The sequence below is a fragment of the Nonomuraea sp. NPDC049421 genome (genome assembly GCF_040677005.1).
Taxonomy (GTDB): domain Bacteria; phylum Actinomycetota; class Actinomycetes; order Streptosporangiales; family Streptosporangiaceae; genus Nonomuraea; species Nonomuraea salmonea.
The window spans coordinates 1-57,671 of record NZ_JBFAQA010000024.1 but is presented as its reverse complement, the minus strand read 5'-3'; the positions used below and the strand labels follow the sequence as shown (position 1 = coordinate 57,671).

General features: G+C 67.9%; 53 protein-coding genes and 1 pseudogene (1 of these 54 running past the window's edge). 29 read left to right on the top strand and 25 right to left on the bottom strand.

Annotation, left to right across the window (positions count from 1 at the left end):
• From AB0K18_RS33820 to AB0K18_RS33805, 4 genes are all read left to right on the top strand, one after another.
• A protein-coding gene (locus AB0K18_RS33820) for a DUF6262 family protein (RefSeq protein WP_364922612.1) crosses the window boundary here: on the top strand, positions 1-108 show its 3' end. The gene continues 435 nt to the left of window position 1, outside the view; 108 of the gene's 543 nt are visible here — the last part of the coding sequence; its start codon lies off the left edge, out of view; the stop codon is at positions 106-108.
• Positions 109-220: 112 nt separating this feature from the next.
• Positions 221-1,063, top strand: coding sequence for a hypothetical protein (locus tag AB0K18_RS33815; protein WP_364922610.1), 843 nt, complete (start codon positions 221-223; stop codon positions 1,061-1,063).
• Positions 1,060-2,019 (top strand): hypothetical protein, encoded by a 960-nt coding sequence (locus AB0K18_RS33810; protein ID WP_364922608.1) that lies wholly within the window; start codon positions 1,060-1,062, stop codon positions 2,017-2,019. Before AB0K18_RS33815 ends, AB0K18_RS33810 begins: the two co-directional genes overlap by 4 nt.
• A complete protein-coding gene (locus AB0K18_RS33805; protein ID WP_364922605.1) occupies positions 2,016-2,552 on the top strand; it encodes a hypothetical protein in 537 nt (178 codons plus the stop codon). The genes AB0K18_RS33810 and AB0K18_RS33805 overlap by 4 nt, the downstream gene beginning before the upstream one ends.
• A gap of 68 nt (positions 2,553-2,620) precedes the next feature.
• Here AB0K18_RS33805 and AB0K18_RS33800 read toward each other — a convergent pair whose 3' ends face one another.
• Positions 2,621-2,935, bottom strand: coding sequence for a transposase (locus tag AB0K18_RS33800; RefSeq protein WP_364922889.1), 315 nt, complete (start codon positions 2,933-2,935; stop codon positions 2,621-2,623).
• A gap of 195 nt (positions 2,936-3,130) precedes the next feature.
• On the opposite strand from AB0K18_RS33800, the gene AB0K18_RS33795 reads away from it, so the two are divergent.
• Positions 3,131-3,382, top strand: a complete 252-nt coding sequence (locus tag AB0K18_RS33795) for a helix-turn-helix transcriptional regulator (RefSeq protein ID WP_364922602.1) — start codon at positions 3,131-3,133, stop codon at positions 3,380-3,382.
• A gap of 192 nt (positions 3,383-3,574) precedes the next feature.
• Entirely contained in the window at positions 3,575-4,354 is a 780-nt protein-coding gene (locus AB0K18_RS33790) for a hypothetical protein (protein WP_364922599.1), read from the top strand.
• A 37-nt stretch (positions 4,355-4,391) separates the two neighbouring features.
• Here the strand turns inward: AB0K18_RS33790 and AB0K18_RS33785 are convergent, their stop codons facing one another.
• The 8 genes from AB0K18_RS33785 to AB0K18_RS33750 all read right to left on the bottom strand — a co-directional run bounded on the left by AB0K18_RS33785 (position 4,392) and on the right by AB0K18_RS33750 (position 14,769).
• Entirely contained in the window at positions 4,392-4,538 is a 147-nt protein-coding gene (locus AB0K18_RS33785) for a hypothetical protein (RefSeq protein ID WP_364922597.1), read from the bottom strand.
• Between the two features lie 13 nt (positions 4,539-4,551).
• Positions 4,552-6,501: a DUF3732 domain-containing protein gene (locus AB0K18_RS33780; protein WP_364922594.1), complete on the bottom strand. Its 1,950-nt coding sequence runs from the start codon at positions 6,499-6,501 to the stop codon at positions 4,552-4,554.
• 4 nt (positions 6,502-6,505) lie between these two features.
• On the bottom strand, positions 6,506-6,991 hold the full coding sequence (locus AB0K18_RS33775; protein WP_364922591.1) for a three component ABC system middle component: 486 nt from the start codon (positions 6,989-6,991) through the stop codon (positions 6,506-6,508).
• Positions 6,988-8,199 carry an ABC-three component system protein gene (locus tag AB0K18_RS33770; protein WP_364922588.1) on the bottom strand — a complete coding sequence of 404 codons (1,212 nt, stop codon included), beginning with the start codon at positions 8,197-8,199 and terminating at the stop codon, positions 6,988-6,990. Before AB0K18_RS33770 ends, AB0K18_RS33775 begins: the two co-directional genes overlap by 4 nt.
• A 308-nt stretch (positions 8,200-8,507) precedes the next feature.
• Entirely contained in the window at positions 8,508-11,348 is a 2,841-nt protein-coding gene (locus tag AB0K18_RS33765; protein WP_364922585.1) for a hypothetical protein, read from the bottom strand.
• A gap of 309 nt (positions 11,349-11,657) precedes the next feature.
• The gene (locus AB0K18_RS33760) at positions 11,658-14,279 is read right to left on the bottom strand and encodes a DEAD/DEAH box helicase (RefSeq protein WP_364922582.1); all 2,622 of its coding nucleotides are present in this window, start codon (positions 14,277-14,279) and stop codon (positions 11,658-11,660) included.
• A gap of 144 nt (positions 14,280-14,423) precedes the next feature.
• Positions 14,424-14,582: a hypothetical protein gene (locus tag AB0K18_RS33755; RefSeq protein ID WP_364922579.1), complete on the bottom strand. Its 159-nt coding sequence runs from the start codon at positions 14,580-14,582 to the stop codon at positions 14,424-14,426.
• A 10-nt stretch (positions 14,583-14,592) separates the two neighbouring features.
• Positions 14,593-14,769 carry a hypothetical protein gene (locus AB0K18_RS33750; RefSeq protein WP_364922576.1) on the bottom strand — a complete coding sequence of 59 codons (177 nt, stop codon included), beginning with the start codon at positions 14,767-14,769 and terminating at the stop codon, positions 14,593-14,595.
• 410 nt (positions 14,770-15,179) lie between these two features.
• Here AB0K18_RS33750 and AB0K18_RS33745 point away from each other — a divergent pair, with 410 nt between their 5' ends.
• From AB0K18_RS33745 to AB0K18_RS33730, 4 genes are all read left to right on the top strand, one after another.
• Positions 15,180-16,298, top strand: a complete 1,119-nt coding sequence (locus tag AB0K18_RS33745; RefSeq protein WP_364922574.1) for a hypothetical protein — start codon at positions 15,180-15,182, stop codon at positions 16,296-16,298.
• Positions 16,299-16,600: 302 nt separating this feature from the next.
• Positions 16,601-16,795: a hypothetical protein gene (locus AB0K18_RS33740; RefSeq protein WP_364922571.1), complete on the top strand. Its 195-nt coding sequence runs from the start codon at positions 16,601-16,603 to the stop codon at positions 16,793-16,795.
• Positions 16,796-16,858: 63 nt separating this feature from the next.
• Positions 16,859-17,233, top strand: coding sequence for an STAS domain-containing protein (locus tag AB0K18_RS33735; RefSeq protein ID WP_364922568.1), 375 nt, complete (start codon positions 16,859-16,861; stop codon positions 17,231-17,233).
• Between the two features lie 445 nt (positions 17,234-17,678).
• Entirely contained in the window at positions 17,679-18,884 is a 1,206-nt protein-coding gene (locus tag AB0K18_RS33730; protein WP_364922565.1) for a hypothetical protein, read from the top strand.
• 39 nt (positions 18,885-18,923) lie between these two features.
• Here the strand turns inward: AB0K18_RS33730 and AB0K18_RS33725 are convergent, their stop codons facing one another.
• From AB0K18_RS33725 to AB0K18_RS33715, 3 genes are all read right to left on the bottom strand, one after another.
• A complete protein-coding gene (locus tag AB0K18_RS33725) occupies positions 18,924-19,625 on the bottom strand; it encodes a hypothetical protein (protein WP_364922563.1) in 702 nt (233 codons plus the stop codon).
• A 39-nt stretch (positions 19,626-19,664) separates the two neighbouring features.
• Positions 19,665-19,865 (bottom strand): hypothetical protein, encoded by a 201-nt coding sequence (locus AB0K18_RS33720; RefSeq protein ID WP_364922560.1) that lies wholly within the window; start codon positions 19,863-19,865, stop codon positions 19,665-19,667.
• A 616-nt stretch (positions 19,866-20,481) separates the two neighbouring features.
• Entirely contained in the window at positions 20,482-20,838 is a 357-nt protein-coding gene (locus AB0K18_RS33715; RefSeq protein WP_364922557.1) for a hypothetical protein, read from the bottom strand.
• A 282-nt stretch (positions 20,839-21,120) separates the two neighbouring features.
• Here AB0K18_RS33715 and AB0K18_RS33710 point away from each other — a divergent pair, with 282 nt between their 5' ends.
• Complete coding sequence (locus AB0K18_RS33710) at positions 21,121-21,789, top strand: HNH endonuclease family protein (RefSeq protein ID WP_364922554.1); 669 nt, start codon at positions 21,121-21,123, stop codon at positions 21,787-21,789.
• A 345-nt stretch (positions 21,790-22,134) separates the two neighbouring features.
• Here AB0K18_RS33710 and AB0K18_RS33705 read toward each other — a convergent pair whose 3' ends face one another.
• Positions 22,135-22,617 carry a hypothetical protein gene (locus AB0K18_RS33705; protein WP_364922551.1) on the bottom strand — a complete coding sequence of 161 codons (483 nt, stop codon included), beginning with the start codon at positions 22,615-22,617 and terminating at the stop codon, positions 22,135-22,137.
• A gap of 88 nt (positions 22,618-22,705) precedes the next feature.
• Between AB0K18_RS33705 and AB0K18_RS33700 the strand changes: the two genes are divergently transcribed.
• The gene (locus AB0K18_RS33700; RefSeq protein ID WP_364922548.1) at positions 22,706-23,581 is read left to right on the top strand and encodes a hypothetical protein; all 876 of its coding nucleotides are present in this window, start codon (positions 22,706-22,708) and stop codon (positions 23,579-23,581) included.
• A 79-nt stretch (positions 23,582-23,660) separates the two neighbouring features.
• Here the strand turns inward: AB0K18_RS33700 and AB0K18_RS33695 are convergent, their stop codons facing one another.
• Positions 23,661-24,155: a hypothetical protein gene (locus AB0K18_RS33695; RefSeq protein ID WP_364922545.1), complete on the bottom strand. Its 495-nt coding sequence runs from the start codon at positions 24,153-24,155 to the stop codon at positions 23,661-23,663.
• Between the two features lie 274 nt (positions 24,156-24,429).
• Here AB0K18_RS33695 and AB0K18_RS33690 point away from each other — a divergent pair, with 274 nt between their 5' ends.
• From AB0K18_RS33690 to AB0K18_RS33680, 3 genes are all read left to right on the top strand, one after another.
• Positions 24,430-24,660 carry a hypothetical protein gene (locus AB0K18_RS33690; RefSeq protein WP_364922542.1) on the top strand — a complete coding sequence of 77 codons (231 nt, stop codon included), beginning with the start codon at positions 24,430-24,432 and terminating at the stop codon, positions 24,658-24,660.
• A 253-nt stretch (positions 24,661-24,913) separates the two neighbouring features.
• Positions 24,914-25,843 (top strand): site-specific integrase, encoded by a 930-nt coding sequence (locus tag AB0K18_RS33685; protein WP_364922887.1) that lies wholly within the window; start codon positions 24,914-24,916, stop codon positions 25,841-25,843.
• A gap of 660 nt (positions 25,844-26,503) precedes the next feature.
• Positions 26,504-27,019, top strand: a complete 516-nt coding sequence (locus AB0K18_RS33680; protein ID WP_364922539.1) for a hypothetical protein — start codon at positions 26,504-26,506, stop codon at positions 27,017-27,019.
• 133 nt (positions 27,020-27,152) lie between these two features.
• Here AB0K18_RS33680 and AB0K18_RS33675 read toward each other — a convergent pair whose 3' ends face one another.
• Together AB0K18_RS33675 and AB0K18_RS33670 are read right to left on the bottom strand one after the other, a co-directional pair.
• Positions 27,153-28,229 carry a hypothetical protein gene (locus tag AB0K18_RS33675; protein WP_364922536.1) on the bottom strand — a complete coding sequence of 359 codons (1,077 nt, stop codon included), beginning with the start codon at positions 28,227-28,229 and terminating at the stop codon, positions 27,153-27,155.
• A complete protein-coding gene (locus AB0K18_RS33670; RefSeq protein WP_364922534.1) occupies positions 28,226-28,510 on the bottom strand; it encodes a hypothetical protein in 285 nt (94 codons plus the stop codon). The genes AB0K18_RS33675 and AB0K18_RS33670 overlap by 4 nt, the downstream gene beginning before the upstream one ends.
• Positions 28,511-30,842: 2,332 nt before the next feature.
• Between AB0K18_RS33670 and AB0K18_RS33665 the strand changes: the two genes are divergently transcribed.
• Positions 30,843-31,244 (top strand): hypothetical protein, encoded by a 402-nt coding sequence (locus AB0K18_RS33665; RefSeq protein WP_364922532.1) that lies wholly within the window; start codon positions 30,843-30,845, stop codon positions 31,242-31,244.
• Positions 31,245-31,466: 222 nt separating this feature from the next.
• On the opposite strand, the gene AB0K18_RS33660 is transcribed toward AB0K18_RS33665, so the two are convergent.
• Positions 31,467-32,129: a site-specific integrase gene (locus tag AB0K18_RS33660; protein WP_364922529.1), complete on the bottom strand. Its 663-nt coding sequence runs from the start codon at positions 32,127-32,129 to the stop codon at positions 31,467-31,469.
• A 420-nt stretch (positions 32,130-32,549) separates the two neighbouring features.
• Here AB0K18_RS33660 and AB0K18_RS33655 point away from each other — a divergent pair, with 420 nt between their 5' ends.
• From AB0K18_RS33655 to AB0K18_RS33645, 3 genes and pseudogenes are all read left to right on the top strand, one after another.
• The gene (locus AB0K18_RS33655) at positions 32,550-32,882 is read left to right on the top strand and encodes a hypothetical protein (RefSeq protein ID WP_364922526.1); all 333 of its coding nucleotides are present in this window, start codon (positions 32,550-32,552) and stop codon (positions 32,880-32,882) included.
• Positions 32,883-33,107: 225 nt separating this feature from the next.
• Positions 33,108-33,485, top strand: a pseudogene (locus AB0K18_RS33650) (DUF4158 domain-containing protein); the annotation flags it as partial.
• Positions 33,486-33,498: 13 nt separating this feature from the next.
• On the top strand, positions 33,499-36,120 hold the full coding sequence (locus AB0K18_RS33645) for a Tn3 family transposase (RefSeq protein WP_364922523.1): 2,622 nt from the start codon (positions 33,499-33,501) through the stop codon (positions 36,118-36,120).
• A gap of 556 nt (positions 36,121-36,676) precedes the next feature.
• Here the strand turns inward: AB0K18_RS33645 and AB0K18_RS33640 are convergent.
• On the bottom strand, positions 36,677-37,768 hold the full coding sequence (locus tag AB0K18_RS33640) for a serine hydrolase domain-containing protein (RefSeq protein WP_364922520.1): 1,092 nt from the start codon (positions 37,766-37,768) through the stop codon (positions 36,677-36,679).
• A 35-nt stretch (positions 37,769-37,803) separates the two neighbouring features.
• Positions 37,804-38,529, bottom strand: coding sequence for a MerR family transcriptional regulator (locus tag AB0K18_RS33635; RefSeq protein ID WP_364922517.1), 726 nt, complete (start codon positions 38,527-38,529; stop codon positions 37,804-37,806).
• Positions 38,530-39,199: 670 nt separating this feature from the next.
• Between AB0K18_RS33635 and AB0K18_RS33630 the strand changes: the two genes are divergently transcribed.
• From AB0K18_RS33630 to AB0K18_RS33610, 5 genes are all read left to right on the top strand, one after another.
• A complete protein-coding gene (locus AB0K18_RS33630; RefSeq protein ID WP_364922513.1) occupies positions 39,200-40,171 on the top strand; it encodes a site-specific integrase in 972 nt (323 codons plus the stop codon).
• A 255-nt stretch (positions 40,172-40,426) separates the two neighbouring features.
• Positions 40,427-41,017 (top strand): DinB family protein, encoded by a 591-nt coding sequence (locus AB0K18_RS33625; protein ID WP_364922510.1) that lies wholly within the window; start codon positions 40,427-40,429, stop codon positions 41,015-41,017.
• A 239-nt stretch (positions 41,018-41,256) separates the two neighbouring features.
• Positions 41,257-41,373: a DUF4244 domain-containing protein gene (locus AB0K18_RS33620; RefSeq protein ID WP_364922885.1), complete on the top strand. Its 117-nt coding sequence runs from the start codon at positions 41,257-41,259 to the stop codon at positions 41,371-41,373.
• Positions 41,370-41,750 (top strand): TadE family type IV pilus minor pilin, encoded by a 381-nt coding sequence (locus AB0K18_RS33615; RefSeq protein ID WP_364922507.1) that lies wholly within the window; start codon positions 41,370-41,372, stop codon positions 41,748-41,750. Before AB0K18_RS33620 ends, AB0K18_RS33615 begins: the two co-directional genes overlap by 4 nt.
• 22 nt (positions 41,751-41,772) lie before the next feature.
• Entirely contained in the window at positions 41,773-42,198 is a 426-nt protein-coding gene (locus AB0K18_RS33610) for an Rv3654c family TadE-like protein (RefSeq protein ID WP_364922504.1), read from the top strand.
• Positions 42,199-42,305: 107 nt separating this feature from the next.
• On the opposite strand, the gene AB0K18_RS33605 is transcribed toward AB0K18_RS33610, so the two are convergent.
• Positions 42,306-43,031, bottom strand: a complete 726-nt coding sequence (locus AB0K18_RS33605; protein WP_364922501.1) for a helix-turn-helix domain-containing protein — start codon at positions 43,029-43,031, stop codon at positions 42,306-42,308.
• A gap of 76 nt (positions 43,032-43,107) precedes the next feature.
• Here AB0K18_RS33605 and AB0K18_RS33600 point away from each other — a divergent pair, with 76 nt between their 5' ends.
• Positions 43,108-44,139 carry an LLM class flavin-dependent oxidoreductase gene (locus AB0K18_RS33600; RefSeq protein ID WP_364922498.1) on the top strand — a complete coding sequence of 344 codons (1,032 nt, stop codon included), beginning with the start codon at positions 43,108-43,110 and terminating at the stop codon, positions 44,137-44,139.
• Positions 44,140-44,953: 814 nt separating this feature from the next.
• Here the strand turns inward: AB0K18_RS33600 and AB0K18_RS33595 are convergent.
• A complete protein-coding gene (locus AB0K18_RS33595; RefSeq protein ID WP_364922495.1) occupies positions 44,954-45,352 on the bottom strand; it encodes a hypothetical protein in 399 nt (132 codons plus the stop codon).
• A 1,643-nt stretch (positions 45,353-46,995) separates the two neighbouring features.
• Positions 46,996-49,371 carry a DEAD/DEAH box helicase gene (locus AB0K18_RS33590; protein WP_364922492.1) on the bottom strand — a complete coding sequence of 792 codons (2,376 nt, stop codon included), beginning with the start codon at positions 49,369-49,371 and terminating at the stop codon, positions 46,996-46,998.
• 409 nt (positions 49,372-49,780) lie between these two features.
• Here AB0K18_RS33590 and AB0K18_RS33585 point away from each other — a divergent pair, with 409 nt between their 5' ends.
• The 4 genes from AB0K18_RS33585 (at position 49,781) to AB0K18_RS33570 (ending at position 54,522) form a co-directional block, all read left to right on the top strand.
• The gene (locus AB0K18_RS33585; RefSeq protein ID WP_043629845.1) at positions 49,781-50,131 is read left to right on the top strand and encodes an STAS domain-containing protein; all 351 of its coding nucleotides are present in this window, start codon (positions 49,781-49,783) and stop codon (positions 50,129-50,131) included.
• Position 50,132: 1 nt separating this feature from the next.
• Positions 50,133-50,579 (top strand): ATP-binding protein, encoded by a 447-nt coding sequence (locus AB0K18_RS33580; protein WP_364922488.1) that lies wholly within the window; start codon positions 50,133-50,135, stop codon positions 50,577-50,579.
• A gap of 894 nt (positions 50,580-51,473) precedes the next feature.
• A complete protein-coding gene (locus AB0K18_RS33575; RefSeq protein ID WP_364922485.1) occupies positions 51,474-53,789 on the top strand; it encodes a sodium-translocating pyrophosphatase in 2,316 nt (771 codons plus the stop codon).
• A gap of 262 nt (positions 53,790-54,051) precedes the next feature.
• Complete coding sequence (locus AB0K18_RS33570; RefSeq protein ID WP_364922483.1) at positions 54,052-54,522, top strand: histidine phosphatase family protein; 471 nt, start codon at positions 54,052-54,054, stop codon at positions 54,520-54,522.
• Here the strand turns inward: AB0K18_RS33570 and serB are convergent, their stop codons facing one another.
• The 3 genes from serB to AB0K18_RS33555 form a co-directional block, all read right to left on the bottom strand.
• Entirely contained in the window at positions 54,523-55,743 is a 1,221-nt protein-coding gene (gene serB / locus AB0K18_RS33565; RefSeq protein ID WP_355415398.1) for a phosphoserine phosphatase SerB, read from the bottom strand. It lies immediately after the preceding gene.
• A gap of 79 nt (positions 55,744-55,822) precedes the next feature.
• Complete coding sequence (locus tag AB0K18_RS33560) at positions 55,823-56,353, bottom strand: hypothetical protein (protein ID WP_364922480.1); 531 nt, start codon at positions 56,351-56,353, stop codon at positions 55,823-55,825.
• 98 nt (positions 56,354-56,451) lie between these two features.
• A complete protein-coding gene (locus tag AB0K18_RS33555) occupies positions 56,452-57,462 on the bottom strand; it encodes an S-adenosylmethionine:tRNA ribosyltransferase-isomerase (protein WP_364922477.1) in 1,011 nt (336 codons plus the stop codon).
• Positions 57,463-57,671: the final 209 nt, after the last annotated feature.

Below are 57,671 nucleotides of genomic sequence, written 5' to 3'. Positions count from 1 at the left end.
GCGGAGAACGCGCGGCTGAAGGCCACGCTGACCGAGACCGAAGACAACCTGACCGCCGCCCGGACTGCGTTGAAAGACCTGATGAAGGAGGTCAACCGTGATCGCTGACCCCGCGCCGCTCCCGGGCCCCGCCGCCTGGGCGGAGAATCGGCGAACAGAAGCGTATCTTCCTGATTACACTGCGTGCTCGTTAGTCTGCCCGGTTCGCTGAGGGGTCCGCATGAGCTTCACAGAACACGACGTTCACGAGTGCCGCCGCCTGATGAGCGCCTGCCGCGTCAACCAGCTGGCGATCGGCGACATGCTGAGGGCCGCGTGGGCCGACGGCGACGCCCTCGGGGAGTTCTGCGAGCAGGTCGGCCTGTCGGTGACCACCGCCAAGCAGTGGCGGGCCACAGCGAAGGCGGTCACGCCGGACCTGCGCACGCTGCTGGAGACCTGCGGCGTCTTCGTCTCCTACAGCGTCTTGCGCGAGGGAACACGCATGGTGGGTGGTCGGCCCGTCGACGGCGGCTACGCCAAGCTCCGGCGCTTGATCGACGACGCGAAGACGGCGGGCATCGACCGGGTCAACCACGCCACCTACCAGACGGTCTTGGGCACGGCGCCCTCGCTGGCCATCGTCTTGGATCCGCAGGCACGGGAGGCTGAGGACGTCGTCGACTACGTCAGCGACATGAACAACAGCCCCAACCGCGACCTGCTTGTCTCGGCGCTGCTCGCCGACGACGCCGTGACCCGCGCCGAGTTGGAGGCCGAGTTCGACAAGCAGCGGGCGGAGCGAGAAGAACAGAACGGCCAGCAGCCGCCGAAGCAGCCCACGGGCAAGCCCGACCCCAGCGCTGCACTGGTCGCCGATCTGCTCGCTCTGGCCGCGCAGTCCGCACGGATCATCAAACGCCTTCCCAGGACAGTGCAGCTGGACCTCGCGCAGCAGGCCAACGCCTCCGTCGCCCTGGACGACCTGGACGTCTTTACCAAGAGAGTCCGTCAGATCGCCGGGATCCACACGGTCAGCGTCCCGGCGCAGCGTCGCGCGCCGCGCCAGAAGGCAACAGCGTGATGAGCCAGGAACCACCCGAGCCTACCGTCGACGATGGCGAGGACGCCCTCGGCGCGGACATAGCCGAGTTCGTCAAGCTGGAGAGCAAGGGCCCATGGGTGCTGGCCTACCTGGTCGCCCGACGGGTGGCGCCCGGCGAAGGTGACGGCGTGAGAATCGAACACCAGTCCAGGTGTTTCGGCCGAAACACCTTCCGCCGCATCAGTGCCCGGGAGTTCGCCCGCCGGGCCGGCACCAGCGCCAAGAGGGTCCTCGCGTTCTTGGATGCCTGGAACCGGCTGGCGGAGGAGGGCGTCGTTGACCACGCCGCCGACCTGCACCCGGACAAGGAAGTCGAGCTACCTAACACCTCGAAGTATCCCTTCTACGGCAAGAACGGCTATTACCGCAGCTGGGAGGCCACCAACCTCTCGCCCAAGCGGCGCGAGGCGGTTGAGGAGGAGGCCGAAAAGTCGGGAACCCGTCCTCCTGCCGTCGCCTACATTCTCAGTCATCCCAAAGCGGTCAAGACCGCTCTGCTGGCCGATGAGACGACACGAATGGCGGCGCGGCAGGCTCTGGCGGAGTTCGACGCCCGTCAGGCGGCCGCAGATGCTGAAGACCGCGCCGCGGCCGCCAAGGTCACTAGCGAACGGCGGCGCGAATACGACGACGCCATCCGCGTAGAGCGGGACGCCTACGCCGCACAAGCCCGTGAAGCCAACGAGGGATCGCAGGCCGATGCTTCCATGGACGTCTTCAACGCCATGGCCGAAATCCGCATGGCTGCCTCGCGAGCGCTGGCGTTGCTGAGCAAGCAACAGATCAACTTCACCACGGACCGCGCCGAGGCCATCGCGGAGCTGTGTGACGGCGCCGAGGCGGCGATCGCCGCTGTCCGCGACATGGCCACCGGCGCTGCTCTGGACGACGCCACGCTCGCGGCTTTCATGGACGAGAACGGGAAATTCCTGTGAGCCGACGCCGTGATGAGATGGGCTGGACCCGCGCCGAGACCGACGTCGCCGAGGTGATGATCTGGCTGCGCAGCAACCACGGCCGCGAACTCAGCTACGCCGACATCGCCGCCGGTGTCGGCATCAAGGACGGCGCGCGCCTGCGGCGGGCCGTCAAGGTCGTCCGCGTGGTTGCGGCCAACCGGGGCGATCGCCTGGAGCGGTTCATGCCGTCGGCCGACCCCGCCCGGCGCCGGGTCTGGGTCACCCGCTACATGCGCTCGGGGCACGGCGACGAGTTTTGCGCCCGCGACGCGATGTCGGCCGCACGCGCGGCGATGACCTCGGTCAAGGACATGCACCGCGCCACCACCTTCGAGGCCGGTAACCCGCACTCGATCGCGCGCCAGGAGTTCGCCACGATGGCCCAGGCCGCCGATGAGTGCATCACGAGAGTGTCCGGCCTCGACAAGGTCGGCTCGCAGGTGGTCCGGACCGAGAACACCAGCCTGCTGATGCAGATGATCGCCGACCTGGAGGCCCGGCTGACCTAGCGCGCAGCCGGCGGGCTGGGGCTCTTCCGCTAGCACCGGGCGTGATGAGTAGCGCGGCCGAGACGGCGTCACCAACTGGCTTCGGCGGCAAAGTACTTAACCGTACGCCGCAAGATGTCACGTTCATGCTCAAGCTGCCGGACCCGGTTGCGCAACTGCTTGTTCTCCTCCTGCGGGTCCCGGCCGCCGGCGTTCGGCGCGGTTGTCTTGCGGCGGTCCTTGCTGGGGCCGCCGCCCTGCTCAGCCTGCGCGGCTCGTACCCACAGCCGCAGCGTCTCGCGATTGACGCCCAGGTCCTTTGCGACGTCAGTGAATGTTCGCGAAGGGTCGGCCATGTACGCGGCGACGCCGCTTGCCTTGAACTCCGGTGAGTAGGTCTTCATGCTCACGCGGTGACTCCTTGGTGACGAGATCCCCGCCGGCAAGATGCATCCGCTGATGCTTGTCCGGCGCGGGGCATGGCGGGCGTGAAACAAGCCCCATGCTGCAATGACGGCCCGTCCGTCCCCGAGCACCTTCCGTCATTTGTACCAACGCTGGTACAGATCTTTGGGGATCATGGACGCCACCGTGGGTGAGTGCCCAGCCCGATCACGCCTCGCCTCGCTGAACTGCGCAGACAGTTCGGGCTCAGGCTGCGTGAGCTGCGCGAGGCGCACGGGCTGACCCAAGAGCAGCTGGGCGAGCTGGCCGAGGTGGATCGCAAGACCGTCAACCGAATCGAGAACGGTATGTTCAGCCCGCATCTCGATAAGGTGTTCCAGATCGCCGATGCGCTGCGTGTGCCAGCCAGGGATCTGTTCGAATGGGACAGCGCCCCGCATCGTTGATCGCCCGCCAATGGCTGGAGATCTCGGCGTCACCGCCACGTCCCGCCCAGATCAACTGGGACAGCGCCACCAAGCAGACCCGCGAACGGACTGTGCGATGGTCCGGCGGCGTTCGCAAGGCCGCCATCACCTCGCCAGGCCACTGGCGAAATCCACCGGTATGCACCGCACCCGGGTGGCTACCCTAACGGGATGCAGATCCGCAGCCAGGTACTGAAGCTGTTAGCCACACCGGGCACCGACTCCCGATTCTTCGACGCCTACCTGCCGAATGCGATCCGCACCGCCACCGGCTGTCGTCCACATCAGGTGTGGGAGGCGCTGTACGGGCTGCTGGCCGACGGGCTGGTTTACATCGACTCCGGTCAGCAGGCCCCCGATAACTGGCGCTGGAAGCTGTCTGAGCGCGGTCTGAAGGCCGTCAGCGGCGGCCCGTGGGAGCCGCACGACCCCGAGGGTTATCTGCGCCGGCTGCGCCGTCAGATTCCCACGCTGCATCCGACCGCCTACCAGTACATGCAGGAGGCTCTGCAGGCCTTCAACGCGGGCTGTTACCTGGCGTGCTCGGTGATGCTCGGGGTTGCTGCCGAGCAGGTCTTCCTCGAGGTGGCCGAGGCCATGGTCGCCGCCGCGCCCTCGGCTGAGAAGCTTCGCAAGGAACTGGACAATCCCAAGAGCTCGCAGCACGCCCGTTTCCAGGCGCTGCGCGCCAGGCTGGAGCCATTGCGCAACACGCTGCCGGACGATCTCGGCGACAGCCTGACCATGGACGCCGTGGCCGACCTACTGCGCATCACGCGCAACGAGGCTGGCCACCCCCACGGGCGGGTCATCGACGAAGACACGGCCTACACGCACCTGCAGATGGCCGCCCGTTACCTGAGCAAGATGACCGCCCTGGCCGAGCACTTCACCCGGCAGGCCGCCACCCAGTCCACGATGCCACCACCCGCCAAGAACGCCGGCCTATGAACCCAGAATGCGGGACTCCGGCTCGGGGTGCCTGGCGTCATCCGGCCGCGGACCAGCCGACCGGCAACCCCACGATGGCCACCAGCAATCGTGCCGGAGTCATCCACCTCTCCCGCTCGACGCGCTCGGGCGTCTCGGCGGGCGTCTGGTAACCGGGCATTCCCATGCCGATGCCGACCGGCATATGCGAGTGAGTCTCAGCTCAGCCAATCGGCGGGGATGAGCTTGGTCCCACCTCGCCAATTGTGTTCGACGCAGTCGCGGAACCAAGGTTCGGAGAGATTGGCGTGGTCGCCGACGATGATCTGCAGGCCGGGCGTAAGTTCCTGGGTGACGTCGTACAGCAGCCGGAAGGTTCGCAGGACGGCGCCGCGATCGGCGTCGCCTTCGGGGACGCCGCTTTGGAGGGACATGTCGGAGGGGTAGTGGGCCTGGGTGGGCTGGTCGAGGATGAGGAAGCGGGGTACGGGTCTGTTCTGCCTGGTGAAGTAGCGGTGGAGGGCCAGGTGGGTGGCCAGGTGGTAGCCGATCCAGTTCGCTGCGCTGCCGATGCGTTCCAGCCGGATGGGCCCTCGTTCGGTGTCGGTGACGACGGTGAGGCGGGCGAGGTCGAGGCGGACGCTGCCCTCGCTGTGTTCGAGTTCGAGCTGGTCGGCGTAGCGGGTCATGTCTTGCCCGACCAGGAGGAGGCGTGAGGTGAGCTGTTCGCGGTCCTCGTCGTCATTGAGTTCGGCTTCGAGGGCGGCAACGGTCGCGGCTGCGCTTTCGGCGGCCGCGCGTAGTCTCTGCAGTTGCGTGTCGTCGGTGGAATCGACTCGGGACAGGATCGCGTCGATGCGTCCGCGGGTGAAGTCGCGTCCGTCGGCTGAGGTGAGGTCTGTGACCCGGTTGGCGGTGCGGAGCGCCGTTAGCGCGGCTTCGGTGCTGGCGAGTTGGTCGCGCAGGGAATTTGCCTGGCCGTCAAGAGCGATGAGGGCACTGCGCTGGGACGGCCTCGCCTCGGCGAGGTTCTCTAGCTGCGCTTGCAGCAGGGCCAGGCTGGAGCGGAGGGCTGCCGGAGTCGGGTCGGCGTGTTCTGTCTCGTGCCCGCAAGCCGGGCAGGTGGGGGAAACCGAGGGCCCGGTTTCGGGCGCGGCGCCGATGAGTCCGAGGCTTGCCAGACGTCCGGCCTGGAGCTGGAGTGCCGCCTCGTAGTCCGTTTCCCCATCGCGGTGGTCCAGGAGGAGAGCCCGGTCGGCCATGACCCGGTTGAGATCGGCTCGTAACGTCTGTGCCTGGCGTTCGAGAGCGATGTATTGGTCCTGCTGGGCGATGTCATCCACCGTGGGACGGGGCTGCTGCGGAGGCGGCGCGACCCGGGCACCCTGCAGGACGCGGACCAGCGTAAGACGGTCGGTGATCTCTTGCTCAACGATCAAACCGACAGCGCGGGCCTCGTTGTACAGGGCGCGCAGTTCTACATCGATGGTTTGAGCTGCCAGTTCCGCGCCGCGAAGCGCGGCTTCGGCGCGTTGGAGGGCATGTTTGGCGCCTCGGAGCTGGGCGCGTTTGATCGCTTGGTCCTGCGGGACGGCCCCGAGGAAGTAGGGGATGGTGTCGCGCAGGCTGTCGGCGATGCCGCGTTCGCCTTGGCGGTGGAACAACGCGGTGGAGCTGGCGATCTCGTTCTGGCTTTGAAGGCAGAGCAGGACGGCGTGGGCGAGAGTTGCCTCCAGTGGCGCGCGGCCGCCGGCTCCGGGGTCGGTGATGTTCTCCTCGATGCCGATCCGCCGGCCGATCTGGGTGCGCAGAGTGGCGGCGTTGGTGTTGACGACGAGATCTGCCAGCGCTGGTGGTTGCTGGAGGTCGTTACCGAACTCCAGCATGGCTTGCTGGGAGGACGCCTTCCCTGCGGCGGGTGCGGGGCGGGCAATGAAGACCTGTCCCTCATCCAGCTGCCAGAGGGTTGCATACCAGACGACGGTGTCGGTGATCGGTCCTTCGGGGACCTGGATGGACTTGCGTCCCAGGCAGTAGTCCACGATGGTCAGCAGCGCACCTTTGCCTGTCCGAGACTCACCGGTGACGATATTCAGACGTCCGGGCCGAAAGTTGACACGGCGGATGGCGCCCTGAGCGTTGTAGAGGATGACCGACAGCAGCTGCACCGAATCAGGGTGCCACACCGAAGAGCGCGAAGAGGGTTGCCGGCTGATCTGCCCGGGTGAACCACCTCCCGATGAGTCCGGACGCGCGCACGATCTGGGCGGCGTCACCGGCCTTGATCGGCATGGCGGTGGCTGCGAGCGTGCCCTGCAGTCCGCCGTCGCCGGTCACCGTCAGCATGCGGTTGGCCATGCCGAACCGCAACCCTTCACGCACGTGCTCGGTGAGGGCTTGGGCGCGCTGTGGGAATGCCGCCCGGATTACGGCGTTATCGGTGATCCACGTTGATAGGTGGGTTCTGGTGTCTCGTGGCAGCGCTTCCCGGGTGCCCTTGTGGAGGACGAGGGGCGCAATCAGGAACGTCAGGTACCAGGGCATCGCCTGGCTGGACTGGCGTTCGTACTGGATGGCCCCGTTCGCGGAGATGACGGCCATGAGTGCGGGGTTGAGAAGGGCGGCCGCCTCGCGAGGTCGATCCGCCCACGCTCTCACGGGCCCTCCGGTGCCTCGGCCGAGGCGGAGACGCTGAGGAGTTTCTCAAGACGGGACTGGAAGTCAGGGTGCCAGCCGATCTCCTGGTTCTCGGCGAGCACGTGACGTCGGCCGCGTGCGAAGAACGCGTCGTTGTAGCGTGGCCGCACGTTGACCGCGGTGGAATCTCGCAGCGTGCGCAGCAGCGCCTTACCCGCGGCGATCTTCGCGTTCTCGTCGGCGTCGAGCCCGAGGTCTTCGACCATGTCGGCGAACGCCCGATCCCATTCGTCGCGGAGGTTGTCCTCGAACTTCCCGAGTTCGTGCAGGCCGATCAGATCTTCGGTGATCCATTTGGTCGCCTGCGTGACAGCGCGGTAGTAGTCGACGATCGCTTTGCGGAGATTCACCTCGTTGCACGCGACCCAGCGCATCTGATGCACGAAAACACTGTCGGTATGCAGGGCGATGACGTGGTTCTCGTCGACATCGGCCAGTTCCACGGTGGTGGGCAGATTGTCTTCGCTGAACTGATCCCGTAGATGCGAGAGCATGGCGTGGGCCTCGCCGGCGCCCACCCTCTGGCGGCGGCGTTGCAGCATGTCCAGAGCGACCCCAGCCCACCACTTCCACACCATCGACAAGTACAGGTCCTGGTTGGTGTGCGGCAGTGCGGCCCACAAGAGCTTGCGAAGTTTCTCGTCCAGGTCAGCGACGCCGAGGGCTCCATCGGCCACGGTCACACGGTTCAAGAAGATCTGCTGTTCGGCCTCGGTGAAGTCCAGGAAGCGCTTGCGCGCGGCCTCGGTGATCTTGTTTGTGGACGTGCGTGCTGCGTCGTTGAGCTTGATGACCGCTGCCTGGGTGTTGCGGGAATCCGGCCGTAGAGCATGGGCGGCGGTGTCGGCAGTTGCCACGGCCGTAGTCACCAGGATGAGTGCCGGACCCTGAGGATCTGTGGGTTGCGCGGTGTTCATCCACACCGTGAGCGTCTTCCACAGATCGACGTCCTTGTCGCCCAGCGCGATGGCGGAGCCTATGTGATGCTTGGCTTGCAAGAGCTCAACTGGGGAACCGGCCTGTTCCCAGGCGACATCATCATGTGTCTCGATGCTGATCGCCTGGTCGGGCCGCTCGGGAGCCCGCTGGAGCAGTTCAATCAAACACCAGTTCACCTGGTAGAGATAGCCGATCGCACTGGCGGAGGCGTCGTGCTGACCGGCAGGCATAGATCGAGTCTCTAGTGGTCCCGGACCCCGTGTCTAGGAGGCGAACGCGATTCCTTCACCTAGAGCACTAACCGTGCACGAAGATCCGGACTTGTACAGCTACCGGCATCGAACGCCCGCATCGCCCAGCGAATCCTCGCCTGACTGCCGCCGTCCGGCACGACCGCTACAACGGCCAATCCACCCGCCTACGACCATCAATCCGTTTATAAGACTTGTTCCGATACACGCTTCGGCACGTCGCGTGCGTGCCGGGGAGCGCTCATACGAGCATGGCAGGACATCATGGTCGGGTGCCGCTGGATGAGCTACCGCAGCAGTTCACCCACGGGTGCACGATGAACAGCGGGAAGGACCTCGTCTCGAAGTTTCGCGACGAGCGTCGGTTCATGGACCACGACATGGTTCAATGCCGCAGCCAGGACCTGGGCCACCTGGTCATCTTCGAGGGCAGCCCGTAGCTCCACGGTGAGGATAGCCTCCGCGTCCGGTGCGGATCCGCCGCCTTGACTGAATTGGCGGATGGCGGTCGCAGCAGCCGTCACCTTGAGGAGCGAGTCCCCCGACAGGGGAGAGGTCTGAATCTCCTCCTCGAAATCAGCCCAGCCATTCGGGGGCGGGTCCGGCATGTTCATGCTCGCGCGCGGGACAATCTTTGACAGCGCTAGTGCCTGCGGCAATGCGTCGGCCTCCTTGGCCAAGGCACTGAGTAGGGTCAGGAAGTTCACAGCCGTGGCCTGAGCGGTTGGCGTGCCGCCTAGGGCGTCCCGTACCCCTTCGGCAACCAGGTGGTGTTGCGTGTCGCCAGTGCCGGCGAATCGCACCAGGATGCGTGCGATCGCGAGGAAATCGAGATCGGCCGGCCCGGGTCCCTGGAGAACGCGCAGTCCGCAGGTGATGAGGCGGTCGCGCCATTTGGGCCACGAGCGCGCCATCCCGTCGTCGATGAGATCCAAGGCCAGCCTCGGCCCGATGGGGACGATGGTGCCCAGCCGGGCTTCGGCTCCCTCGTCGATTGTTTCCACGAGTTCGACCACGGCCTGGTGCTGATGGTCTTGCGGAGTGGAGTACAAGCGGCCGGCGGCGAAGATCCACGTGTTGCGCCAGTGTGGGCTGGCGGCTGCGGTGCGTAGGCGCTGCGTCACACGCTCTAGTGGGCCGGTGGTCAGGTGCATCGCGGCCATCAGTTCCTGCAGGGAGCGCACGTCGAAGCCGTAACCCTCATCGCCGCGGGGCGCGATGAGCACCAGGCGCCGGGTAGCCGCCGTGACGATCTTGACGCGGAGGTCGGCGTCGGCGCTGGAGGGTTTGAAACCGGCTTCGTCCAGCACCTGCCAGGTGAGGTTTTCCAGCTCCTGATGGGTCAGGGCGGCGTTGGAGCGGTCGCCGGATTCGCTGCGGGCCTGGAGTTCGAACCCGATGCGTTCGTGCAACTGCTGGATCTGTAGCCCGTGTTCCTGCAGGATCCGGTTGAAGCTGGTCTGCTTGTCTCGCTCGCGTTTGAAGACGATCTCGTAGTAGGTCCAGAACAGGCTGAAGCGGTCCGGCGCGAGGCTACCGGCTCCTCCGAGGATGATCGTCATAATCAGTACTTGCAGCGGTGTACGCAGCAGGTTGCGCAGCCCCTCGTCGTCAGAGGCCTGGCGCAACTGTGTGACGATCTTCTCGACTCGGTCTTGGTCGTTGCCGAGCCGCACCGTCGTCACCAGCGTGCCGTAGCGCACGGCCTCGTCGGGTTGGAGGTAGTCCAGGTCGATGCGCTCGAACTGGGTGGGGGCGATGTTCTCGGTGTAGCCGATCGGGCGGGTGGTCAGCACGACAAACAGGTCACAGTCGTCGCCCTCAGCGGTGGTCACCAGTTCGGTGACCCGCTCTATGAGCCGCTTGCGCACGGTCGGGTCGGTGACCTCGTCCAGTCCGTCCAGCACCAGGAACCAGGGCCAGCGGCGCATCCACGCCGACAGTGCGCTGGGCATGACGTTGCCCAGATCGGAACGCTTGGAGACCCGCTCGGCGATGTAGCGGATCAGGGTGGTGTCTTCCTCGGTCCCGTGCTCGTGGGCATACTCGGCGAGGTCGACGCGCATGGCCCAGCGCCGGTGGCGGGGCAGCGCGGCGCCAAGCCGCGCCAGCGCCTGCTCCATTCCGGAGATCACGTCCTGGTGCTCCCCGCTGAGGTTGCTCGCTCCGGCGAGCATGGCCGCCCGGTAGGCCTGCACCAGGAACTTGGAGATGGTGGTCTTGCCGTTGCCTGGGGCGCCGGCCACGATGAGATGGCGCGGGCCCCGGCGCGTGGTGAGAGTGGGCCGCAGCATGTGCTCACCGCGGTCGAGCACATGCCGGATCACGCTGCCGTGCTCGGCCCCGCTGCCGACGGTGACGGGCAGGTCGATGGCGACCTCGTGGACGGGCAGGCCCTTGCCGTCGCTGCTGCCAGCTTCGTCGAAGTAGATGGCGCCTTCGCCGATCAAGGTGGTGCGGGCGTGGGCGCGCAGCCCTGGTTCAAGCTGATCCAGCGGCAGGGAGCCGGCGATCTCGGCCAGGTTGGCGAACACGTCGGTGGCGGTGAGGAAGCCGGGGAAGGCCTGCCGCACGCCCGGGTAGCGGTGCAGCAAGGCCTGGATCTGGTTGCCGTCCCACAGCCGCCACTTGCGCAGCCTGGACAGGCGGGCGAGCTTGGCCTTGCGCTCGGCACCGTCACCGATGTCGCGGCTGTCGTCGGCCAGGGCGTCGAGGTAGCGATGGATGTTGTCGTTCAGGGTGTCGTGACCGCCGGAGCCGGGGACCGGGGTCAGCGGCACGTTGGTGATAATCACGAGGTGATCGGGGACCGGATTTCTGCCCTTGGCGGGGTCGGCCCACGCGTCGAGTTCCTTGCGAACGTGCCCCCATAGCCAGGACGTATCGTCCTGAGGCCGAGCCGCCAGCTGGTCCTTATGCTTGACCTGGAACACCGTGTACCCGTCCCAGACCTCGCTGGACTGGCCCTCGGCCGGCTGCCAGATGAGCGGGCCTTTGAAGTACAGGTCACGGCCGCCGTCGCGCCCGGCGCCCATCACCTGCACGCCCGCGCCGAACGTTTGCAAGGCCAGCGCCGCCGCGAGATCTTGGAAGCCGATGGGGCCCAGCTGTTCCAGGTTGTAGACCACCCATGCCCTTTCTGCGATCTCGCGGAGCTCGCACTGAGTTGTGCCGGCGAAGATCTAACGTACCGCTGACGCCCCTGCGCTGTGGTGCCAAGCGGGCGGGCTGGTCCGGCCACAATGCGCGCGGCTCAGCTTGTCCGGGCACGACCACGTGACGTCGCCGCGAGCACGTGATCGTCACCGGCCAGCCGGCCCAGAACGGGACGCGCTCGAACGTGCGACCGATCACGGGTGACGGCCCGCTCGGCGCCTGCCCGCCGCGTCCGCATCGTGCCCCCTGCGTATAGGCCGCCTGCAGGCCGGTGCACGGGGTCAGCCGTCGCTGATGCGCCTGGTCAGCAGCTCTTCGAGCCACTGGCTGGGCAGGACCCGATGCATCCGCAGCGTGGCCTCGATCGTTGCGCCGGCCTGCTGGAGGTCCTGGCCGCGGGTCTGCGTGCGGATGGTCTGCCATGCCGTGATGAGCCGCTCGGCTACCTGACTCACCTGCTCGGGAGTCACCAGATACAGGCCCGCGCCGGCGACCTTGACCGCCGCATGATGCATGCGCTGCTGAGGTGTGACGTAGAGCGTGACGGAACCTGCGGGCACCGGCTGGCCGCTCTCGTGGGAGGCGTAGGTGAGATGGCTGGCGGCCTCCCGGACGTCACCGGCGGGGATCTCCTTGTCCGGGTCGGTGCCGGTCTTGGCCTCCCAGCCCATCCACATCACGTGGTCGAACATCCAGACGCTGTCCGGCTCCGCCGCCGCGCTCGTACGCTTGAGCGCCTTGGTGGCACCCGCCAACTGCCACAGCGCGTTCAATGCCTGCTCGTAGGCGGGCGCTTCGCTCTGGGCAAGTCCGTCCTGGACGGTGCGCGTCAGCATGGCGAACTGCCGGGTATCCTCCCGCAGCGGGCTGGCCGCGATCTGAGCGATGGCCAGGCGGTCCAAGGCATCGCTCGGGGTGTCGGTCGGCTGACCGGGCTGGGCGAGCAGTTGTTCGGCGTCGGTGCACAGCTCGGCCAGCCAGCGGGTGCCTGTGGCGGCGGCGCGGGCGTCGGCGAAGTGGCGGGTGGCAACCTGCAGCCACGACTGCCGGCGGGTGGGGTGCTGGCGGGCCGCGATCACCGCCCAGGACGCGGTCAGGTAGTGCCACAGCGCCTGGTAGCGGCGGATCTCCGCGCCGCCGCTGAGGGCGTCCAGTGCGGCACGGGCCTGTTCGATGGCGTGTTCCCAGTCGCCTTGCCAGGCTGCCTCGACGGCGGCGACCTCGGCAGGCGCGCTGGCGGCGAGCTTGCCGGTGCCGGGCAGTGGTGTGCGTTCCCGCTCATCGCGTTCTTGCCGGATGTCTTCTTCGGCCTCGCGCCATGTGGCGTCCTGGTGGCGGAAATGCTCCAGGTTCTCCTGGACGTCGGCGGCGGTGATGCCGGTGGAGTTGTCCAGGCCGAAGCGCAACTCGGCGCGCAGTTCCGGTGGCATCGCCTCCTGCACCTCGCGCTGGAGGCAGAAGCTGACCAGTTCCGGTGACAGCACCATCACCGCGGCGTAGTCGCTGCCGGCCCGGGTCGCGCGACCGGAGCCTTGGGTCAGCCGGGTGCGGATGCGCTCCTGCAGCGCGCCAACCGCACCCAAGCTGTCGTGGAGGAACCGCTCCTGCAGATGCGCGCCGGTCGGCAGCCCCGCGAGCACGACCAGACGGCAGCTCTCGCCCGGCAGATCGATACCGTCGTAGCGGTTGGCCAGGGCCAGCACACCGCGAGCAGCACCGATGAACTCCTGCGGGTCATACTCGAAGTCCTCGGCGTCGAACACGTCGAGGCCCTCGGGCACGAGGTGGTCGGCCATCTCCTGGCGTTTGCGGTCGTTCGGCGCAAGGACGATCGCTTTGCCGAATTCGGTCAGCACCTGCTGAGCGAACGCTTCCTCGTCGCGGGCGTCGTTGCGCAGGTCGTCGACCAGGTGCGGGAAGAAGAACAGCCGCCGGCCGTGGCCGTGCGAGGCCGAGTCGGCCGGGGCGGAGATGCGCTTGATCTTGCGACGGCCGAAGGCGCGTTCCAATTCGCCGCCGTCACCCAAGGTCGCCGACAGATATACCCGCTGGACGGCGTCCTCGAAGGCGAGGTGATAGCGGGTAGGAGCGATCAGGGGCCGCAGCACGATTTGGCTTCGGCTGACATAGACTAGCGAGGCCGCCAGCGACCCGGACAGCTGCCCGGCCGCGAATCGCGCGTCCGTGGGCATCTCATGCGCGTCGGCGGCCTCTTCCAGCACCGCCTCCAGATCGGCGGCAGCCGCGGCGACCTTGGCGACATCAGCCAGATAGATCGCCCGATGCTCCTTGTGGTGACCATCACGCAGGCGCATCAGCACCGACGGGGCCAGCGCACCGCACGCCTCCAACGCCTCCACGACGTGGTCGTAGGCCTTGGACCGGCGGGGGATCGACACGCTCCAGTTACCGGCCACCGCGCCCTCGGCCGCGTGCGCGTCGTCGAGGATCAGCGTGTGCGCCTCCAGCTTGGGGCTGGAGTTGAAGACACTGCTGTAGGCGGCGAAGGCCACCGCCTGCCCCTGCTGAAAACGGGCTCGCTCGGCCGGGTCCCAGTCGGTGTGGCGCCCGGTTAGCACACAGACCGGCAGCCCGTAGGAGCCAGCGCGATCGGCTGCCTGGCGTGCGAGCTGCTTGGTCGGCGTCAGGTACGCCACCCGCTCACCGTGCTGCCGCCGCCGCCATTCCGCGATCAGCCCGCCGACCAGCGTCTTGCCTGCCCCTGTGGGCAACTCGATGGCCACATCCTTGCTGGCACGATGGTCGCGATGGTAATCCCGCAGAACCATCGCCTGCCGTACCCATAACTCCTGCGGAGCCGATGGATCGGCTGGCAGCGAGGAAAACAGCGCCTCGGGGGAAGCCGCCGCCGCGGCGGCGGGCCTGCGCCTGTTGAATGCCACGGCCGAAGCCAACCACGAAGCGGTGCTGCCCGCGACTGAAATCGCGTCCTCATGCGCTCTTGGCCGTCGATTGCTTGCGGCCCCATCCGAGGGAGCCGACCGTCCGCGCGATGAACAAGTCGGCTTCGCTCAGCCTGAAGCGAATCAGTGAGTACGGCGACGCGGTGCCAGGACCTCGGTGGCCTTGGCCATGGCTTCGGCGCCGGGCTTGACGTAGCGCATGGCGGTGCGGCGGTTCTTGTGCCGGGTCTTGCCCATGATGAGCTGCAGCGGGACCTCGGCGTCGCTAGATAACCATGGCAAACACGAGCGGCTACCTCGTTGTGCGGGCCCTGCACTCGGCTTCCTGGCTTACCTGCTCGGAAGTCAGCAAGTTGGCCTGCCCCGCGCTCGTGCGCTTCAACGCCTTGGTGGCACCCGCCAGCCGATACGGCGCATGCAGGGATTTCATCGCGGTCTTTCTCGCGTGCGGCCCCAGCACCGCCAGCACGGGCTTGAGGCTGACCGGACATCGCGGAAGGGCCCACTGTTGGCGCAGTGGGCCCTGGAACACACAGGCCTTCCGCGGTCGAACGGAGATCCCCTCGATCACCTGAGCAGGTGACCCTTCCCCATTAGAGCGGCACGCGGTGGAGATCAACTAGGCACATGGAACATCCGTACGATCCACTACGCCAGTGCACGCGATTAAACGCTATGGAACAGACAGAAACACACGTGGATCCAGCGTCGTTGATGGCGCTTCTCGGAGCTAGCCGTAAAGCCCTATGGACGCGTCTTTGTGCGCCATCATTGGACTATCGCGCCCTTGGTTCTCCGAAGGTTGGCGCCGACGGGGTTCCGGGTCTCCCCAAAGGGTGCGCATTACGCGTATTACGCGGTCGATTGGTTGATTGATACATGACCCTCGTTCACGCTCAACAAGAGGTGATTTCCCCCGAATGGTCACCATTCGCCTCCACCATCCTGGCGCCAGCACGGTTGTTCCCATCCCGGCGATCACGGCTGCCCGATATCTCACCGCCTGCCGGCCAGCGCATGTCTAGCCAGGTCCCGGTCTGGAACGGCCAGGCCAGCCAACATCTGGCGGGGGCAGGGCAGCAGCAGGACGCGGCCCTCCTTCCGTCTCCGGCCGTGGTGGCGGACCTCACTCCTTTGGAGGAAGCGGTCCAGGCGGCCGAGCAAGCCGTCGTTGTCGCCGAACACAAGCGCACAAACGCGACACGCCAGCTTGTCGTTGCTTCAGACGAACTCCGATCCGCGACAACCGTGCTGACAATCGCCCAGGCTAGCCTGATACAAGAACAAGCTCGCTCCGCGAACACCGTGGAAGAAGAAGCGGCAAAGCGGGCAAACGCAGAGCTATCCATGGCGAATAAGGCATACATGGCGGCGGTTTCCGCAGTAGATCGAGCACAGGCAATTCACGTACGCATGGCGAACGATTTGACGAGAGCCGATGCCCGATGCCGGCGTGCGAAAAGCCGGTTGAGAGCTGCCCAGAAGCAGGTGGCAGAGGCGGACGCGGTCCGCTCCGCTCTCGCCGGTGTCGCCGGCGGTGAAACTCCTCGAACCGCGCCAGCCGACAACGTGGCCGCCGCCATCAGGGGTTTCGCCCAATCCCACCAACCGAGCCGTGCCGCGACGATGAGCAATCCGCCCGAACTGCCCTTTGAACCTCCACGGGACCTACCGGGCCATGACCTGAAGCCGGACCCGCTGTCCGCACGAACCCCGGCCGAGTTCGTTGGCCTGATGAAGCGCTACCGGATCTGGGCCGGGGAGCCGAGCCTTCGAGAACTCGTCAAACGCTCGCGGAAAGCGTTCGGTGCCAGCACGTTGTGCAAGGCTCTGAAGTCCGATCAACTGCCGCCCGAGAAGTTGGTCCGCGCGTTCATCTGGGCCTGCTCCGGTTCCGAAAATGACCTACAGGAGTGGGCCACCACCTGGCGGCTTTTGCGTATGAGGCATCATCCATCCCCTGGCAGAGGCGTTGGCTCCGATCTTGACATCGCCTGACAGTTGGCCAGCCGGCGCCGCTGGCTGAGGAGGTCTTTAAGCCCCCGTATCGGGGGCATCGGCCGCTGAACGGACAGCCTTTCCTCCGCGATGAGCGGTCTGATGCCGCGACCCTGGGCCTCCACACCAGGCGATGCCTGGCCACATCGGCCAACCTCATGAGCTGAGCAGGTGAAATCCCGTCGGCCTGGACGTGATACCGCCCGGCCTCGGCTCGCTGCTGGGCGATCCCGGTCAGCGGTCAACTCGAGTCCTGTGCGCTCGCGCCTTTTCACTCCCTTCACAACGACGTGAGGAACACCATGAACAACATCCGCGGACTGTGGGTGGCCGTGGTCGTCACCGCCGGTCTCTTCGTCGCCCTCGCCGGCGGCGTTCTTGCCTGGCTGGGCGGCACCTCCGTGCCCCTGTCCATTCTGGCCGGAGCGGCAGGGTTCGCCGGGTTCGTCGGCCTTGCCCTGGCCGTCATGACGTTCCTGACCCGCGCACAGGACTGAGCCATGACCGCCCTCACCCGTTCCCGTCCTGCCGGAAGGTCCGCCCGCCGCAGGGGAGCCGCGATGACCTCACCCACGTTCGCCTGCCAGCGCATGCCCGGCGTCACCGTGATCTCGGTGGCTGGCGACCTGGAGGCCGCCGCCGCCGACCGACTGGACGCCTTCATCACGCGGGCCCGCCGCCGACCGGGCGACCACGTGGTGCTCGACCTGAGCGAGGTGCCGTTCGTGGGCCAGGCCGGCCTGCGCGTGCTGCTCAACGTCCGCGCCCTGATCCGCCGGCACGGCGGCGACCTGCACCTGGCCGCCCTGCAGCACTCACCCGCCCGCGTGCTGAACGCCACCGGCGCCAGGCCCGTGCTGACCGTCCACCCCAGCGTGCCGCAGGCCATCCTGGCGGCCCTGCACGCCAGCCACGGCCTGCGGCACGAGCCGTAGCTGCTCCACGGCAGCTCCCCGGCCAAGATCGGATGCAAGTTTTCACCGCGGGTTCAAAGCGAGCGCGGGTGCGGTCGCAGCGTGATCAATCCCCCTGTCAACGTGCGCGGTGGGAAGACCTTATGGCGGGCAAAAGGCGGTGTGACATACTCCGCTGGCCGTACCCGCTCGTCATGAAGGACAGCTCCCCTCCTCGCCTGTCCCTAAAACGGGCGGCCGGGGCCGAGGACACGCGACGCGAACAGCCGGTATAACCCTGGGTAAAAGAGACACGCGGCTTGAACTGGGGTTATCCGAACTTACGTGCGAGATGCCCTAGCTGTAGGGCATCATGGACCTGCTAACCACTACATCTGCTGGTTAGTGTAGCCCCACCGGTAACGCTCTGCGACCCTGTAGCGGTTCGGAGCCGAACCTGGGCTGGTGTTTGGAAGGAGTTCCGCACTTGACCCAACTCCGCTCGACTTCCGCGGCAGTACAGGATCGCCGCTTGGTACAGACGGCCGTCAAAGGTCCGACCGCCGACTCCCAGGACGCCGTCTTCCTGCCCTTGGAACACGACGCCGCCCTAGAGTTCCGCCAGGAGCACTCCGGCGTGGATTTCTGGTGCGGGACGGTAAACGGGTGCGGGCGCCGGCTCTTCACCCGCATCGGCGACGAGAAGATCCCGCACTTCTTTCACCAGGGCGAGAGTGAGGCGCAGTGCCGCCGTGCGCAGAGGAACCGAGGCTGGCTCGACCTTGAGGCCCCCATAGTCTGGGCCGAGCTGAGGCGCTGGCGCCAAGGCCGCGACCTTCCCGAGGGACAAATCGACTTTTTCGACCCCATCGATGGCCATGACGCCCGCTATATGCACATCAGTGGCCCCGTCGGCACCAGGGACACCCGCATCGTGCTCGGCGACGTCACGACCATGCAGGTTCAGCAGGACGCCGCGTCCGTGCAAGGACGCGAGTGGGATTGGTTCGTGCACGAGCGCAACACCCAGGTGCGGGCGATCCTGGACAGCCAGGGCATCGCCTATGCACGGATCAGGTTCGTTCCGACCGCGACCTCGGCGACCCTGCAGGTCTTCCTGGCCACCCCGGACAACGTGGGGGACTGGGGCCGCATCAGCCGGTACGTGGCCGCGCCCAACAGGGCTCCCCGGCCGCCCGAGCCCGCAGGGTGGCCGGTGACCGCCGGCTCGAGGCCGGCCCCGGCGCGTGCCCCTGTTCCGCAACGGACCGCCGCCTCCGTTCCTGCCCGTGAGCAAGGCAATCCTTTTGCACAGGTGGGCCCTGAGACCCAGCTCGCGCGGCTGCGCGGCTTGGACGGCGGGCCCACGCGCGAACCTGCATTCGCGCGCAGAGTCCCGCGCCCACGTGAATCAGAGCCCACTCGGCGGCACGCGCCCGCCGCGAGGGTGCCCGCGCCCCGCTCCGAAGAGCAGATCGCCAACGAGTTCAAGGACGCCATCGCGCACCTGGAAGAGGCGCTGGCCCTGGAGACCGCAAGAACACGGCCCGGTGCGCACGGCGCCTGCAGGCACTGCGCAAGGCCCACCGCAAGAGCCTGTCCAGCGACGACAACCGAGCGATCAAGGCCCTGCTCAGGCGGGCCAGTACCAGCTGACCGCCTGCCTACCACGCTGGTCCCTGGGAGTGCCTAGCCGCCAGCCGTACGGGTGGCCGCCCAGCGACCAGTAGTTCTACATGGCCAGACTGGCAGGAGGCGGATGGTCCTGTTGGAACCGCTTGAGGCTGATGGCGCGCCAGGCACCGACCCACTGGTCCAGGTCGGCCTCGCAGGCGGCGACGATCGCACGGACGGCGCGCAGGGGCGGCATCCGGGCGAACTTGGCGTTGAGCGTGTCGTGCACGGTGGTGTAGGCGACTTCGCTGAGACGGTCGCCTTCGTGAGACCTGCTCATGCGGCAGATCTCCGGGATGCTCACGCCGGCCCATACGCGCAGCAGGCTCAGCTGGTAGCGGTACTCCTGTGGTGTGTTGGCCTGCCACGGGTCCGGAGGAGCGGGTCCCTGCTGTGCCGCCGTGACCGTGGCCTGGCGTGCGCTGGACCGGCTCTTGGCAGGCGCTGCCCGGCCGGGGCGGCGTGGCGTGACGTCGCCGACCTGGATGGCGGCGGCATGGGCAAGCCTCCACAAGGTCGGCCACTGCTCCTGGTCGGGCAGGCCGCCGCAGGCGGTGACGAAGTGCGTGACCACCTCCCAGGACGGGCAACGGTAGCCGGCGGCGGCGTCGGCGAGCACCGAGCGCGAGAAGGTTCCACGCTCGGCGAGCTGGGCGTAGGTGGGGATGGGAGGGCCCGCGAGCTCGCGCAGGCGGCGGAGCTCGCGGGCCAGGTCCGCGATCGGCCCATCCCAGGTGATCGGCTTTTCCGGCCGTGCCATGTTGGACGATCCCTGTACGGCGGGGACGTTCGGGGCAGATCAGCGGCCGTACTGGGCGAGGTCACCGGCGGTGGCGGCCAGCGCAGCCAGCACCACGCCCAGCGCGAGCGCGGGGTCGCTGCCCAGGGCGGTCAGGACGACGACGAAGGCCAGTACCAGCACCCAGACGACGATGCGAACCGCCGGCCGGGACGGCTGGCAGAGGAGGGGACGGTGCGGCAGGGCGAGCATGAGCGTCATGAGCCTCTCCAAAGGAGTGATGGTCCGGACGAGCAGGTGTGGAGTTGCGACATCGCGCGCGTGATGCCCCTGCGGTTTGCCCTCCGCGGAGGTGAGCATGAACGTCGCTGGGGCCCATCATTACCGCATGCGGCATAGACCGGGTACGCGCCCGTACGCGAGGCGGCTGCCGGACAACCCCGTCACCGAGCGCCGAGGCAGCCGCACGATGCAGCCAGGTCAGCCAGGTGTGAGCCACGACGGGTCGGGTCTTGCGGGGTATCGGAGTGGTCCGGGAAACATCGGCTGCAGACGGTCTGGTCCGGCCGCGAGGTTGGACAACCAACTTGCAGTGCATCATGGATCCCACAGCCGCCGGTCTAGACCCCGCGGCGAGGTCGGTCCAGGTCGGCCACCCCGAGGCGTCAGTTCATTGGTCCGGACGAGCGCTCAGGGAGACACACAACGGCCTTCCCGATTTGCCCCGGGAAGGCCGTTGTCTTCTCACCAGCCCGGACAATCACGCCGGACAACTCGGCCTTGACCGCCAGCGGCCGGGGACGTGGGTTGGAAGGAACAGGAACCGCGGCAGGCGTGCTGACGAGCGTCTCGAACGCGGTCATAGCGAAGGCGGGAGCTATTCGGCAGGGCCGGGCTGGGCGGTGTAACAGCGCGGACAGACGACCACCTTGGCGCTGCCTGGGACCTTCCAGCGATACCGGCACAGGCGTGTGCGCCGGCAGCCGATGAGCGTGTCGTTCGGCAATAACTCGCCCACCTGGAGCGGGCCGCCGCGGCCGCAGGAGGGGCAGGTCCATTCCGGCGGTGTCTGGTCTCCGTCGACCAGGCGCCCGTCGACGGTGGTGAACCGCATCAAGACCCGCAGCGGGGCTTCGTATTCGCTGGCCGTGGTGCCGCACGTCGCGCAGCGCACATAGCGGGGGCCGCCGGACAGATGCCGGTTGAGCGCGATCGAGATCAGCATGCGGATCACCGGTGGTCCTGGCCTTCCTGGCGGCAAACAGCACGGTACTGGGATCGTCCGTCCGCCCATCTGCGCTGGCAAGTGGCCGCCCGAATACAGCGCCGACCGCGATGGGAAGCGATCCTGCTCACGCCGCCAGAACTTGAGGAACACGGATATCACTGCGGCGTGGAGTGATCGATCCCGCCAATGTCGCTACATTCTGTAGTCAGTTATTGCTCTGTGTATCGATCGCGAGAGGATCGGCATGCCTCACCCCCACGGCGCAACGCCTTGATCAGCATCGCCCTCATGGCCGGCATGATCCAGGCGGCCGCCCTCCTTCCTGCCGCGGCGACGGCCACGCAGTCCGTCCAGCACACGCCTCTGGCGGTGGCGCAGCATGCGGAGGGGCCGCTACTGGCTGACGCGGTCGCCGCCCTGCCGGTGTCTACCGAGCGGCGCGAGGGCTACCAGCGCACTTCCTTCCGTCACTGGGTCGACGCCGACCGCGACGGCTGCAACACCCGGGCCGAGGTCCTCATCGACGAAGCCCTCACCATGCCCCAGGTCGGGGCCGACTGCCGGCTGTTGGGCGGGTCCTGGTACTCCTACTACGACGACCAGACCGTCGGCGACGCCGCCCTCCTCGACGTGGACCACCTAGTCCCGCTGGCCGAGGCATGGGATTCCGGCGCCTATGACTGGAGCGCCGCCCAGCGTCGGGACTACGCCAACGACTTGACCGAGCCCTGGCACCTGGTCGCGGTCACCGCCCGCAGCAACAGATCCAAAGCCGACCAGGACCCGTCGACCTGGCAGCCGCCGCACGAGCCGGCCCGCTGCCGGTACGCCGCCGAGTGGACCGCGATCAAAACTCGCTGGCACCTGTCCATTGACCTCGCCGAGCAGCAGGCCCTAACGGCACTCGCGGACGCCTGCCCGGAGCAGCGTCTGTCCACGACGGACGACCAGCGCTGAGCCGCCACTCAGGGGCCGGCATGAACGGCCGGTCGAGAGCCAGCCGTTCTTGCCTGGGTGTGCTCTTCGACGGCGTCGCCCGGTCCTGCCCGACAACGCCTCGCGCCTCCCGTACGTGGGCCAGGAGGTGCGGGGCGTCGCGTGCTCCTTGGGGGTTAAGCTCGCCGTCGCCTCCAGTACGGGTCGCTGCTCTTGTAGGTGCACTTGTGGCGCTTGTTCGTGACCTTGGCGTATCCGTGCGCCGCGGCGGGTTCGGCCCCACCCGTGCACTCCGCATGGTCGACGGTTCTCGGCTACGACGGTTCTCGGCTGTGACGGCGCCGACGGCGCCGTGGCTGGCCGAGGTCACGCTGCCGTCATGGCCAGGAGCTTGCCGAAGACTTCGTCGAAGGGGTGGGTGCGGCACTGGTCGACCAGGTAGTAGGCGCCGCTGGGGTGAGGTTGGGCGATGCTGCGGTAAGCGATCACTTCTGCGGGGGTGGTGACACCCAGGTCGCCGAAGACGTAGTAGAGGGGAATCGGCCTGTAGAGCGCCAGGAAGCTCAGGCCAGCTTCCAGGCAGTCGCGACTGATGGCGTAGCGGCGAGAGCGGCTGGCGGGCAAGCGGGTCTTGGCGTCGATGGCCACGACATCGCCGGCGCGAGCGGCGAGGACGTCGGGGAAGTGGCGCAGGGCCGAGGTCGTGCAGCTCAGCGCCTGGCGGAGGGCGTGCGGGAGGGTGCCCTGTCCGGCGGAAGCCGCGTCCCAACCACGCTTGCTTAGTTCGGCCAGGACGTACTGCTCGTGCTTGATACCGACGTCGTAGCGCTGCTGCCAGGGGGATGTCACAGCGATCCTCTCGGGCTGGGCCGACCATTGCGAGTGGTACCTAGTTCCGCTCTTTGGTACTACTCCTCTAGCGACTATGATGCCCGCTATGGCGTCATACATTGATGCACGATTTCGTCCCACTCTATGGCCGGGGACCGTTGTCCCTCCACCAGCGCTGAGACCTGCGCCAGGGCTGATAGTCGACGGCGACTGGATCACCTGGCAGCCCGGAACGTCATGGGAGCTAGTCCAGCCGGTCGAGCTTCCAGCTGACTTCTACCTACGCGAACTGCTGGAACTGACCTCGGGAGACCTGGAGGCCACCGCCGAGCTCATGCGCTCCTTCGGGCTGCTATTCGACCCGGATCTAAGGGACCTCCACCTGTATGCCGGCGACCCAGAGGAGGAAGAGCGCGTCAAAGCTCTCGCCGACCGTGAGGCACCCGGCTGGCCCTATCATGTCGGAATCCACCGCGATCTCATCAGCCTGCACGTGGACCTGGCGCAACGAGCCATCCATACGTGGCTGGCCTGTACGCAGGAGGGGGGCCTGGAGGAACTCGTCGAGCCGGAGGTGACCGAGGAGCAACTGGCCCTGGCTCGTAGCCACAGCCCACTCCAGCCGGGTGAGCCCCCCTGGCCGAAATCACTGGAGCATCTGCGCGATGAGCTTATCGCTATGCGCATCGAGGAACTCGAGACGGCGATGACGGGAGCGCTGAGCCGCTTCAGCGTCGGCATCGGCGGCCTGGCCGAGCGACACCCGACCATCTACTCGGTCTCGTTCCTGCAGATGTACAACCACATGGCCGAAAAAGCGGCGATCCGGCACTGCGCCAACGAGCCGTGTGGGCGGCCGTTCGTGCGGCAGCGAGACCGCGCCAAGTTCGGCCAGCACCGTACCGAGGGCGTCAAGTACTGCTCTCGGTCCTGCGCTCGCGCACAGGCACAGCGTGAACTCCGCCGACGCAATAAGGCGTGAAAGCCCTTTCGGGATTGCTGGCCAGGGTCGAGACGCGAGCCGTCCCTAAAACGCATCTACGGGACGGTGCGCTGAACGGTCAGAACGGTGGCTCGTCGGAGAAATCAGACCCTCCGAAGCCCCCAAGTCTCACAGAGCTATTGGAAGGCGGGACGATTGTGACTGGGGTGTCAAGGAGAGGGGGCGGTAGCTCCTCGGTGTCGAAGGCCGCACTCCACACCCGTCTGAACTGCTCTTTATGGGTTGACTTAGGTGGCTCGTACCTGTCGTCCCAGTCGTCGCCCACCGCCATGTAGTACTCCGCCTCGGGATTGATCTCAGCGAGCTGGCACAGCGGAGCATAAACGGCGTACGCCGTTTCCCACCGCTCGGGAATGATCTTTCCGCGGAGAGTGCGGCGGATCGTTTCCATACTTGCTGTGCCCTGGAGATCCATCCGCTCCGCAGCGTTGACGATCTGCTTGAGCGAAGGGCGTCCTGCCTGTCGGTACATCTGAAAGACGATGATCAGGAAATCGCGATGTGGGCCTTCCGGCACTTGATCTTTGGATGGCATGGCGATGGCTCTGGCCATGATGGCTCTCCCGTGCTCTACGGATTCCAGCAGTCGGCTCCTAGGGACGCAGGAAAGCGTACTCACAACAACTTTCGACAACGAACTCAAGGAAGACAGCGGCACTTTGCGGCACTCCAGCGCTGCCGAAAGCACTTCAACCACAAGGATCAACTACTCCGGCGATCCCCGAAGCTGGGTTCAGGCAGGGACGAACCGGGATACTTCCGGGCCGGAGACCCTGCTCAGGGCGGGTACGACCGACGTGCCCGTTCTTCCCTAACGGAGGAGAGCGATGTATCTACTCACCGTTCGAGCTGCGGTCGTTGTCATGGCCGCGGCCTTCGTCGCAGCGCTCGCGTTCGCTTTGATCTTGTCGACCGGCACCATCTGGCAGATGGCTCTCCTATCCAGCGGAGCTGCGTTCGGCTTCGCTATCCCGTTCTTCAACGCGATCATCCCCCCTGCCGTGGAGCCATCCTCGCCGCAGGAGGGCGCCCCTTCCAGCCGTCGAGCCCAGGAGTAGAAAGGGGTAACGCGGCCTGGGCTGGGGAAGTCTCTGGCCCGTCGTTGCCCCTTGGCAGCAGGCGGGCCGGCGGCTCGCCGAAACTGCTACCAAGACGCCGTTGGGCGTCCGGGACGAAACTCTCTCGCTATCGCAGATAGTGATCCGTTATCTGCGATAGCGTAGGTGCCGTCCTGGGGGGAACATCCCGCCGCGGCGCCGGTGACTCCCCATGCTTATCTGCGATAGCCATGGAGGGCCCGCGTTGGCGACCGTGCACCGGCTCACTCCCCGCCCCGGCGCGCCCGCCCTCGGGGCGGCCGTCGAGGCCTTCCTGACCACGATCGACAACGCCAACACGAAGCGGGCGTACGCGATCGTGCTGCGCGCCTTGGCCGCCGAGCTCGGCGCCGCCACGCCGCTGACAGCGCTGGAGGGTGAGGCCGGCGCCGACCGCCTGGCCGCCTGGTTCGCCGGCCGCTGGGGCGGCGCGGCCGCGGCCACCTTCAACGCCCGCCTGGACGCACTCGGCTCCGCCTGCGCCTGGTGGCGCGACCAGGATTGGCTGACCGGAGACCCGCTGCGCCGCATCCGCCGCCGCGCCCGCACCCCGGACCGCACCAAGGCCCTCGACCGCGCCCTCATCGAGGCCCTGCTCACCCGGCAGACCCTGCCGCTGCGCGAGCGGACGCTCTTTCGGCTGCTGTACGAATCGGCGGCCCGGGCCGAAGAGGTCCTCGCCCTCGACGTCGCCGACCTCGACCTGCGTAACCGGCGCGCCCGCGTGCGGCGCAAGGGCGGTGCGGTCGACGTCATCGTCTGGCAGACGCCCACCGCCCGGCTCCTGCCTCGCCTGCTGGACGGCCGCCGCGCTGGCCCGGTGTTCCTCACCGACCGGCGCGCCCGCGTCGCGCTGCCGCCGGCCGACGTCGACCCTGGCTCCGGCCGGGCCCGGCTGTCCTACCGGCGCGCCGCCGAGGTGTTCGAACAGGCCACCGCCGACCTGCCCGGCGGCCCGTACACGCTTCACCAGCTGCGCCACAGCGCCTTGACGCACGCCGCCGAAGATGGCGCCAACACCTCCACCCTGCTTGCCTACTCCGGCCACACCTCCGTCACGTCCCTCGCCAAGTACGCTCGCGTCTCCCCCGAAGCCCTGGCCCGCTGGCAGCAGGGCCGCGACCCCGGCGCGCGCCGTCGCTGACGGGGGTGCAGCCTGCACAAGGAGTGGGTTGGCCCGGTCGCGGCATCTCTTGGCGGGGAACGTTCGGCTGCCGGGCCCCAACGAAGGGATGGCCTCCCCGTGGAGCAAGGCGATGCAGTGCAACTTGCCTGCGGCAGCTTGTGGCGTGGAAGCTGGTTCAACCTCCGGGGGAAGGAATCGCCCCCCAGGGAGGATAGGACCTCTTCCGTTCCCAGCGGCCGCGTGGGGCGCACTGTAGGAAGCCCGTACCGTGGGATCCGGGTGTCTTCCCTCCATACCCGGCAGCGTTCGCATGGCCTGGCGGAAACGTCGGCGGAGGGATCACGCCTCGAGGGAGACGATCGACACAGGTGATCTCAGGCGGCCTCGGCGCCTGGCCGGCCGCCAGGCCGACGGGACCATCAGTTGATCGTTCCGCCCAGCAGGGCGGACGGGCTTCCTGCCGGAGGATCTTGGCGGTCCCTGCTGGCAGGAAGTCCGGTCCACGAACCCCAAGCGTAGGTCCCCGCTCCCGTCGGTGGTTCGCGAAGATCATCGCGCGGAGCCCTCTTACCCCTCAACGGGCATTGGATTACCCCTGCGGTGCAAATTCCCTCTACTCCGCTATATGTGAAAATCACGTCTGCTGCCATGTGCAAGTCACGTAGGAGGGGAGGGGTTATGCCGAATAAGACCCTGAGCGTCCGCGAGGACGAGCTGTCGCTGTGGGAACGCGCCAGCCGGGCCGCTAAGGAGTCACACACCACGGTGTCGGCGTTGGTAGCCTCCGCGCTCGCGCACTACATGGGGGCCACCGAGACCATCACCGTGCGCATGTACAGCAGCAACGGCGCGGAGCGACGCGAAGCCTTCGCCGGCCGCTGGCTCGTCGACGCTCAGCTCGACTCCGATCAAGACCCTGACCGGCATAAGGCGGAACTGCTGCGCGGCCGCTTTGGCCATAAGGGAGCAAGCGCGGAGTGGCGGACTGGCATCGCCGAGACCGGTCGCGGCCGCATCGCGGTCTACTTGCACCACTGGGACTACTTCGACGACTTCCCGCCAGAACTGCACGTGTTCGACGACCTTGACACCGCGCTGCACAAGCTCGCTGACGATGCCCGCATCCCTTCAGGAGTGTGGACCGACGCCAGGATCGCGCTCATGCGGCTGCCCGTAGTGTGGCGCGACATTTGAACAAGGCCGCCACTGATTGTGACGGCCCTTTCCCGGAGTTGGCCGGGAAGCTCCGGGCGTCAGTGCGCCCCGTCGCAGGACTCTGTGGCAGACACGGAGCCGGTGACGGGGCGCCGGCCGGTTGGGCGGCCGCCTAGCTGCCGGTACTCTCAACTCCTTGGATGATCGCCCGGCGGAGCTGTTTTTCCATGCTCCAGTGCCAGGCGTAATGCCGGTCGGCGTTGACGACCCAAGAACCGCAGTCCTCGCACTCAAAGCCCGCTGGGGCTCCGTTTCCAGGCTCGGGGGCGCGGTCGTCGGGCTGGTCGGGGGCGGCAGTGTTGTTGTCCTGGCCTGGCGTGGTCACCAGGCTGATGACCGGGACGACGGTGCTCAGCTCCGTCGTGTCGGCGGTGGAGGTCAGGCCAAGGGGCGCGACCTCCTCGCGGGCCTGTACCCACAGCGGCCGCCAAAAGCCGTCGATGTCGGCGCTGGAGTGGAACTGCTCCAGCAGCCCTTTCACCAACGTCCATGACGGCGGCCGTCCAGTGGACCCGGACATGGCCTTGGAGATCGAGGCGATGGACACGGCGCCGTCGGTGCCTTTGTCGACGAGTTCGCCCCGGAGCTTGCGCAGCGGCGGCTCTCCGGCCCGGCGCCAGGCCAGCTTCAACTCGTCGGCCAGGCGCCGTCTGGCCGTGCCGGGGGCGGCTGGTGTCGGCCTGGGCCGTGTCCACCGCACACTCTCCTGCGTGGCCCTCTTCGGAGGCGGAGGCGTCTTCGTTGGCAGGGACGTCGACGATACATCGCCCGTCACGATGGCACCCGAGGGCGTCGCGAACGTGGTGTTGCTCTCCTCCTTGACCAGCCACTGCTTGACCTGCACCTTGGGGTCGCTGGCCCCGGTCTGGTCGAGCAGGTACGTGATGATGGCCGCCGCTTGTCTCTCCGTCATGAGGCCTGCGGTTTCGGCTTCCAGCTTCGTGATCGCCTCGCGCAGCCGCACGAGCGAGAGGCTCTTGATCTCCTTCAAGGTCTGCGGGGAGATGAAGAAGGTCTCCGTGGTACGCCCGTCGCGCATGGTGTCGCACAAGTCCTTGGCCTGCTTCAGGCCCAAGGACGCGGCCGCGCGCGTGACCTTGATGGCCTCGAGCAGTCGGCCGTTCTTGATGCTGGTGTAGGCCTCGCACAGTTCCTTTGCCGGAACGGAGGTCGTGTACAAGGTGATCACTCGATGACCTCCCCCTGCACGGAGGGCGGCTGCTTGTCCTTGCCGGGCTGCGGAAGCTGCTCGGCGACGCCCTGCTTCACCCAGGACAGCACCGTGCGGGCCACCAGGGAGCGCGCGGTGAGGGCCAGGGGCGGCACGCCAGTGAGCACGACGCGGGTGACGTAGGCGGCCACCAGCACGGCGCTGGTCGAGCCAGCCAGCGCCTCCCACAGCGGGTGCTGCAGGAACAGCAGGTAGCCGGTGAAGCCCACGTGGGCCAGCAGCGCCAGACCGAAGGTCATTGCGTTGCCAGGGTGGACGCGGGCGCCGGCAACGTTGCCGGCGTTGATCGGGTTGGGCACCGAGAGGCACCTTTCGTACGGGCAGGTCAGGAGGTGCGCGGCGCTTCTCGCGTGCGCGTATGTGAGGTGCGCGTGCGTTTACGCGCCGCACCCCTCCTGACCTGCGGTCCAGGCGGGCCCTTCGCTCACGGGGGTGTGCGCGAGGGGAAAGCTCCGCGAGTGGGCGTTTCGTGTTGCTTTGACTGGCATCGCGGCAACAACCCCCACATACAGAGCGAGGTTCTGCTTTGGCCGCCACGCAATGCGTGAGCCGACCTCCACGGAACCCATAGAAAAACAATTACACCACGGCGGCCTCTTGGCAAGTCGGGTCAAGCTCCACTTTCGTCCAGGGGGAGGTAACCGGCTAGACCGGTTACGAATCTAAGGGTTGCCTACCCTTTCTTGAATTTCTCAAATAAATAGTTATGGGAAAGCGGCGATAAGCAAGATGGAAAAGAGGTGATGCCCGCCTGTGTTTGGAGGCTCGGACGTTTGATTTCCGGGTGGCTATTGCCTTAAGCGGTTGAAGATCGAGAGTGCTTGCGGCAGAAAAACGAAGAGGCTCCCCGTGCCAGCGGAGAGCCTCTTCCTTAATCTCCGAATGCCCGCCTGGACCAACAGATCGGTGCTTTCGGAAGCGTGTGCAGGTTGTGGGGATTGCTCAGATGGGGGCGCGAGTGTGCGTGGGTCGCAACTCGCTGAGCGGCAGCTGCGGCCCGTCCATGGGGAGGCCGCGTAGGGCAGAACCTGGCCCTGGGCAGGGCCGGGACACCTCCCGCAGGCTAGCTGCGGCACGTGGCGGTGCCGCCTGGGCTGTGCTGCACAGACGTCGCGTCAGCGGCGTTGCATGCCGGAAGTTGGGGCAGGCTACGGTGCCAGAAAGGCGGCTGGTGGTAGGAGTCAGCGCCGCGACCAGCGGCAATAGACCACCAGCGGTACCGGCGGCACTGGCCAAGGATAGGTCAGTCTCCACAACGCAGGATGAGACGGCGAGAGGCAGCATCACGAACCGCTCCATCAGACTATGCCTCCGTGCAGAACGAGCTCAGGCCGAGGAGACAAAGCGTTGAGCAGGGCGGATCCGCTGCGAGTCAACGACCTCCAGGCCGCGCCGGTATCGGGCCAGCCGGCTGCACCGCGAGAGCGGCTGCGGCGGGCGAACCAGCTGCTTAAAGCACGGATCACGGAAGCTGCGGACGCTGAAGCCGCAATCAACACAGCGCTGGCCCGGACGACGGTCACGATCTGGGGTACTGCCCCGGTCAAGACGATGGTCAGGTGCAACGAGGCTCGATGGTCCATCGGTCTCCTTCCAGTGTGATCGGGGCAGGGTGAGGCTAACCAGCAGCCCGGTCATGGGTCGGGCCCTCTGGACTGACTTTGAGGCTCGCCACCGTAGATAACAACCCTCAATGGCGAAACTAGACGAGATGAAACGAAACAATTTGGCCATGAAACGATACTGAACAAGATCCGCAGTGAACGAAACAAAACTGGATGCCGATATTGGCGCGAAGCGCTGCGGGTTGCATGGCATGAGTCTATCAAAGGGGACGACGAGCGAGCTCCTGGTGCCCCGTCTCTAGGTCATCTCGCCGACGAGCTCTCCGGCGACGCGTGCCGCGAGCAGCGTTCCCAGAGATGGCCGCCTCTGCGTTTGACGAAAATTCACAAGTAATCTCTAGGGGCGATATCGAGCCTCAAGAAGAGGACTCCCTGGCGTTCTGACGCTGTTGCTGGACTCGGGCTATTGTAAGGGCTTAGTTATATAAGCTTGGGGAGGGTGCTAGTAAACGGGCGTCGTGGGCCTTTCGTGCCCTCTTGAGGAGATCCCAGTTGCCGAGAGCCGACTCAGGGGAGTCGCTCTCGGATTGGGACCCATGCGAGGCGGTTGACCCCACTGGGGCGCGGGGGGGTAACACGGTGCTCACCATCTGGCCACACCCGGATTCCCAGGTGCCCGTCCCGTGCCCATGGTCACGCTGCCGGAGGAGATCTGGGAGGGCGGCGACGACTTGGGAGCACTTCCTGGCCATGACGACAGTTCGTCCGTCGCCATGACGACGGTCAGCCGCCCCCAGCGAGGGTCCCGGCTCCGCCGGCACTGCGGTCATGCTGCCCTCTGTCATCGAGGGCCGAGAGAGCGCCGCTCTAGCGACTCGAAACCCTAGATTCAGGAATCAGACGAGGCTCGGGGCGCTGTTCGAGGCACCTCCCGCGCGGACCCGCAGCCGCCCGTCCGGCAACAGCTCCGAGGCCACCCGCAGACGCCGGGCTGCAGGTGCTCGACGTGCCCGAGGAGCCGGTGGCCAGGCTTTGGCACGCGGCGACGCTGCTGGGGGAGCACCGCGGGGACGGCCACAACGCCGCCCTTCTCGCCCACGGCATCGGCGGCACCGAGGCTCACGTCCTCATGGCCCTCTCCCTCGGAATGAGGGCGGAGGAGTTTGGCCGGATCCACCACCTGCCCAAGGCGCAGCTGGCCGCCGTCGTCGACGGGCTGCGCGGCCGCGGCCTCGTGGACGCCGCCGGCGCCTTCACCCCCGCCGGCCGGGAGACCAGGCAGCGGATCGAGGCCCTCACAGACGAGTTGGCCGCGCCGGCGTGCGACGTGCTCAGCGCGGAGGAGCTCGACGAGCTGGTCGCGGGGCTCGAGCCGATCGCCGCCGCGGTACGAGCCGTCGACCGCTGAGCGGCCCTGCCGTCGAACAGCCGACGGCGTGGGCCGAACTGGAAGCAGGAAGCTGATTTCGCAGCTCAGACCCTATTTGGCGGCCTGTGTCACGTTGGTTAACGGCACCCCGGAATGCCGGGCGGGGTCATGCACTGTCGCCCGTGTGCTTGGCCAGCAGGCCGTCCAGCCGGTCCTGCAGCTCTGCCAGCTTGGCGCCGCGACAGTAAGGGCCCAGCTGTCCTATTCCGCCCGTGAGGCCGAAGTTATCGAGACGACTGATGCAGGCCTAGCAGGGCCACGATCACCGTGACCACGGGGATGGGTGCGGGGATTCTTGTGCCGGGTCTTGCCCATGATGAGCTGCAGCGGCACTTCGGCCTCGCCGAGGTGGGTGGCGGCGCTGTGGCGCAGCTGGTGCAGGTCGAGGCCGGCGTGCTTGTCCAGCAGGACGCGGGCGCGGTCGTAGCCCAGGCGGGCGCGGCCGGTGTGCGGGCAGATGTCGGCGGCCGCCGGGCGGCGTGCGGGGACGGGGCGGCGTTCGGACAGGAACAGGGGGCCGCGCGTGCGCGTGCTGCCGTCCGGGAGCCGGAGCAGGCGGGGCAGCAGGTGGGCGGTGCCGCTGTCCCAGTACACCCACTCGGTCGCGCCGCCCTTGGATCGGACCGGGGCGCGGCGGTGCTCCAGGTCGAGGTCCTCGACGTTGAGCGCGAGAATCTCCGCGGCCCGGGCGGCGGTCTCGTACAGCATCCGCCACAGGGTCTTCTCGCGCAGCGGGATGTCGCGGCGTGACAGCAGCCGGTGGATGGTGGTCTTGGGCACCGCGCGGGTCTCGTCGACGTTCTCCTTGCGGCGTTCGGCCTCGGCCGGGACCGACGGGCGGCCCAGTGCTTCTTGGTCTGGCACCAGGCGAGCCAGGAGGAGATGGCGGCGCGGTTGCGGTTCCAGGTCGCCGGCGCGCATCGGCCCCACAGCTCGATGAGCGCGGCGCCGATCTCGGCGTCGGTCACGTCGGCGAGCGGACGATCGCGGCCGAGCCGCTCGATGGTGCGGTCGATGGCCGAGGCGTAGGCGCGGTGGGTGTTGGGGTTGGCCGTGCGCGGCATGGCGAGGAAGGCGTCGGCGGCCGCGGCGAGACTGACGCCTCCGCCGCGAAGGGCGGTGATCTTCGGCGCGGCGCTCATGCCGGCCACCGGGCGGCCGTCGCCGCGCCTGTCCGAACGATGTACCGGATAACGTGCCGGAGTCGCGCACCGCCCCGGCGAGACGTTCTCCAGGTCGCCGTGTGACTTTGATGGCTTGATGGCGTGAGTTACCCGGCGGTATTTGGCGTTCGCAGCCGAGCGGCGTTGTGCGGGGGGTTCGTTGATAACGCCGTCGGGCGGTCCGCTGTGGCTTCAGGGCCGCCCGACGGCGTTGTGGGTGGTGGGTCTCGGTTGGTGGGCGGTGGCCTCACATGATTCCGATGACGAGGTTCTCGCGGGCGGCTTCTACGACTTCTTTAGTGACGGTGCTCAGCTGGTTGATCTCCAGAACCCGTTCGATCTGGTCGACAAGACGGGTGGTGAGCCGGAAGTTGCCGTTGGTAACGCGAGCGATGGCGGCGATGGCTTCGGTGGTGGCGAAGTCGTCGGAGCTCGGCCAACTTGGCCTACGTGAAAGAAGAGATCATCTCCCTCTGACCTGCTGGAAGGGTCCGACAACCCTAGATAACGATCGGACCACTGGATCTGGTGACGGGGTGTGGGGACTATTTCCTCAGAGAACAACGCTAAGGACTTTCCGCACGTCAGCACGGGTGCGCTGGGCATGGTTGACGGATCAAGGTCTCAGCTTGGGTGTACCCGCCGGTAATTAGCGGTTGATCATTTAGTTTCGCCACTTATGGCCGAGTATCTGTCCGATGAGCAGGTAAGCCGGTATAGCCGGTTTCCGGCGTCGCCATCGCCGGCTGATCTGGAGCGGTTCTTCTATCTGGACGCGCCGGCGTTGGCCAAGGTGGCGGAGAAACGTGGTCCTCATAACCGGCTGGGGTGGTCGGTTCAATGGGGTACTGTGCGGATGCTCGGCACGTTCCTGCTTGATCCGCGAGATGTTCCGCACGCGGCGGTGGACTATGTGGCCGAGCAGATCGGTGTGGCGGACCCGTCGTGTATCAAGCTGTATCCGGAGCGGGCCCAGACCCAGTGGGACCATCAGGGCGAGATCGGGGGGCTGCTGGAGTACCGGGAGTTCGCCGAGGGGCAGGACGAGCTGCTTAGGTTCCTGGTTCGCGGTGCGCAACTTCCGGGTCTCGCGGCGGGAGTTGTTCGACTGGGCGGTGGTGTGGCTGATCGACAACAAGGTGGTGCTGCCGGGGATCACCGTGCTGGAGCGGCTGGTACGCGATGTGCGCACGGACGAGCTGGACGCGATCAACGTCTTGCTGACCGAGCGGACGCCGGTGGAACTGCGGCGCGAACTGCTGGAGACTCTGGAGGTCCCCGACGGCCGGAGGGTCTCGACGCTGGAGTGGATGCGTACCACGGTGACGGACGTGTCCGGGACCGGGCAGGGCAAGGCGCTGGAGCGGGTCGAGGCGGTGTGGGCGCTGGGCGGCGGCGCGGTAGACACCCTGGGGGTGGCGCCGGTGAAGCTGGCCGAGCTCGCCGCGTACGGGATGTCGGCGAAGGCTCCGAAGATCAAGCAGTTGGAGGCGATGCGGCGCTCGGCCACGTTGCTGGCGACGATCCGGCACCTGGAGGGCGCGTCGGTGGACGACGCGCTGCTGCTGTTCGACGTGCTGATGGCGACCAGGCTGCTGTCGCGCGCCGCCCGGGCGGGACGGGAGCAGAAGCTGCAGTCGCTGCCCAGGCTCCGTAAAGCCGCCGCTGACCTGGCCGCGGCGGTCGCGGTCGTGTATGAGACGCCGCTGGAGGCCGAGAAGGGGCCGACGCGGGCGGCGGATCTGGTTGGCCGGATCGAGCAGGTGATCTCCAAGGAGCGGCTGACCGCGGCGCTGGATCTGATCGCCGAGCTGGTGCCGGGCGAGGAAGATGACGACGATCTGGAGTGGCGGGCGGAGTTGATCGCCCGGTTCAAGACGGTCCGGCCGTTCATCGACTCCCTGGCCCAGGCGATCCCGTGGGGCTGTACCCCGGCCGGGACGCCGATCGTGAAGGCGGTCAAGGACCTGCCCACCTTGCTGGCGCGCGGCAAGTACGCCGGGGTCGAGCACATGCGCGAGCACGACGGCCTGGTGAGCGGGTCGTGGCGGCGGCTGGTGTATCACAACCCGAACCTGCCCGACGGCTCGCTGGATCGCGCCGCCTATACCTTCTGCCTGCTGGAGGCCCTGCACGCAGCTCTGCGACGGCGCGACGTCTACGCGATCGGCGCCGACCGGTGGGGCGATCCGCGCGGCAAGCTGATCCCGCGGCCGGTATGGCAGGTGCACCCCGACAGCGTCTTGACCGCGCTCAGCCTGGAGATGGACCCGGCCCGGCATCTACAGGATCTGGCCGAGGACCTGGACGCCGCCTACAAGCAGGTCGCGGCCAACCCGGCCGTCACGGTCAAGGGCGGCCGGTTGAACCTGGAGAAGCTGGAGGCGCTGCCGCTGCCGGACGGCTACCAGGCGGTGCACGACGCGGTGCAGGCGATGCTGCCGCGCATCGACTATCCGGAGCTGCTGCTGGAGGTCAACGGCCACACCGGGTATTTCGAGGTGATGCCGCACCTGTCGGGGTCGGAGGCGCGGCGCCCCGATCTGGACATCAGTCAGGCCGGCGTGCTGGTTGCCCGGTCCTGCAACGTCGGATTCGTCCCGGTGGTCAAGGCTGGTCAGCCGGCGCTCACGTTGAGCCGGCTGCTCGGGGTGGAGAAGGGCTACTTCCACCACGAGGGCCTCGCCGCGGCGTCGGCGACGCTGGTGACCGCGCAGGACGATATCTCGATAGCGGTGCAGGACTGGGGCGGCGGCCTGGTCGCCTCCGCCGATGGGCTGCGGTTCGTGGTCCCGGTCAAGTCGCTGCATTCCCGGCCGAACCCGGTCTACTTCGGGCGCGGCAAACGCTCGCGCGGCTCGACCTGGCTCGCGGTCGTCAACGACCGGGTCATGGGCCTGGGCGGGCTGGTGGTGCCGGGGACGATGCGGGACTCGCTGTTCATCCTGGATGCCCTGCACCGGCTCGACGCCATCGAGCAGCCCGACATCGTCACCACGGACACCGCCTCCTATGACAGTGACATCGTGTTCGGCCTGTTCGCGATCTGCGGGTACCAGTTCGCCCCCAGGATCGCCGACATCGGCGACGCTCAGATGTGGCGGCTGGACCTGGTCGACGTCGGCCTGGCCGATCAGGCGGTCGCCAAGGCCGACAACGGCTACCGGCACCTCAACGATCTGGGCCTGCGCAAGATCAACATCCGGATCATCCGGCACCACTGGGCCGACATGTTGCATGTGGCCGGGTCGCTGGTGACCAACCAGGTGCGCGCCTACGACCTGCTGCGGATGCTGTCGGCCGATGGCCGCCTGACCGGGCTCGGGGCGGTGTTCGCCCACTACGGCCGCATCTTCAAGTCGATGCACCTGCTGCACGTGGCCCACCTGGAGGATTACCGGCGGATGATGGGCGCCCAGCTCAACATGGGCATGGAAGACCAGCTCGGCGCGCTCGGCCTCGGTCTCAACGCGATCATCTATTGGAACAGCCTCTACATTGACGCCGCGGTGAAAGCCCTGCAGGCGGACGGACAACTGGTGATCGGCCCGGAGATCCGGGCGCGGCTGACTCCGTTGATCTGGGAGCACATCAACTTCCACGGTAGTTACCCGTTCACCCGGCCGGAGGCGCCGGGAAACCTGCGGCCGCTGCGCGACGCCAGAGCCGAAGACGACGAACAGGACTACTGAACCTGCCAGAGACATCGCCCCCTCCGCCGCCGGGGCCAGGTGATCACCCGCACGGCGGGGAATCCCCCGCCTGGCTGCATTTCTCTGTCGAAAGCATCGGGCGGGGAGTTGGATGGGGTCTGTGTCATCATGTTGGCTGCACCCGGCCTACGACGGGCCCGCCTGACGGCAGGCCCGCCGGCCCGCTGGCCGCCAAGCTGTGCCGGGCTCTGGCCCAGCACAACATCCCGGTGCAGACGGCCGCGGTCGGCGAGTACACCGCCGTGGCGGTGTGGAGCGGGCTGGTGGCCCGGGTGGACGGCGGCCCGCCACGGTGGCCATCCCAAGGTTTTCGACGACATGATCGCCTACGCCCGCGGTCTGCGCTCCCGCGCGGCGTGCCGGTGCTGAAGATCGCTCGCGAGCTGGTCATCCGGCCGGGATCGACAAGGGCCGCAACCCGTCCCTGGCCGGCGTCCATCGCGTGCTGGGTCAGGAGGGCCAGAGCTGACGCCGAGCCCGGCAGGCCAGGAAGGTCCTGGAACAGAACGGCCTGCCGCCCGGCCTTACGACCGTCTCAATCACACATCAGATGGTCCATCGCGTCGTTGATCAGCTTCTCGATCGGAAGCGCGTTCTCGTTCGGCTGCCACAACGTGCTGAACAGGACCATCCCGCGGCGCCCGTCCTCGGTGAACCCGCTGTGAGCGGTGTGGCCGGGCGTGTTTCCGGCGTGACCCCAGTACGTGCCACCCGGGGAGGGGAACTGGCCGATCCCCAGGCCGTAGCGTGCACCGGGCCAGACGACATCCCATTCGGCGGCGGGAACGGTCTGTTTCATCGCGGCGAGCTGCGCGGGCTGGAGGAGCTCGCCCCCGAGCAGGGCCTGCCAGAACCGCACGAGGTCGGCCGCCGTGGTGATGAGGTCGCCCGCGGCATCGCACGGGGTGAGGTTCATCTCCGTGGTCTCCACAGGTTCGGCGCTGTCGGGGAACTCGGTGTAGCCCTGCGGATGCGGGTCCGGAAGCCGCGGATCGTCGCCGGGCGCGAAGGTGTGGTCCAGGCCGAGGGGCCGGATGATCCGGCTCGTCACCTCCTGCGCTCGCGGGTTTCCGGTGACCTTCTCGATGATCATCCCGGCGAGGACGTAGTTGGTGTTCGTGTAGCTCCAGCGCTGCTCGCCCGGTTCGGGCAGCCACTTCGGCTCGTGCCGCATGGCGATGGCCACGAGTTCTTCGGAGGTGTAGGAGTCGTAGCGATGCTCCAGGAAATCTTTCGCGGTGAAGATCGGAACGTCGTAGATGTATTCCGGGAGCCCGCTGGTCTGCTGGAGCAGCCGCCTGACTGTGATCTTGGTGCCGTCGTTGCCGTTGCCGCGGACCACGCCGGGCAGCCAGTCCTCGACAGTGTCATCGAGGCTGAGCCGGCCCTCGCCCACGAGCTGGAGCACGAGCGTGGCGGTGAACGTCTTGGTGGTGCTGCCCATCCGGAAGTGACTGTCGTGGGCGATCGGCACATCCGAGGTGCGATCGGCCGAGCCGTAGCCGACGGTGAGCAGTTCCCGGCCGGTGTGTGCCGCGGCGAGCAGCCCGGGGACCCCCTTGGCATGGATGGCCTTCAGATCGGTCTCCAGCGTGGATCGGTTGTATGCATGAGGTGAGTTCGTCATGGATCCGATGCTGGGCCCCTGACGCAGGGTCAAGGTCAAGCCTGTTCGCGCTGCCGGTCTCGAAGGAGCGTGTAGAGCCTCTGTATGCCCGGTGATGAGCTGTCGATCAGACCGTCGATCAGGCCGGTGGCCGCCGGCTGGTCCTCACTGCCGGCTGGGTCGAGGCGGGAGATCCAGGTCATGATGCGATCGGCGAGCCGCGCAAGCCGGGGGTCGCTCGGCGGCCAGTCGAAGGCTTCGTCCAGGGCGAGGTAGATGCCCTGGGACTCGGAGTCGGCGAGGACCTCCTTCTTCGTCCTCACCCATGCCGATACCGACTGCGGTGACAGCGCCGTCAGCAGGATCCAGACGTCGCGCTCGACGCGTACCTGTCGTTCACTGATGCCGATGCCGCGCAGCAGATCGAGCAGCTCGATGACCTCGGCGGGCAGAAAAGCCCGGTCTCCGGCGGCGAGCCTGGTGATCCGGCGGTGATGCTCGGTGAGCTCACTGATCTTCCGCAGCAGGGACGCGTCGATCTCGGTGACGGCCTCGGCGAACTCCGCGGGACCCGCGCCGATCAGCGCCTCGACGCGGGCGAGGGGGACGCCGACGTCGGCGAGCGTTCTGATCTTGATGAGGTCGACGACGGCCTGCGCGTCGTATCGGCGATAGCCGGACTCGTCGCGGGCGGGTTCGGGCAGGAGGCCACGCTGGTGGTAGTGGCGTACGGCCCGAACCGTCACACCGGCATGGGCGGCGAGCTGACCGATCGTGAGCACGGTCCCTCCCTGGCAGAGGCGTCGGGCGGCTAGATGACGATCTTCGCACATCGCCCTCGATCCCGTTGAAGTGCTCCCGTGTGCAAATCAGCCATCCAGCACCTGCCTCCAGGACGTGCGGCCGGTCTCAGGGCGTGGGGAACACATTCCCTCAAATCGTTGGCGGGTGGTCCTGGCACGGACGAGTCGTCGCGTCACCACGATGGTCATGGACCAGATGACCATGCTGTTCAACCCCCGGTACGGCGCGAGACCGCGACGCTGAGGTCATCCGGACGGTGTTGCGCAAGGCGGGGCGTCGAGAGTTCAGCGAGCGCCACGGCAGGTTCGTCGTCGAGGGCACCAGCGACGGAAGTCCGTTCCAGGTCGCGTGCACCGACGACGCCGAGGCGTCCGCGCAGGAGCTCGCCCGGTACTCCGGCGACCGGCGCAAGCCCGGGTCGAACCAGACTGGCGCGTCACCTCGACGTGGGAGCCCGAACCCGCCGCCGTACGCGCTCGGGAGATTGCCCGCCAGGAGCACGAGGCCGAGCCGGTGCACCAGCGGGCGGCGGGAAAGTCCTCCTCCAGATAACACTCTATTATCTGTGGCACCGCTGATCACGACCTGCGGCGACCTGCCGCCGGCCGTACGCGAAGCGGCCCTGTTATCTGCGGCAAGGAGGACGCCGTGCCCGCCGTGACACCGCTGCCGGCCGCCCAGCGCCTGACGGTCCGCGTCGCGGCCGACGCCTTCCTCGACACCGTGGCCAACCTCAACACCGTGCGCGCCTACGCCGCCGGCGTCGGCAAGATCGCGCTCCGGCTCGGCGAGCACCGCCCGCTCGCGGCGGTGGCCGACGACGAGATCGGCGAGGCCCTGGAGACGCTGTGGGGAGGCACGGCGGTCAACACCTGGAACGCCCGCCGCGCCGCCGTGTCCTCCTGGCTGGCCTGGTGCCGCCAGCACGGCCACGACGCCCCCGCCGTGCCCGCCTGGGCCAAGCGACTGGCCGCACCCGACAGCCAGACCCCCGCCCGCTCCAAGACCGCGATCGACCGGCTGATCGCCCGCCGCGACGTCGGCATCCGGGAGAAAACCCTCTACCGGCTCCTGTACGAGACCGCCGCCCGGGCCGAGGAAATCCTCACCCTCAACATCGAGGACCTCGACCTGACCGCCCGCCAGGCACGGGTCAAGGCCAAGGGCGCCCGCACCAAGACCCGCCGCCGCGGCCAGGCCCGCGAGGACTTCGTCCTGGAGACTGTCTACTGGGACGCCGGCGCCGCCCGCCTGCTCCCTCGCCTGCTCAAAGGCCGCACCCACGGTCCGGTCTTCGTCACCCACCGGCGCCCCGGCCCCGGCAAGGTCGTCTGCCCCCGCGACGTCTGCCCCGACACCGGTCTGGCCCGGCTGTCCTATGGCCAGGCCCGCGCCCTACTGGACGAGCACACCGCGCTGAACGGCCCTGGCACAGGTTGGGACCTGCACGAATTCCGCCACTCGGCGCTGACCCACCTGGGCGAGGCGGGCACCAGCCTGCTGATGCTGATGGCCAAATCCCGGCACAAGAAACCGGAGAACCTGCGGCGCTACTTCAAGCCCTCACCGGACGCCATCGCCGAGATCACCAGCCTGCTCGCCCCTCGGACCAGCGGCTGACCCGCCCCGACTTGCCCAACCAAGATCACGATTGTGGGTTTTGGGCTTACCTTGGCTACACCCCCAGGTGGTCAGGCAGGAGAACACCGGCCTGCTCGCCCAGATGATCGCCGAGATGGAAGCCCGCCTGACCGAAACCACAGGCTGACCAGGAAAGGCCACTCTCTCGGGACACACTTCAGTCCCGCCCTCTCCGCACGCCCAGGCAGCCCCGCCAGCTGAGCCCACCGGCGCAGCCTGACAGGATCGTGGCCCATGATTGACGATTTCGCGAAAAGTATCGTGCACGAGAGACTGCGGCGGGACCGCCAGGCGTTGCTCTGGAAACTCGACGACTTGTCCGAATACGACGCCCGCCGACCTCTGACGGCGACCGGGACCAACCTCCTCGGCCTGGTCAAACACGTGGCCAACGTCGAGGCCAGGTACTTCGGCGAGGTCTTCGACCGCCCTTCCCCGGAACCGCTGCCTCGGTGGCAGGACGCCGACGGCAGCGAACATTGGGCGGCCGAGGACGAGACCCGCGAACAGATCATCGGATTCTACCGGCGCACGTGGGAACGCTCCGACGCGACGATCAACGAGCTCCCCTTCGACGCCCCCGGCCACGTCCCATGGTGGCCGGAGTCGACACCAGCCCGGCACACGAACCTGTTCGCCATCATGCTCCACGTCCTCAGCGAGACCGTCCGACATGCCGGACACGCCGACATCCTGCGCGAAGGACTCGACGGCCGGACCGGTGCGCACGCCGAACACGGGGAGCAGATCGACGAGGAAGCCCGCGCAGCCTACCGCGCGAAGATCGAGCAGGCCGCCAGGGCGGCCGCGCAAATCAAGGCTTAACCACAATCACGCCACCGTGACCCCCCGCCAGCGGCGGGGGTCACGGTCCACCGTCGCCCCCACCAGCAAGATCACTTAAAGGCCAAATGTCGGAGTGCCGCGACGCGCCCTGACGACCTCAAGGTGCCGTCCGCACCCTCAGTTCCTTCTTGGATCCGGGGCTGCGTTCGGCCAACTTGACCCACTTGAAAGAAGAGATCATCCTCCTCTGACCTGCTGGAAGGGTCCTCCAACCCTAGATAACATGCGCGGCCTGCGCCTTCGCCGCACTCCTCTACAAGGTCGTGAGCAGCACAGAAGTCCAGGAGATGCTGACAGCCCTGATCAACCGAGCACTCAACGTAGCCAAGGAATGAGCCTGCGCCTCTCGCGGACACGCAGGGGCACCAGAGGGCCGGCATCGCGGGGTTCGGTCACCGCCGAAACCGCCGCGATGCTGCCCGCCCTCATGATCGTCCTGGCCGCCGCCCTGTGGGCTATCCAAGCGGTCGCCGTACAGCTCGAATGCGTCGACGCCGCCCGCGCCGCAGCCCGCGCAGCCGCCAGGGGAGAGCCACTCGACCAGGTCCGCGACTACGTCCGAGCAGCGACAACCCCGAACGCCGAGACAGCCATCACACGAGACCCCGACCTCACCAAGGTGCGCATCACCGTCGAGGTACGCCCGTCGTGGGCGGCCTCCCTGCCCGCGGTCCAGGTGTCAGCCGCAGCCACCGCAGTCACCGAGCCATGACGACGAAGAACCGGAGGAACACGTGACCACCGCCAAGAGGAAATCGCTGTTCAAAGCCAGGGAACGCGGCTCAGCCACCCTCTGGGGCGTGTCCTTGATGGGCCTGCTGATGGCGGTGGCCATGGCCTTCGCCACGATCGGCTCCGTACGAGTGGCCCAGCATCGCGTCAACAGCGCCGCCGACCTCAGCGCCCTGGCAGCGGCCAAGCTCGCCCTGATCGACCCGGAGAGCGCCTGCCTCCGAGCCGCCGAACTGGCCACTGCGAACGGCGCCAAGCTGACGAAATGCGAAATCACCACCGACAGAGCCGACATCTGGACCGCCGTGCCCCTGTCACTCCCGTTATTAGGCGCAACAACCCTGACCGGCAGATCCCGAGCCGGCCCAGCACCCCCCCACCCCACCGAACAGCCCTCACTGATCAGAGGAAGGACGAGGCCACGATGACTCACGTTCATGGGCAACGCGGACCAAGGTGTGCACGTGACCGTGAGCCCGAGAGGCCGCGGGGCCGCCAGGTGCGGAGGACACTCCGCAGCGGCCAGGAGTCGAGCTCATCCGGCCAGCAGTGCCGCGGTGGCCGCGTCGGCGGGCAGGAAGGCTTCCAGCTTCAGTTCGGCGACCGTGACATCCGTGGCGGTCGCGAACGTCGTGATGGTCGTCGTCAGCCGCAGCTCGCCGCGGGCCGAGCGCAGCCGTACGGGCACGGCGAAGCCGACGTGGTCGGGACCTGGTTCGGCGGGCGGCACGTACGCGGACAGTTCGTCGTGCAGCTCGCCAGGAGGGAGGCGGTCGAGCACATGCCGTGCCCACTGGCCGAGGTTGACGATGCGCGGTGCCAGGCCCCCGGGGTGCAGGCAGAGGCGCGGCACGTTCACCGGCGGGCGGAGCAGATGGCCGGCGACGCCTTCGGTGAGCAGCCCGACCGCGTCGTTGGCGAGCACCAGCTCATGCCGGGCGTCCACGACGATCGCCGGGTACGGCAGGTGACCCTCCAAGACATGCCGCAAAGCGGTGCGTACGTGCTCCAAGGCCGGGTCGTCCAACGGCGTCTGCGGATAGACCGGGGCGTACCCGGCGGCGAGCAGGAGTTCGTTGCGCTCCCTGAGCGACAGTTCCATGGCCTCGCCGAGCCGCACCACCAGCGATCGGCCAGGCCGGGAGCGGCCGCTTTCGAGAAAGCTGAGATGGCGTTGCGTCGTGCTCGCCCGCAGCGCCAGTTCGAGCTGGCTGAGACGGTGGCGCTGCCGGACCGAGCGCAATGCCTGCGGGAAGTCCACCACGTCAGTGTGCAGGACGTGTCCATTCCTTCGCGGGAATTGCCGCCATTCCCGGCACCGGCGCACGATCCCTCCCATGAACGTGCACATGGGGGTCCTTCTCCCGACGAACCAGAGTCAGTGGGACGACGCCCGGCAACTGATCGATCTCGGCGTCCGCGCCGAACGGCTGGGCTACGACTCGGTGTGGGCCAACGACACCCTGCTCGGCCCGCGCCTCGAACCGCTGGCCACGCTCGCCGCCCTCGCGACGGCGACGGAACGCGTCAGGCTCGGCACGGCGACCCTGCTGCCCGCCTTCCGGCGCCCGGTCACGACGGCACAAGAGCTGGCCTCCATCGACCACCTGTCGGCAGGCCGGCTCACGGTCGCGGTGGGCGCGGGTTTCCCCGGCAGGTCGGAGCCCGAGTACGCGATGTCGGAGGTGCCGTGGCAGCGCCGTTTCGCCCGGCTGGACGACACGGTGGCGCTGTGGCGGGCGTTGTGGACGGGCGAGCGGGCGTTCTCGGGCCAGGTGCTGCGCTTCGACGAGCTCCCCGCGTCCACGCCCTGCCTGCAGGAGGGCGGGCCGCCGATCTGGCTGGGCGGGGCCAGCCCATCGGCACTGCGCCGCACCGGGACGCTCTACAACGGCTGGCTGCCCTACCCGCCCGACCCCGCGGACTACCGGACGGGCCTGGCCACCGTGCGTCGAGCCGCGGCTTCAGCGGGCCGTGCCGCGGACGCGGTCACTCCGGCGCTGTTCATCACGGTGCTGATCACCGACGACGTGGCAGACGGCGAACGCCAGCTCGACGCGTACTGCCGGGAGACGTACGGGCTGCCGTACGAGACGGTCCGCACCATCCAGGCAATCGTCGCAGGCCCGGCCGAACACGTGGCCGCCACGCTGACCCGCTACGTCGAAGCCGGCGCAGCACACCTCGTCTGCCGCATCGCGACCCCGTCCGCAAAAGCCCAGACCGAGCAACTAGAACTCCTCGCCACCATCAACCTGCCCCCCGCCTCGGATCTGCCCCCCGCCTCGGATCTGCCCGCCTCGGATCGGCTCACCCTCGACCGACCCACCACCGATCGGCCCACCCTCGCCCAGCCGGCCGACCGCTGACCTCCGCTCGCCGCCTGAGACATGGGCAGCCGGTGTGCGGGGTGCGGCCATACCGCGTGCGGCCAGACGGCGTGCGGCCAGACGGCGTGCGGCCAGACGGCGTGCGGCGTGCCCAGCTTCGCGGAGCCGTTACCCCTGGTGGGACGGTTGTGGTCAAAGAGGCAAGGTCGCAATCGAATCACGACTTCTTAGACATCGTGTCCAAGAGTTGACTGTCTCCCGTAAGGTTCCGCTTACCCTCGGTCCATGCCAGTTGCGACAAGGAGTGTGGGAGAGCAGGAACACGGTCGCTAGGGTGCGGCCCGAGGTCGGTCGGTGACCGTTATCGGCCGGGCGGACTGCACTTCCGGTCGTCGCATGGGCGCCCCGAGGGTGCTCAAAGCGACGCGAGGCTCTCGACGGAGGGAAGCGTCGTGACGGTAGTCGGCAGAGTCGTGGTCACAGGAGCGATCGCGGCCGGTTCCATCGCACTCGGCAACCCCGCTCAAGCAGCCATGACGACCCAGCAGGCCGGCTCATCCGGCCTGACCGCGTCGGCAAGCTCAGCATGGCCGGCGGCCACGTCACAGATCGCGCCTGGGGAGATCACTTCGCCCTCTGACGGTGAGGTGGTGTCGAGCTCGTCCGTGCCGGTCTCCGCGCGGGCCGGGCTATTGCAGCTGAAGGTGGGGCTGTACGTCGAGGGTCCGGCCACGCCCAGCCAGACGGTCGGCACAGGCAGCGGGAATCAGACCATCTCCGGGACGTTCAACGCCGGCGACGCCCCCAATGGCACCTTCACCGTGACGCTCAAGGGCGAGATCACCGGCACGACCTACGCGAGCAGCACGTTCACCCTGCGCAGGCCCGCGCAGGTGCCGACGGATGTGCGGGCCGGCAGGCGGGGCGCCAAGAAGGTGTTCGTGACCTGGAGAAAGGGTCCCGAGCCGGACTTGCAGTCGTACGAGGTGTCCAGCACGCAATCCGGTGTCGGCGGGCGGATGCCCGTTGACAGCGCGTGCTCCGGCTCCTCGTGCCGGGCGGAGCTGGCGGTCCCGGCGCAGGTGGCGGGGAGGAAGGTGGGGTTCGCGGTCACGGCGTTCAGGGGCGACGGGAGCGGCGGGTCGATCGGCTCGGAGGAGTCGGCGATGGCGTACGTGAGCTTCCCGGCCGCGCCGTCCGCCAAGCCGACGAAGAAGAAGCCCGCCGACACCGGCCAGACAGCGAAGGACAAGGGGCCCACGAGGGTCGACGCGCTGCCCATCCTGCCGGGAAAGACGCAGACACGGCCGTCGAGCAAGCCGAGCAACCGCAAGCCGGCGACGGCCCCCGAATCATCCGAAGCCGACCCGAACGCCAACCTTTCGATTCCCTCCGGGGAGGAAAGGGCTGAGAAGGGCGGTGGCCCGGCCACGTCGAACGGCAAGGACGGCGCCGGTTCGGCCCCAGGGCAGACCGGCGGGGTGACGACCGCATCGGGCGAGTCGCCGCTGGGGAACATCGGCCAGTACGGGTGGTACGCGACGGCCGGCATCCTCTTGCTGCTGCTCGGTGTGCAGGTGGGCGGTTGGGCCCGGCGCCGTTCGCTGGCTGCGGCCGAGGGCGGGGTTGCCGCCTCGCCCTCCTCAGCGGGCCGAACGTCGGGGCCGGCGGGTGGGGCGTACACGCTCTCGACCGCGCGGGGCACCAAGCTCAAGCGAGCGGATGGCACGGTCACACCGGTCACGTCGACGTCGCGACGACCCGCAGTGATCGTGTCCGTCGCCAAGACCCGCGCATCAGAGCAAGAGCCGCATACGGGGAAGGAGGACGCGGCATCGCCCTCTGGCTCTCCCAAGTCAGATGCTGTGGCATGGCCTTCGGGCTCGTCGGAGGGAGGGGGTGTGGCGTCGTCCTCCGGCGCTTCGGGCCGGGAGGGTGCGGTGACGTCTCTCGGCTCTTCGCGGCGAGAGGGTGGGGCGTCTCAGCAGGTTGTGCCGCGCGAAGATGCGGAGGCTCCCGGTTCCTCGCGGCAGGGACCTATGGCTTCGTCCGGCTTGCCGGGACATGGAGGCGCGGGATCGTCTGACTCGGCGACGTGGGAGGAAGCGGCGTCCTCCAGGTCTCTGGAGGGGGAGGGAGCTGCCTCGTCCGGTTCGTCGGGGCGGAGGTCACAGGTGGAGATGGGGGTGCCGGACGGTTCGGTGGCCTCTGAGAGGTCGGCGCCTTCCGAGCGGTCGGTGTCTTCCGGTGGTTCGCCATCCCAAGATGCTTCCTCCTCCGAGGGTTCGCCACTCCGAGATGCCTCCTCCTCCGAGGGTTCGCCGCCCCACGGCGCCTCCTCGCCAGAGGGTTCGCCTTCTCCCTATGTCTCCTCCTCCGAGGGGGCTGCGTCGCCATCTCCTTCAGGCGAGGTGGTGGACGGTTCTGCGTCGCTTGTCCTGCCCTCGGTACCGATCGATGAGCGGTGGAATGATTTCCTGCCGCCTGCGCCTAGGTCCATGGAGGACAGTGCCTTCTGGACGCGTTCTCAGGCGGGGGATGGCGATTTCTGGGAAGTGGATGGCGACGGCGATGGGGCATATGCCGGTCGTACGCGGAGGAACGGGAAGCATTTAGGTAAGTCGGATAGGGAGTAAATGCTCTTCGGCTGAAACGGGGCTTGATGATGGCCTCGTTGGGTGGATGGCTAGTCTGTGGCGGGAGTTCGGGGGTCCGCCGGGTGTGGGCTGCTGAGGGGATGGGCGGTTCAGCGGTGCGCTGAAAACGCCGTCTTGGTGCAGGTGGAAAGGGCGTTCGGGGTAGGGTTTCAGGCGGCGGGCATCAGGTGTTGGGCCGGTGGCTTTGGTCTGTTCCGGCTTTGGTTGGGCTGAAGTCATGTCGCAAGCGCGCGGGTTTTTATTGCGGGGATAGCAAAGTGTTGAGGAGGCGGATGGCGCCTCTTTTGTGCAGGGGTTCGTTGCCGTTGCCGCATTTGGGGGATTGGATGCAGGAAGGGCAGCCGCGTTCGCATTCGCAGGACATGATGGCTTCGCGGGTGGCGGTGAGCCAGTCGCTGGCGCGGGCGTAGCCGCGTTCGGCGAAGCCGGCGCCGCCCTCGTGGCCGTCGTACACGAAGACGGTGAGCAGGCCCGTGTCGGCGTGCAGTTCGGTGGAGACGCCGCCGATGTCCCAGCGGTCGCAGGTCGCGAACAACGGGAGGAGGCCGATGGCGGCGTGCTCGGCGGCGTGGGCGGCGCCGCCCAGGTCGATGTCGGCTTCGGCGAGCGGGGCCACGGCCGAGGCGGGCAGCGTCCACCAGACGGCGCGGGTGCGGAGGGTTCGGGGCGGCAGCTCCAGAGGTTCGTCGCCGAGCGATTCGCCTGATTGGAGGCGCCTCTTCAGGTACGAGACGACTTGGCGGGTCACCTCCACCTCGCCGAAGTGGAGGGTGCCGGGACCCAGAGGTTGGGAGCGTTCAGTGGAAAGGATGGAGATGTCGGTGATGTCGCGGGCGAAGGTCGTGTAGTCCGGGTTGGCGCTGGAGACCAGGGCCACTCCGGCGTCCAGGTCCAGGAGTTCCACGAGGAAGGTCTCGCCCTGGTGCAGGTAGATCGCGCCCGTGTGCACGGTGGTGTGCGCGGAGGGCTCGTCCACGCTGCCCAGCAGGCGGCCTGTGGACGATTCCACGACCTGGATCGGGGCTCCTCCTCCGCCTCGGATGTCGGCGAGGTCCGTGGCCCGCTCGCGTCTGGTCCAGAACCAACCGGCCGGACGCCTCCTAAGCATGCCGTCCGCCACCAGGTCGTCGAGGACCTTGGCGGTGGTGGGGCCGAAGATGGGCAGGTCGTCCTCGCTCAGCGGGATCTCGGCGGCGGCGGCGCAGAGGTGGGGGCCCAGGACGTACGGGTTGTCGGGGTCGAGGACGATCGCCTCCACCGGGCGGCCGAACAGGGCCTCGGGGTGGTGCACGAGATAGGTGTCCAGGGGGTCGTCTCTCGCGATCAGTACGGCCAGCGCGTCCCCGCCGTCGCGGCCCGCCCTGCCTGCCTGCTGCCAGAGCGAGGCGCGGGTGCCCGGCCAGCCGGCGATCAGCACGGCGTCTAGGCCGGAGACGTCCACGCCGAGTTCGAGGGCGTTGGTGGTGGCCAGGCCCATGATCGTGCCTGCGCGGAGTGCCTTCTCCAGGAGGCGGCGGTCCTCGGCGAGGTAGCCCGCCCGGTACGCGGCGATCTTGTTGGGGAGCTCGGCGAGGTCGGCTTCGGCCGACTCCGGGATCGCCCAGGTGAGTGAGGACGGTGATTCCAGGGGGGACGGTGATTCCCCGGAGAGGGTGGCGGGCGGGGCCGGCTCCCGCGAGCCTCCGGTGTGGGCGGTCGGTGTGTGGTCCCGGGCTTGTTCGGATGATGCGGCGGCGTGGGCAGCCCGTGCGTGTTCGTGCGGATGGTCCTCGGCTGGGGAGGGGTGGTTCGGCAGCCGGGATGGGGCTGCCTTCGGTGCGGCGGCCTCGGTGTCCCCGGTCGGAGGGAGCGGGCTGGGGGGTGGGGTGTAGGGGAGGGAGAAGGCTACGTCGGCCAGTTTGGCGCGGGCTGAGAGGGCTACTGTTTCTGCGCCCCGCCTTGAGCGGACGAAGGCGAGGGTGCGTACGTCGGCCAGGACGAGGTCGGCCAGCAGGTCGGCGGCCTCCGCCGTGGCCGTGCGGCGTACGGGGGCCCCGCCTTCGCCCCGCAGCTCCGTCAGGGGCGGCTCCCACAGCGCGATGGTGGTCGCGCCCTTGGGCGAGGCGTCCACCGTCACCTCGTCCATCTCGAGCCCCGTCAGCCTCCTCCCGAACAGCCCCGGCTCGCTGGCCGTCGCCGAGGCGAGCATGAAGGTGGGGGTGGAGTGGTAGCGGGCGCAGGCGCGGCGGAGGCGGCGCAGGATCTGGGCGACGTGGGATCCGAAGACGCCGCGGTAGCCGTGGCACTCGTCCACGACGACCAGGCGCAGGCGGCGGAAGAACGACGACCACTGCGCGTGGCGGGGAAGGATGCTGCGGTGCAGCATGTCGGGATTCGTCAGTACGTAGTTGGCGTGCTGGCGTACCCAGGTGCGTTCCTCGAAGGGGGTGTCACCGTCGAAGCAGGCCGCGCGGAGCTGGGTGATGCGCAGCTCGCGCAGGCTGCGGAGCTGGTCGGCGGCCAATGCCTTGGTAGGGGTCAGGTAAAGAACCGTGCCGCCGTCGAGGGAGGCGGCGACCGCCGGAGTGAGGTACGCGAGGGACTTGCCCGACGCCGTACCGGTCGAAATGATCACGTTTCGGCCACGGAATGCCAGGTCGGCGGCCTCGTACTGGTGAGGCCAGAGTCCTGTCACCCCGCGGTTCGCCAAGCGCGTAACGAGGACTTCCGGCGTCCACTCCGGCCAGCGCACCTGACCCGCCTGACGTGCGGGAACATGCTCCACATGGGTCACACGCGCGCGACGTGAGGGTACGCCGAGCAGGTGGCGGAGGAGTGATGCCGTCTGTTCTGGGGAGGATCCGGTGGAAGTCACTGTTTCCAGTCTTGCATCCGTGGGCAAAGTCGCCGGGAATCGTGATTTCGTATAGACACAAGCCAGGCGCGTGGTTGAATGCCGCGCGTCAGGGTCGGACAGTCTGGGGCCACGCTCCAGATTGCCAGGCCGGCAAGACTACTTTCGCAGGCGAGGCGCTGGAGGATCTGTGGATCTGAAGTTGGATCACCGCACCGAAGACCGACTCACCATCGTGGAGGTCGAGGGTGAGATCGATGTTTACACGGCGCCGAGATTGCGTGAGCTCCTCATCGATCTGGTCAACAAGGGCAACTTCCACCTTCTTGTGAACATGGAGAAGGTCGACTTCCTCGACTCCACGGGCCTCGGGGTCCTGGTCGGGGGGCTCAAGCGAGTTCGCGCGCACGACGGCTCGCTCGAGCTGGTCTGCACGCAGGAGCGCATCCTCAAGATCTTCCGGATCACCGGGCTGACCAAGGTCTTCGGGATCTACGCTTCGGTCGACGAGGCCAAGGAAGCTCACGGCAAAGACAAGTAGCATGGCTACCGTCGAGCTCACGTTCAGCGCTCTCCCCGCACACGTGCGCACCGCACGGCTGGTCGCGACGGCCATCGCGCGCCGCACCGGTGTGGAGGAGTCCCTGCTGGACGAAGTCAGGCTCGCCGTGGGTGAGGCATGTTCCCGGGCGGTCGAGGCGCATCGAGCGCACTGTCCGGGCGAGCCCATCCGCATCGAGCTACGTGACGATTCGGGGCGTTTCGAGGTCACGGTCAGTGACCTGGCCCCCAGCGAGGAGATCAAGCAAGAGAAGCCGCTGGACCTGGGCATGCTCTCTGACTCGTTCATGTCCAACTTCGGGATCGCGGTCATCGAAGGGTTGGCCGATGATGTCGAGGTGTTTCCCAGTCCCAAAGGCACCAATATCCGGATGAGTTGGCCGGCTGCCATCGGCAGCAACACCAACACCAACACCGGGACCATCTGAGCCGCCCTGGTCAGCCCAACCCCCTCCCAGATGGGATGAGGCGGGCGGGCTTTCGGGCTGTCCCGGAGGTCTTCGACCGGCTTCCGGGTGGCTTTGGGTGGCTTTCGGGATGTTCTGGAGGTCCGGGACACGGGCTGATGTCAGCGGTTCTGCGGCATGGACTGCGGGCTGTCTGCGGCAATTGAGGCGGCAATCGAGGTTGAGGTAGCTGCGGGCTGAGGTCGAGGTGGTTCGGCCAAGGTCCGTGGCTTTGTGCTGTCGGCAGCGTGGGCGGGAGTTCCGGGCATCAAGGCTGCCCTGAGGTCGGTGGAAGGCTGCTGAGGGCCTCTCCGTGCCTCTGAGGGGCGGTTTGTGCGCATTGGGCGGTAGTTGGGTGGGTTGGGGGCGTGGGGCGGGGCGGCATGCGCGTCAGGATGGCGGTCTGAGGATTGAACGGCGGGTTGTCGTCGTGCGTATCCACGAGGGATGGGTTTGGGGCGGCGGGACGTGCGGGGTCGAGCCAAGTGGCTGCAGGAGGGGTGCGGTACGTACGGGGAGGCCCGGAGGCGGTGGGGATGGAGGGGTGCGGTCAAGGGGCGGGAAGGCCGTAAGAATCGGGGTTTCGGGCGGGCCGAAAAGGTGCCTTGCTGTGACCGTAAAGGCTTGGAAATTTCTGGTGTCAGATCCCAAACCAGGGCACTGTCAGGGGATTACTAGACACTCGCACAATTAGCGACCGCCAGAGCCTTCATATCCACGGACTGCCTGCGTAGACTCCCGGCACCGGCCAAGGTGATCCGGCGGAACGCGGATTCAACCGGAAGCGGCACCCACAACCCGGATGGTGCCGCAACACCCGCCGAGGAAAACTGCAGCACCGCCCGGGCAGGACGACCGGTCTTGCCGAGGAGAACGATGAGCAGGCACATGCTGGCAGCGGAGCCAGCGTCCAATCTGGTTCTGAGCGGAAACAATCTCACCATCGTGATCGTGGTCGCCGCGGTCGCACTGATCGCGCTAGCCGTCGCCGGCGGCCTGGTGCGCGAAGTGCTGTCCGCCGGCCAGGGCACCGAACGAATGCAGAACATCGCGCGCGCCGTACAAGAAGGCGCCGCGGCCTATCTCACGCGTCAGTTCCGCACGTTGGCGATCTTCGTCATCGTGATTCCCTTCCTGCTGCTCCTGCTACCTGGAGAGACGGACGTACGCATCGGACGTTCGATCTTCTTCGTGGTCGGGGCGGTGTTCTCCGCGCTGACCGGGTTCATGGGCATGTGGCTCGCGGTGCGCGGGAACGTGCGCGTCGCCGCCGCCGCCAATGACGCCGGTGAGAAGCGGGCGATGCGCATCGCGTTCCGTACCGGCGGTGTGGCCGGCATGTTCACGGTGGGCCTCGGCCTGCTGGGCGCGGCGGTCGTGGTCTTCATCTATCAGGGCAACGCGCCGGGCGTGCTCGAAGGCTTCGGCTTCGGCGCGGCGCTGCTGGCGATGTTCATGCGAGTCGGCGGCGGCATCTTCACCAAGGCCGCCGACGTGGGCGCCGACCTGGTCGGCAAGGTCGAGCAGGGCATTCCCGAGGACGACCCGCGCAACGCCGCGACCATCGCCGACAACGTGGGCGACAACGTCGGCGACTGCGCCGGCATGGCGGCCGACCTGTTCGAGTCGTACGCGGTCATGCTGGTCGCGAGCCTCATCCTGGGCCGGGTGGCGTTCGGCGAGGAGGGGCTGATCTTCCCCCTCATCGTCCCGATGATCGGTGTGATCACCGCGATCATCGGCATCTTCGTCACCGGCATGCGCGACCGCGACCGCAACGGCATGGCGGCGATCAACCGCAGCTTCTTCATCTCCGCCGGCATCTCGGCGGTGCTCGTGGCGGCGGCCGCCTTCTGGTACCTGCCGAGCAGCTTCTCCGGCCTGACCGGCTCCACCGTGCAGTCCGACGCCGACCCGCGATTCATCGCCATCGGCGCGGTGCTGATCGGTCTCGTGCTGGCCAGCGCGATCCAGCTGCTCACCGGCTACTTCACCGAGACCAACCGCCGCCCGGTCAGGGAGATCGGCGAGAGCTCGGCCACCGGCCCGGCCACCGTCATCCTGGCGGGCATCAGCGTCGGCCTCGAGTCGGCGGTGTACTCGGCGCTGATCATCGGCGGTGCCGTCTACGGCGCGTTCCTGCTCGGGTTCGGGAACGTCACGATCGCGCTGTTCGCGGTGGCGCTCGCCGGCACCGGTCTGCTGACCACGGTCGGCGTCATCGTCTCCATGGACACCTTCGGACCGGTCTCCGACAACGCGCAGGGCATCGCGGAGATGTCAGGCGACGTCGAGGGCGAGGGTGCGCGGGTGCTGACCAGCCTCGACGCGGTCGGCAACACCACGAAGGCGATCACCAAGGGCATCGCCATCGCGACGGCGGTGCTGGCGGCGACGGCGCTGTTCGGCGCGTTCCGTACGGCGGTGGAGACCGAGCTGACCGCCGCCACGGCGTCGGTCAAGGACGCGCTCGGCACGTTCTCGTCCTTCAGCCTCAGCATCGACCAGCCGAACGTGCTGGTCGGTCTGATCATCGGCGCCGCGGTGGTGTTCCTGTTCTCCGGGCTCGCCATCATGGCGGTCGGCCGGGCCGCGATGCGGGTGGTCTTCGAGGTACGCGACCAGTTCCGCAACAAGCCCGGCATCATGGACGGCACCGAGACGCCCGAGTACGGCCGCGTCGTGGACATCTGCACCCGCGACTCGCTGCGCGAGCTGGCCACGCCCGGTCTGCTGGCGGTCATGACGCCGATCGCGGTCGGGTTCGCGCTGGGGTACGCGCCGCTCGGCGCCTTCCTCGCCGGTGCGATCGCGTGCGGCACGCTGATGGCCGTCTTCCTCGCCAACTCCGGTGGTGCCTGGGACAACGCCAAGAAGCTCGTCGAGGACGGTCACCACGGCGGCAAGGGCTCCGAGGCGCACGCCGCCACGGTCATCGGTGACACCGTCGGTGACCCGTTCAAGGACACGGCGGGCCCGGCCATCAACCCGCTGATCAAGGTGATGAACCTGGTGGCGCTGCTGGTGGCGCCGGCCGTGGTGCTGTACGCGGGCAACCCGGCCCTGCGGATCGGCATCACCGTGGTCGCGGTGGCGGTCGTGGTGGGCGCGATCATCGTGTCCAAGCGGCGGTCGGTGGCCATCGAGCCGGCGAACAACAACAACCGCGAGCACGAGCCTGTGGCCTCGTAGTCCGTTGAGCGTGTGAGGCGCCCGTCCCCGTAGGTGGGGGCGGGCGTCCTTTCGTGTGGAGAAGGGAAGGTGGGAGCGGGCGGCTTGTGTGGAGGGGAAGGTGGGGGTCGGGGCTGGGGGGTCGGGTGGGAAACTGGGCGCGTGAACGATGACAAGCAGCAGCCCAGCGGCGGCAAGACACTGGGCATGATCCTGCTGGCCATGGTCGCCATCCTGGCCGTGATCGTGGGGCTCGCGGTCTGGGCGTCGAGAGGATGAGCGCGTGCGTACGTTGATCGTGCTGCGGCACGCCAAGGCCGCCTCCGTGCCGGGCCTGGTCGACTGGGAGCGCCCGCTGACGGACCAGGGCGAGCAGGACGCCAAGCGGGCGGGCGAGGAGATCAGGGCGGCGGGGCTGGTCCCCGACGTGGTCCTGTGCTCACCTGCGGCCAGGACGCGGCGCACCGCCGAGCTGGCCTTCCCCGGCGTGGAGGTCAGCTACGAGCGGGACATCTACGAGGCGTATCCGGACGAGCTGCTGGAGCTCCTGCGCCGCGCCGATCCCGAGGCGGGCACCGTGGCGCTGTGCGGGCACAACCCCGGCGTCCACGAGCTGGCCCTGGGACTGGCGGGCGGCGACTACGGGTTCAGGCCGGGGTCGTTCGCGGCGATCGCGGTGGAGCCGCCCTGGGAGCAGCTGTCACCGGGCGAGGGCCGCCTGATCAACCGCTGGGCCCCGGACAAAGGACACTGATCAGAGGACGGGCAGGACGGCGTCCTCGGCGTCGGCGGCCTCCACCTCGTCGCGGGAGATGCCCAGCAGGTAGAGGATCGAGTCGAGGTACGGCGTGTTGACGGCCGTGTCGGCGGCCTGGCGGACGACCGGCTTGGCGTTGAACGCGATGCCGAGCCCGGCCGCCGCGATCATGTCGAGGTCGTTGGCGCCGTCGCCGATGGCCACGGTCTGGGAGATCGGCAGGCCGGCCTCGCGGGCGAAGCGCTCCAGCGCCCGCGCCTTGCCCGGCCGGTCGACGATCTCGCCGACGACGCGCCCGGTGAGCCTGCCGTCGACGACCTCCAGGACGTTCGCGGCGGAGTAGTCGATGCCGAGCTCGTCGACCAGCGCGTCGGTGATCTGGGTGAAGCCGCCGCTGACGATGGCGAAGCGGTAGTCGAGCCGCTTGAGCGTGCGGACCAGCGTGCGGGCGCCGGGGGTCAGCACGACCTCCTTGCGCACCTGCTCGAACACCTCGGCGGGCAGCCCTTCGAGCAGCGCGACGCGCCGCTTGAGCGACTCGGCGAAGTCGAGCTCGCCGCGCATGGCCTCCTCGGTGACGCGGGCGACCTCGTCGAGGCAGCCGGCGTGGGCGGCCAGCAGCTCGATGACCTCGCCCTGGATGAGGGTGGAGTCGACGTCCATGACGATGAGCCGCTTGGCCCTGCGGGACAGGCCGGTGCGCTGGACGGCGACGTCGACCTCCTGCTGCGCGGCCTCGGCGGCGAGCTCGACGCGCAGGGCGGCGGGGTCGGCGCCGGAGACCGACAGCTCGATGCAGGTGACGGGCCACTGGGCGAGGCGTTCGATGCGGTCGATGTTGGCGCCGGCGGCGGCGATGCGGCCGGCGATGCCCGCCATGGCGGCCGGCGAGAGGGTGGCGCCGAGCACGCTGACCGACAGGCGGCCGCGGCGGCGCTGCTCCTTGGCCTGGGAGCCGGTGGACAGCTCCACCTCCATGCCGAGGTCTTCGGCGACGCGCTCGACGGCGGTCCACATGGCGCCGAGCGTGGTGCCGGTGCCGGTGGAGGGCCCGCCCGCGTACGCGACGAGCACGCCGAGCGTCAGGCGGCCTCGGATGACGACCTGCTCGATGTCGGCGACCGTCACGGGGAACTTCGACAGGACGGAGAAGAGCCGGGAGGTGACGCCGGGGCGGTCGGGGCCGGTGAGTGTGATCAGGAGGGTGCGCTGGTCCACATTCAGTCACGGTACTGCGCCCGATCCGGTGCTCGCGCAGCAGGTCGCGCATTCGGGCTCGGGCGCAGCAGCGACGGGGTCAGCGAGCGATCTTGGTCTTGACCGTCTTCGCGTAGCCGTGGACGGGGACGCCGAGCCGGTCGAGCTCCTCCTTGCTCATGTTCTCCATGCCCGTCTGGACGTCGTAGGAGACGATGCCGAGCTTGGCGGTCTGGGTGCCCTTGGCCTTCTTGGTGAGCTTGACGTCGAAGATCATGGCGATGCTCTCGCCCTTCTCGACGACCTTGGGCACGAAGCAGTACAGCGCCCGGCCGTCGAGCCCGCACTCCGTGCCCTTGACGCTGGAACGGTAGTAGACCTTCTTCAGGTCGACGCCCTTGGGGAACTCGCCGCCCAGGAAGTAGTAGTCGGCGTAGTGGGGGCCCTTGTTGCGGGCGACGACGGTGTACGAGATCTTGCCGCCGCGCTTGACCTTCTTCGGCGCCTTGACCTGCACGTCGAAGACGGAGAACGGGTCGTCCTGGGCGGTGGCGGAAGCGGGGGTGGCGGAAAGCAGCAGGGCGCCCGCCGCTAATGCGACCGTCGCGACCTTGGGCAGAGAGTTACGCATACAAACGTCTCCGTCGTGGGTGGAAAACGGGGACGTGACACACTAAGCCCCCGTAAATGTCGGCTTTTCCTATCACGTGGGCAAACCGGGGGTAAAGCTTATTTCTGCAGAATCAGGTGCGTGTCGCCGAACTCATGCCACAGATAACTCTCCCGCAACGCCTCCTCGTACGCCCGCGCCAGCGCCCCCTCGCCCGCGATCGCCGTCAGCATCATCAGGTGGCTCGACCGCGGCTCGTGCAGCCCGGTGATCAACCCGGAAACGGCCCGTACGCCACCCTCCGGCGTCACGACGTGCCCGGTCCACCCCTGGGAGGCGGAGACCACTCCCGCGGCGTCGACGGCGGTCTCCAGCGCCCGTACGACGGTCGTGCCCGCCGCCACCACCCGGCCGCCGTTCCGCCTGGTCAGGTTCACCAGGTCGGCCGTAGACGCGGGCACCTCGTACCGCTCGGCGTAGGGCGGCTCGTCCTTCTCCGGCGAGGCCACCCCCGTGTGCAGCGTGATGGGCGCGATCCCGATGCCCCGCGACACCAGCGCCGTGACCAGCGGGTCGGTGAACGGCCGCGCCGCGCTCGGCATCTCCGCGCTGCCCGGCACGGTCGCGAACACCGTCTGGTACGCCTCGATCGGCCAGTCGCGCTCCACGTACGAGTAGCGGATCGGCACCCCGTGCACCCGTAGGTACGCCTCCACGTCCCGGTCGAGCACGGCCCGCCACAGCCGCGGCGTCTCGCGCCCGAGCAGCCGCAACGTGGCGCGTCCCGGCATGGGCAGCCACTCGCCCGGCTCGCCCCCCGCATAAGGCTCGCTCGCCTTGGAGGTGCGCCGGCGCAGCTCGACCAGCCACGTGCCGTCCTCCCGCGCGGTGGAGAAGTGCACGGCGAGCCGGTCGAGCCGGACGGCGGCGGGCAGCGTCGCGGAGTTGTTGACCACGATGAGGTCGCCGGGGTCCAGCAGGGAGGGCAGGTCGTGGAAGCGGTGATGTGACGGGTCGCGGTCGCCGCGCGAGACGAGCAGGCGCACCCCGTCCCTGGCCGTGCCGCGCGCCTCGGGCGGTTCGTGGGCGGCCAGTCCCGGCGGCAGCGAGAAGTCCAGCGCGGCGGTCATCGAATACCTCCGAGGAAACTCCCGCCTTCAGGCGGGAGAGGAATCGGACTCCTGCGGAGCAGGACAGGGGCAGCCGGTTCGCCGTCAGGCGAACCGGCGTCAAAACGCTGTGCGGCACCGCAGGGTTCGGTAGTGTGTTCGACGGTGGCGATGACCAAGCCACCGGACGAACGATCGGAAACATCCTCGCCGCCGGGCCGGCGGAGAGG

Excerpts from the sequence above, each read along its gene's own strand:
- AB0K18_RS33785 (WP_364922597.1), bottom strand. The coding sequence starts at position 4,538 with ATGCCGGTCGGCATCGGCATGGGAATGCCCGGTTACCAGACGCCCGCC.
- AB0K18_RS33725 (WP_364922563.1), bottom strand. The coding sequence starts at position 19,625 with ATGGCACGGCCGGAAAAGCCGATCACCTGGGATGGGCCGATCGCGGAC.
- AB0K18_RS33710 (WP_364922554.1), top strand. The coding sequence starts at position 21,121 with ATGGCCGGCATGATCCAGGCGGCCGCCCTCCTTCCTGCCGCGGCGACG.
- AB0K18_RS33720 (WP_364922560.1), bottom strand. The coding sequence starts at position 19,865 with ATGACGCTCATGCTCGCCCTGCCGCACCGTCCCCTCCTCTGCCAGCCG.
- AB0K18_RS33575 (WP_364922485.1), top strand. The coding sequence starts at position 51,474 with ATGAGCAGGCACATGCTGGCAGCGGAGCCAGCGTCCAATCTGGTTCTG.
- AB0K18_RS33560 (WP_364922480.1), bottom strand. The coding sequence starts at position 56,353 with ATGCGTAACTCTCTGCCCAAGGTCGCGACGGTCGCATTAGCGGCGGGC.
- AB0K18_RS33680 (WP_364922539.1), top strand. The coding sequence starts at position 26,504 with ATGCCGAATAAGACCCTGAGCGTCCGCGAGGACGAGCTGTCGCTGTGG.
- AB0K18_RS33670 (WP_364922534.1), bottom strand. The coding sequence starts at position 28,510 with ATGACCTTCGGTCTGGCGCTGCTGGCCCACGTGGGCTTCACCGGCTAC.
- AB0K18_RS33815 (WP_364922610.1), top strand. The coding sequence starts at position 221 with ATGAGCTTCACAGAACACGACGTTCACGAGTGCCGCCGCCTGATGAGC.
- AB0K18_RS33640 (WP_364922520.1), bottom strand. The coding sequence starts at position 37,768 with ATGACGAACTCACCTCATGCATACAACCGATCCACGCTGGAGACCGAT.
- AB0K18_RS33615 (WP_364922507.1), top strand. The coding sequence starts at position 41,370 with ATGAGCCTGCGCCTCTCGCGGACACGCAGGGGCACCAGAGGGCCGGCA.
- AB0K18_RS33740 (WP_364922571.1), top strand. The coding sequence starts at position 16,601 with ATGAACAACATCCGCGGACTGTGGGTGGCCGTGGTCGTCACCGCCGGT.
- AB0K18_RS33625 (WP_364922510.1), top strand. The coding sequence starts at position 40,427 with ATGATTGACGATTTCGCGAAAAGTATCGTGCACGAGAGACTGCGGCGG.
- AB0K18_RS33745 (WP_364922574.1), top strand. The coding sequence starts at position 15,180 with ATGACCCTCGTTCACGCTCAACAAGAGGTGATTTCCCCCGAATGGTCA.
- AB0K18_RS33735 (WP_364922568.1), top strand. The coding sequence starts at position 16,859 with ATGACCTCACCCACGTTCGCCTGCCAGCGCATGCCCGGCGTCACCGTG.
- AB0K18_RS33555 (WP_364922477.1), bottom strand. The coding sequence starts at position 57,462 with ATGACCGCCGCGCTGGACTTCTCGCTGCCGCCGGGACTGGCCGCCCAC.
- AB0K18_RS33690 (WP_364922542.1), top strand. The coding sequence starts at position 24,430 with ATGTATCTACTCACCGTTCGAGCTGCGGTCGTTGTCATGGCCGCGGCC.
- AB0K18_RS33790 (WP_364922599.1), top strand. The coding sequence starts at position 3,575 with ATGCAGATCCGCAGCCAGGTACTGAAGCTGTTAGCCACACCGGGCACC.
- AB0K18_RS33800 (WP_364922889.1), bottom strand. The coding sequence starts at position 2,935 with ATGAAGACCTACTCACCGGAGTTCAAGGCAAGCGGCGTCGCCGCGTAC.
- AB0K18_RS33700 (WP_364922548.1), top strand. The coding sequence starts at position 22,706 with ATGGCGTCATACATTGATGCACGATTTCGTCCCACTCTATGGCCGGGG.
- AB0K18_RS33580 (WP_364922488.1), top strand. The coding sequence starts at position 50,133 with ATGGCTACCGTCGAGCTCACGTTCAGCGCTCTCCCCGCACACGTGCGC.
- AB0K18_RS33695 (WP_364922545.1), bottom strand. The coding sequence starts at position 24,155 with ATGGCCAGAGCCATCGCCATGCCATCCAAAGATCAAGTGCCGGAAGGC.
- AB0K18_RS33770 (WP_364922588.1), bottom strand. The coding sequence starts at position 8,199 with ATGCCTGCCGGTCAGCACGACGCCTCCGCCAGTGCGATCGGCTATCTC.
- AB0K18_RS33600 (WP_364922498.1), top strand. The coding sequence starts at position 43,108 with ATGAACGTGCACATGGGGGTCCTTCTCCCGACGAACCAGAGTCAGTGG.